The organism is Streptomyces sp. HNM0574 (assembly GCF_012726235.1).
Classification (GTDB): domain Bacteria; phylum Actinomycetota; class Actinomycetes; order Streptomycetales; family Streptomycetaceae; genus Streptomyces.
Genome location: NZ_JAASAH010000002.1, coordinates 57672 through 115342, shown reverse-complemented (window position 1 = coordinate 115342; position 57671 = coordinate 57672). Strand labels below are relative to the sequence as shown.

The 57671-nt window shown below is 73.9% G+C and carries 43 protein-coding genes and 1 tRNA gene (2 of these 44 cut by a window edge); 26 read left to right on the top strand and 18 right to left on the bottom strand.

Annotated elements, in window-relative coordinates; all coding sequences use genetic code 11:
* A protein-coding gene (locus HCC30_RS04085) for a citrate synthase (RefSeq protein WP_169440616.1) crosses the window boundary here: on the top strand, nucleotides 1–30 show its 3' portion. It extends 1260 nt beyond the left edge of the window; 30 of the gene's 1290 nt are visible here — the last part of the coding sequence; its start codon lies off the left edge, out of view; it ends in the stop codon at nucleotides 28–30.
* Between the two features lie 445 nt (nucleotides 31–475).
* On the opposite strand, the gene HCC30_RS04080 is transcribed toward HCC30_RS04085, so the two are convergent.
* The 4 genes from HCC30_RS04080 to HCC30_RS04065 form a co-directional block, all read right to left on the bottom strand.
* On the bottom strand, nucleotides 476–2809 hold the full coding sequence (locus HCC30_RS04080) for a heavy metal translocating P-type ATPase (protein WP_169440615.1): 2334 nt from the start codon (nucleotides 2807–2809) through the stop codon (nucleotides 476–478).
* Nucleotides 2810–2870: 61 nt separating this feature from the next.
* A complete protein-coding gene (locus tag HCC30_RS04075) occupies nucleotides 2871–3089 on the bottom strand; it encodes a heavy-metal-associated domain-containing protein (protein WP_169440614.1) in 219 nt (72 codons plus the stop codon).
* A 282-nt stretch (nucleotides 3090–3371) separates the two neighbouring features.
* The gene (locus HCC30_RS04070) at nucleotides 3372–3566 is read right to left on the bottom strand and encodes a MerR family transcriptional regulator (RefSeq protein WP_169440613.1); all 195 of its coding nucleotides are present in this window, start codon (nucleotides 3564–3566) and stop codon (nucleotides 3372–3374) included.
* Nucleotides 3567–3724: 158 nt separating this feature from the next.
* Nucleotides 3725–4627, bottom strand: a complete 903-nt coding sequence (locus tag HCC30_RS04065) for a sugar phosphate isomerase/epimerase (protein WP_169440612.1) — start codon at nucleotides 4625–4627, stop codon at nucleotides 3725–3727.
* Between the two features lie 291 nt (nucleotides 4628–4918).
* Here HCC30_RS04065 and iolC point away from each other — a divergent pair, with 291 nt between their 5' ends.
* The 7 genes from iolC to HCC30_RS04030 all read left to right on the top strand — a co-directional run bounded on the left by iolC (nucleotide 4919) and on the right by HCC30_RS04030 (nucleotide 15001).
* Nucleotides 4919–5884 carry a 5-dehydro-2-deoxygluconokinase gene (gene iolC, locus HCC30_RS04060; RefSeq protein WP_169440611.1) on the top strand — a complete coding sequence of 322 codons (966 nt, stop codon included), beginning with the start codon at nucleotides 4919–4921 and terminating at the stop codon, nucleotides 5882–5884.
* A gap of 31 nt (nucleotides 5885–5915) precedes the next feature.
* Nucleotides 5916–6797 carry a deoxyribose-phosphate aldolase gene (locus HCC30_RS04055; RefSeq protein WP_206323365.1) on the top strand — a complete coding sequence of 294 codons (882 nt, stop codon included), beginning with the start codon at nucleotides 5916–5918 and terminating at the stop codon, nucleotides 6795–6797.
* Nucleotides 6798–6826: 29 nt separating this feature from the next.
* Nucleotides 6827–7798, top strand: coding sequence for a 5-deoxy-glucuronate isomerase (gene iolB, locus HCC30_RS04050; protein ID WP_346776488.1), 972 nt, complete (start codon nucleotides 6827–6829; stop codon nucleotides 7796–7798).
* A complete protein-coding gene (iolD, locus tag HCC30_RS04045; RefSeq protein ID WP_169440610.1) occupies nucleotides 7795–9714 on the top strand; it encodes a 3D-(3,5/4)-trihydroxycyclohexane-1,2-dione acylhydrolase (decyclizing) in 1920 nt (639 codons plus the stop codon). The genes iolB and iolD overlap by 4 nt, the downstream gene beginning before the upstream one ends.
* 115 nt (nucleotides 9715–9829) lie before the next feature.
* The gene (locus HCC30_RS04040) at nucleotides 9830–11326 is read left to right on the top strand and encodes a CoA-acylating methylmalonate-semialdehyde dehydrogenase (RefSeq protein WP_169440609.1); all 1497 of its coding nucleotides are present in this window, start codon (nucleotides 9830–9832) and stop codon (nucleotides 11324–11326) included.
* Between the two features lie 119 nt (nucleotides 11327–11445).
* The gene (locus tag HCC30_RS04035) at nucleotides 11446–13674 is read left to right on the top strand and encodes an FUSC family protein (RefSeq protein ID WP_169441372.1); all 2229 of its coding nucleotides are present in this window, start codon (nucleotides 11446–11448) and stop codon (nucleotides 13672–13674) included.
* A gap of 37 nt (nucleotides 13675–13711) precedes the next feature.
* On the top strand, nucleotides 13712–15001 hold the full coding sequence (locus HCC30_RS04030) for a DUF4185 domain-containing protein (protein ID WP_169440608.1): 1290 nt from the start codon (nucleotides 13712–13714) through the stop codon (nucleotides 14999–15001).
* 78 nt (nucleotides 15002–15079) lie between these two features.
* On the opposite strand, the gene nhaA is transcribed toward HCC30_RS04030, so the two are convergent.
* Nucleotides 15080–16507 (bottom strand): Na+/H+ antiporter NhaA, encoded by a 1428-nt coding sequence (gene nhaA / locus HCC30_RS04025; RefSeq protein WP_169440607.1) that lies wholly within the window; start codon nucleotides 16505–16507, stop codon nucleotides 15080–15082.
* 686 nt (nucleotides 16508–17193) lie between these two features.
* Between nhaA and HCC30_RS04020 the strand changes: the two genes are divergently transcribed.
* Nucleotides 17194–18282, top strand: a complete 1089-nt coding sequence (locus tag HCC30_RS04020) for a helix-turn-helix domain-containing protein (protein WP_346776514.1) — start codon at nucleotides 17194–17196, stop codon at nucleotides 18280–18282.
* Between the two features lie 534 nt (nucleotides 18283–18816).
* Here HCC30_RS04020 and HCC30_RS04015 read toward each other — a convergent pair.
* From HCC30_RS04015 to HCC30_RS04005, 3 genes are all read right to left on the bottom strand, one after another.
* Nucleotides 18817–19620 carry a class I SAM-dependent methyltransferase family protein gene (locus HCC30_RS04015; protein ID WP_169440605.1) on the bottom strand — a complete coding sequence of 268 codons (804 nt, stop codon included), beginning with the start codon at nucleotides 19618–19620 and terminating at the stop codon, nucleotides 18817–18819.
* 97 nt (nucleotides 19621–19717) lie between these two features.
* Nucleotides 19718–20323, bottom strand: coding sequence for a hypothetical protein (locus tag HCC30_RS04010; RefSeq protein WP_169440604.1), 606 nt, complete (start codon nucleotides 20321–20323; stop codon nucleotides 19718–19720).
* Between the two features lie 239 nt (nucleotides 20324–20562).
* Nucleotides 20563–21300 (bottom strand): transglycosylase family protein, encoded by a 738-nt coding sequence (locus HCC30_RS04005; RefSeq protein WP_169440603.1) that lies wholly within the window; start codon nucleotides 21298–21300, stop codon nucleotides 20563–20565.
* Between the two features lie 529 nt (nucleotides 21301–21829).
* On the opposite strand from HCC30_RS04005, the gene HCC30_RS04000 reads away from it, so the two are divergent.
* On the top strand, nucleotides 21830–22609 hold the full coding sequence (locus HCC30_RS04000; RefSeq protein ID WP_169440602.1) for a LamG domain-containing protein: 780 nt from the start codon (nucleotides 21830–21832) through the stop codon (nucleotides 22607–22609).
* 279 nt (nucleotides 22610–22888) lie between these two features.
* A complete protein-coding gene (locus HCC30_RS03995; RefSeq protein ID WP_169440601.1) occupies nucleotides 22889–23473 on the top strand; it encodes a sigma-70 family RNA polymerase sigma factor in 585 nt (194 codons plus the stop codon).
* Nucleotides 23474–23476: 3 nt separating this feature from the next.
* On the opposite strand, the gene HCC30_RS03990 is transcribed toward HCC30_RS03995, so the two are convergent.
* Complete coding sequence (locus HCC30_RS03990) at nucleotides 23477–24418, bottom strand: hypothetical protein (RefSeq protein ID WP_169440600.1); 942 nt, start codon at nucleotides 24416–24418, stop codon at nucleotides 23477–23479.
* Between the two features lie 284 nt (nucleotides 24419–24702).
* Between HCC30_RS03990 and HCC30_RS03985 the strand changes: the two genes are divergently transcribed.
* Nucleotides 24703–29106, top strand: a complete 4404-nt coding sequence (locus HCC30_RS03985) for an FtsK/SpoIIIE domain-containing protein (RefSeq protein ID WP_206323403.1) — start codon at nucleotides 24703–24705, stop codon at nucleotides 29104–29106.
* A gap of 73 nt (nucleotides 29107–29179) precedes the next feature.
* On the opposite strand, the gene HCC30_RS03980 is transcribed toward HCC30_RS03985, so the two are convergent.
* The 6 genes from HCC30_RS03980 to HCC30_RS03955 all read right to left on the bottom strand — a co-directional run bounded on the left by HCC30_RS03980 (nucleotide 29180) and on the right by HCC30_RS03955 (nucleotide 33262).
* Nucleotides 29180–30487: a hypothetical protein gene (locus HCC30_RS03980; protein ID WP_169440598.1), complete on the bottom strand. Its 1308-nt coding sequence runs from the start codon at nucleotides 30485–30487 to the stop codon at nucleotides 29180–29182.
* A 9-nt stretch (nucleotides 30488–30496) separates the two neighbouring features.
* Complete coding sequence (locus HCC30_RS03975) at nucleotides 30497–31219, bottom strand: hypothetical protein (protein WP_240979324.1); 723 nt, start codon at nucleotides 31217–31219, stop codon at nucleotides 30497–30499.
* A complete protein-coding gene (locus HCC30_RS03970) occupies nucleotides 31206–31496 on the bottom strand; it encodes a hypothetical protein (RefSeq protein WP_169440597.1) in 291 nt (96 codons plus the stop codon). The genes HCC30_RS03975 and HCC30_RS03970 overlap by 14 nt, the downstream gene beginning before the upstream one ends.
* A gap of 70 nt (nucleotides 31497–31566) precedes the next feature.
* Nucleotides 31567–31866, bottom strand: a complete 300-nt coding sequence (locus HCC30_RS03965) for a WXG100 family type VII secretion target (protein WP_169440596.1) — start codon at nucleotides 31864–31866, stop codon at nucleotides 31567–31569.
* A 180-nt stretch (nucleotides 31867–32046) separates the two neighbouring features.
* The gene (locus tag HCC30_RS03960; protein WP_169440595.1) at nucleotides 32047–33027 is read right to left on the bottom strand and encodes an HNH endonuclease; all 981 of its coding nucleotides are present in this window, start codon (nucleotides 33025–33027) and stop codon (nucleotides 32047–32049) included.
* A 162-nt stretch (nucleotides 33028–33189) separates the two neighbouring features.
* Nucleotides 33190–33262, bottom strand: a tRNA-Arg gene (locus HCC30_RS03955).
* Between the two features lie 348 nt (nucleotides 33263–33610).
* Here HCC30_RS03955 and HCC30_RS03950 point away from each other — a divergent pair.
* The 7 genes from HCC30_RS03950 to HCC30_RS03920 all read left to right on the top strand — a co-directional run bounded on the left by HCC30_RS03950 (nucleotide 33611) and on the right by HCC30_RS03920 (nucleotide 43304).
* Entirely contained in the window at nucleotides 33611–35425 is a 1815-nt protein-coding gene (locus HCC30_RS03950; RefSeq protein WP_169441368.1) for a dynamin family protein, read from the top strand.
* A complete protein-coding gene (locus tag HCC30_RS03945; RefSeq protein ID WP_346776487.1) occupies nucleotides 35422–37632 on the top strand; it encodes a GTPase in 2211 nt (736 codons plus the stop codon). Before HCC30_RS03950 ends, HCC30_RS03945 begins: the two co-directional genes overlap by 4 nt.
* Before the next feature lie 148 nt (nucleotides 37633–37780).
* On the top strand, nucleotides 37781–38266 hold the full coding sequence (locus HCC30_RS03940) for a single-stranded DNA-binding protein (RefSeq protein WP_169440594.1): 486 nt from the start codon (nucleotides 37781–37783) through the stop codon (nucleotides 38264–38266).
* Nucleotides 38267–38535: 269 nt separating this feature from the next.
* Nucleotides 38536–40257 carry a thioester domain-containing protein gene (locus tag HCC30_RS03935; protein ID WP_169440593.1) on the top strand — a complete coding sequence of 574 codons (1722 nt, stop codon included), beginning with the start codon at nucleotides 38536–38538 and terminating at the stop codon, nucleotides 40255–40257.
* A 144-nt stretch (nucleotides 40258–40401) separates the two neighbouring features.
* Complete coding sequence (ettA, locus tag HCC30_RS03930) at nucleotides 40402–42066, top strand: energy-dependent translational throttle protein EttA (RefSeq protein ID WP_169440592.1); 1665 nt, start codon at nucleotides 40402–40404, stop codon at nucleotides 42064–42066.
* A gap of 148 nt (nucleotides 42067–42214) precedes the next feature.
* Nucleotides 42215–42676 carry a thioesterase family protein gene (locus HCC30_RS03925; protein WP_346776486.1) on the top strand — a complete coding sequence of 154 codons (462 nt, stop codon included), beginning with the start codon at nucleotides 42215–42217 and terminating at the stop codon, nucleotides 42674–42676.
* On the top strand, nucleotides 42645–43304 hold the full coding sequence (locus tag HCC30_RS03920; RefSeq protein WP_169440590.1) for a hypothetical protein: 660 nt from the start codon (nucleotides 42645–42647) through the stop codon (nucleotides 43302–43304). Before HCC30_RS03925 ends, HCC30_RS03920 begins: the two co-directional genes overlap by 32 nt.
* A 93-nt stretch (nucleotides 43305–43397) precedes the next feature.
* Here HCC30_RS03920 and HCC30_RS03915 read toward each other — a convergent pair whose 3' ends face one another.
* Nucleotides 43398–43802, bottom strand: coding sequence for a globin (locus HCC30_RS03915; RefSeq protein ID WP_169440589.1), 405 nt, complete (start codon nucleotides 43800–43802; stop codon nucleotides 43398–43400).
* Nucleotides 43803–43956: 154 nt separating this feature from the next.
* Between HCC30_RS03915 and HCC30_RS03910 the strand changes: the two genes are divergently transcribed.
* The 7 genes from HCC30_RS03910 to HCC30_RS03880 all read left to right on the top strand — a co-directional run bounded on the left by HCC30_RS03910 (nucleotide 43957) and on the right by HCC30_RS03880 (nucleotide 55841).
* Nucleotides 43957–44916, top strand: coding sequence for a methyltransferase domain-containing protein (locus HCC30_RS03910; protein ID WP_169440588.1), 960 nt, complete (start codon nucleotides 43957–43959; stop codon nucleotides 44914–44916).
* A 445-nt stretch (nucleotides 44917–45361) separates the two neighbouring features.
* Nucleotides 45362–46717 (top strand): hypothetical protein, encoded by a 1356-nt coding sequence (locus tag HCC30_RS03905; protein WP_169440587.1) that lies wholly within the window; start codon nucleotides 45362–45364, stop codon nucleotides 46715–46717.
* Between the two features lie 13 nt (nucleotides 46718–46730).
* Complete coding sequence (locus tag HCC30_RS03900) at nucleotides 46731–47840, top strand: glutamate ABC transporter substrate-binding protein (RefSeq protein WP_346776485.1); 1110 nt, start codon at nucleotides 46731–46733, stop codon at nucleotides 47838–47840.
* A gap of 45 nt (nucleotides 47841–47885) precedes the next feature.
* Nucleotides 47886–49289 (top strand): hypothetical protein, encoded by a 1404-nt coding sequence (locus HCC30_RS03895; RefSeq protein WP_240979323.1) that lies wholly within the window; start codon nucleotides 47886–47888, stop codon nucleotides 49287–49289.
* Nucleotides 49286–52012, top strand: a complete 2727-nt coding sequence (locus tag HCC30_RS03890) for a serine/threonine-protein kinase (protein WP_169440586.1) — start codon at nucleotides 49286–49288, stop codon at nucleotides 52010–52012. The genes HCC30_RS03895 and HCC30_RS03890 overlap by 4 nt, the downstream gene beginning before the upstream one ends.
* 2 nt (nucleotides 52013–52014) lie before the next feature.
* Nucleotides 52015–53754, top strand: coding sequence for a PP2C family serine/threonine-protein phosphatase (locus HCC30_RS03885; protein ID WP_169440585.1), 1740 nt, complete (start codon nucleotides 52015–52017; stop codon nucleotides 53752–53754).
* 515 nt (nucleotides 53755–54269) lie between these two features.
* Nucleotides 54270–55841 carry an FHA domain-containing protein gene (locus HCC30_RS03880; RefSeq protein WP_169440584.1) on the top strand — a complete coding sequence of 524 codons (1572 nt, stop codon included), beginning with the start codon at nucleotides 54270–54272 and terminating at the stop codon, nucleotides 55839–55841.
* Nucleotides 55842–55913: 72 nt separating this feature from the next.
* On the opposite strand, the gene HCC30_RS03875 is transcribed toward HCC30_RS03880, so the two are convergent.
* Together HCC30_RS03875 and HCC30_RS03870 are read right to left on the bottom strand one after the other, a co-directional pair.
* Nucleotides 55914–56903: a BadF/BadG/BcrA/BcrD ATPase family protein gene (locus HCC30_RS03875; protein WP_169440583.1), complete on the bottom strand. Its 990-nt coding sequence runs from the start codon at nucleotides 56901–56903 to the stop codon at nucleotides 55914–55916.
* Nucleotides 56894–57671, bottom strand: the 3' portion of a protein-coding gene (locus HCC30_RS03870; protein WP_169440582.1) for a 6-phospho-beta-glucosidase. The gene runs 494 nt beyond the window's last position; 778 of the gene's 1272 nt are visible here — the last part of the coding sequence; its start codon lies off the right edge, out of view — the gene reads right to left on this strand; the stop codon is at nucleotides 56894–56896. The genes HCC30_RS03875 and HCC30_RS03870 overlap by 10 nt, the downstream gene beginning before the upstream one ends.

Sequence of the window (57671 nt, the reverse complement as noted above, 5' to 3'; positions counted from 1 at the left end):
CGCGACTACGTCCCCGTCGAGTCCCGCTGATCCCTCCCCGGGAATCGTCGGACGCCTCTCGGAGTCCCCTGGGAAGGCCCCGGTCGTCATCGGCCGGGGCCTTTCGCATGCCCGCGCGCCGTCCCGGGCGCCCGCGCGCCGCTGCGGAGCGAGGGGCGCCGGAAGAGATCTACGGAGAGACGTAGATCACAGAAATTGGGGGGTAACCATTTCGGGGATTCGCCTGTCTAACCGGGAGACGACCGGCTCCCGGCGGAACCGTCGTCACGCGTCGAGCGAGTCTTTGGGGGACGAGCCCGGCGCCGCACAAAAGGGTGAACGTGCCCGGGGAGCTTTGAGCGGCCCTCCCGTCCGTACGTACAGCCATGCGAGCACCCGGCCAGGATCCCGTGGGGGGAATCCGTGACCGGGAAACGAGAGCGCCCCGCCGGCGGGCCCGTGGGGGGACCTGTCGGACGGGGCGCTTTTGGTGTGCTCAGTCCGCCGTCCGGCCGAAGCGGCGCAGGCGGAGGCTGTTGGTGACGACGAAGACGGAGGAGAAGGCCATCGCGGCCCCGGCGATCATCGGGTTCAGGAGACCGGCGGCGGCGAGCGGGAGCGCGGCGACGTTGTAGCCGAAAGCCCAGCAGAGGTTGCCCTTGATGGTGGCCAGGGTGCGCCGCGAGAGGCGGATCGCGTCGGCCGCGGCACGCAGGTCGCCCCGGACGAGGGTGAGGTCGGCGGCCTCGATCGCGGCGTCGGTGCCGGTGCCGAGGGCGAGGCCGAGATCGGCCGTCGCCAGGGCGGCGGCGTCGTTCACGCCGTCGCCGACCATGGCGACGGTGCGGCCCTCGCTCTGGAGGCGGGCGACGGTGCGCGCCTTGTCCTCGGGGAGGACCCCGGCGATGACATCGCCCGAGCCGATGCCGACCTCCCGGGCCACGGCCTGGGCGACGGCCTGGTTGTCGCCGGTGAGCAGGTACGGGCGCAGCCCGAGCTGCCGCAGCCGGCGCACCGCCTCGGGGCTGCTCTCCTTCACCGAGTCCGCGACGGCGAGCAGGCCGCGCACCGCTCCGTCCCAGGTCACGGCCACGGCCGTGCGGCCCTGCCGCTCCGCCTCCCGCCGGGCCGCGGCCAGCGCCTCCGGCAGCTCGACGGCGCGGGTGACCTCGACCCTCCGGCCGTCCACGGTTCCGCGTACGCCCGTGCCCGCGAGGTTCTCGAAGTCCCGCACCACCGGCGCGGGTGCGTCCGCGGCCCCGCGCTCCCGGGCGCCGGCCGCGATCGCCCGCGCGACGGGGTGCTCGGAGGCGTCCTCCAGGGCGCCCGCCACGCGCAGCAGTTCGTCCGCGTCGGTCCCCTCGGAGGGGACGACGTCGAGCAGGGTCATCGCGCCGGTGGTGACGGTTCCGGTCTTGTCGAGGACGACGGTGTCGATGCGGCGGGTGCTCTCCAGCACCTCGGGGCCCTTGATGAGGATGCCCAGCTGGGCGCCGCGTCCGGTGCCGACCATCAGCGCGGTCGGCGTGGCCAGGCCCAGGGCGCAGGGGCAGGCGATGATCAGCACGGCCACCGCGGCGGTGAACGCCTCGGCGGCTTCGCCGGTCAGCGCCAGCCAGACCAGCAGCGTGCCCACGGCCAGCAGCAGGACGACGGGGACGAAGACCGCGGAGATGCGGTCGGCGAGGCGCTGCACCTCGGCCTTGCCGCTCTGCGCCTCCTCGACGAGCCGCGCCATCCGCGCCAGCCGGGTGTCCGCGCCGACCCGGCCGGCCTCGACGACCAGACGCCCCGAGACGTTCACCGTCGCGCCCGTCACGGCGTCGCCCGCCGAGGCGTCCACGGGGACGGACTCGCCGGTCAGCATCGAGGTGTCCACCGCGGAGGCGCCCTCCAGCACGGTGCCGTCCGTCGCGATCTTCTCCCCGGGGCGGACCACGAACCGGTCGCCGACGGCGAGCGCGGAGACGGGGACGCGGACCTCCGCGCCGTCCCGCAGCACGGCGACGTCCTTGGCGCCCAGGTCCATCAGCGCCCGCAGCGCGGAGCCCGCCTTCCGCTTGGCCCGCGCCTCCAGGAAGCGGCCGAGCAGGATGAACGTGGTGACGCCGGCGGCGACTTCGAGGTAGACGGTGGAGGCTCCGGGCATCCGGCCGTCGCCGGTGACCGCCGACAGCGCCGAGCCGAAGCCGTGCCGCATGCCCGGGTCGCCGGCGTCGCCCAGGAACAGTGCCCACAGGGACCAGCCGAACGCGGCGAGCGTGCCCACCGAGATCAGGGTGTCCATGGTGGCCGCGCCGTGCCGCAGGTTCGTCCAGGTGGCGCGGTGGAAGGGCAGGCCGCCCCACACGACCACGGGCGCGGTGAGGGTGAGCGAGAGCCACTGCCAGTTGTCGAACTGGAGCGGCGGCACCATCGCGAGCAGGACGACGGGGAGCGACAGGACGAGCGTGACGAGGAAGCGCTGCCGCAGCGCGGCGGTCTCCCCGTCCTCGCCGTCCGCCTCGCTCGCCCCGGGCGGCGCGTCTTCCGTGCCGTCGGCCCGCGGCTCGGGCTCGGGGGCGGCGGCGGGCGGGGGCTCGGCGGTGTAGCCGGTGCGTTCGACGGTGGCGATCAGGTCCTCGACCGTCACCGTGCCGCCGTGCGCGATTCTCGCCTTCTCCGTCGCGTAGTTGACGGTGGCGGTGACGCCGTCCATCCGGTTCAGCTTCTTCTCCACGCGGGCCGCGCACGAGGCGCAGGTCATGCCGCCGATGGCGAGTTCGACCCGGTGCTCGGGGGCGGCCGGGACGCCGGCCTCCGGCGGGGCCGGGGTGGTGCTGCTGGACATGGCGGGACGCTCCCGGAAGGACGGATGTGGTGCTCGGGCCCCCGGGGGGCCGGGGCTGGGCTCAGGCGCGGCCCGCGAGCTCGAAGCCCGCCTCGTCGACGGCGGCGCGGACGGCCTCGTCGTCGAGTGCGGCGGCGGAGATCACGGTGACCTCACCGGTGGAGGCGACGGCCTTCACGGACTCGACGCCCTCGATCGCCGACACCTCCTCGGTGACGGCGCCCTCGCAGTGGCCGCAGCTCATGCCGGTGACCTGGTAGACGGTGGTGACGTTGCTCATGGGTCTCTCCTCGCGTCATCGTGCGGTGTGACGGCACGCCGTGCCCCACATCCGCCATTTTACCCCCCCTAGGTATCCCGTCCGTGGGGGTCGGCGGTGCTTCCGGGGTCGCCGGTTCGGGTGGTCCCGCGCGGGGCCCGCTCCCGTCGCGGGCGGCGGAGGATGACGCGGCCCGGGGGCGCCAAGTGCCCTCGCCGGAGCGCCTCTTCACTGTAGTGGCCCCGGGCGCCTCTCCGGGGAGCGAGGCGGCCGGGGCCACGGGGACGGGTGCGGTGCGCGGGGTTATCGGCCTCCCCGGTGGCCCGGGCGGCGTTCCACCCATGCGCGGATCGTGTCGGCGAACCAGTAGGGCCTGCCGCCCTCCACGAGGTCCGGTGCGGGCAGCAGACCGTGCTTGCGGTACGAACGCACCGTGTCCGTCCGGACCCGGATGTGCGCCGCGATTTCCTTGTACGACCAGAGCCGTCTGTCGGTCATCTCTCTGCACCTCCCACGGGAGTGACTATTGATCACCATCAGTCACTGCCCCGTGAACGGTGCGGGGCGGGAGCGGAGAGGGCCTGTCGACGGACTGTGACACGGCGGCCGGATATTCGTGACGCTTGTGACGGACCGGTCGACAGCGGACGCGGGCGTCAGGCCCCGCAGGAGCGCAGGAAGCGGCGGGTGCGTTCGGCGATGGGCAGCGGCCGCTCGGGCGGGCACGGGTACATGTCCTGCTCGACGATGGCGAACAGCTCGACGCCCAGCCCCTGCGCGGCCTCCAGCACGGGTTCGAGCGCGGGCTCCCCGAGCGGCGGTTCGCACATCACGCCCTGTCGCACGGCCGGCCCGAACGGCGTTCCCTCGCGGACGACTTGGGTGAGCACCTCCGGGTCCACCTGCTTGAGATGGAGGTAGCCGATCCGCTCCCCGTACGTCTCGATCAGCTTGACGCTGTCCCCGCCGCAGTAGGCGTAGTGGCCGGTGTCCAGGCAGAGGTTCACCAGGCCGGGGTCCGTCCCGTCGAGGAAACGGGCGACGTTCTCCTCGGTGTCGATGTGGGTGTCCGCGTGCGGGTGGACGACGACGTCCAGGCCGTACTCCTCGCGCACCCTCCGGGACAGCCACTCCGTTCCGCCGGTGAGATGGGCCCACTGCTCGGCGGTCAGTTCGCGCGGTTCGACGATCTCGGCGGTCTTGTCGTCCCGCCAGAAGGACGGGATGACGACCAGGTGCCGCGCGCCCATGTCCCGGGTGAGCGCGGCGACCCGGCTGACGTGCTCCCAGGTCGCCTCGTGCGTGGCGGGGCCGCGGTGCAGTGCGGTGAAGACGGTGCCGGCCGAGACCTTCAGGCCCCGCCTGCCGGTCTCCTCGGTGAGCCGCGCGGGGTCGGTGGGGAGGTAGCCGTACGGCCCGAGTTCGATCCACTCGTAGCCGGACGCGGAGACCTCGTCGAGGAAGCGGTGCCACGGCACCTGCAGCGGGTCGTCGGGGAACCAGACGCCCCAGGAGTCGGGTGCGGACCCGACCCGGATGCGGTCGAGGGCAGCGGGCATGGGGGCTCCTCTCGCGGTCTGCGGGACCGGGGAAGACGGAGCGGCCGGCGGGGCGACGCGGTGGCCGGCCGGTGGGTGATGGCCACCGCGAGCAAACGTCCCGGTGGAGTCACTGTCAAGGGCTTGTCATGACAACACTTCATTGTGACCTCGCAGTTGGCGAGGGGTGCGACAGGCGCGGCCCGCGACGTCCGTATGTAAGGACAAATCATTGACACGGGCTTCCGTCAGGTTCAACGATGAGGCCACCGGCGCGTGCCGACCAGGCGTACGACAGCGGAAAGGGCCGCCATGACCGAGCCGTTCGACGTCCTCACGATGGGCCGCATCGGGGTCGATCTCTACCCGCTCCAGACCGGAGTGCCGCTGCCGCAGGTGGAGACCTTCGGGAAGTTCCTGGGTGGTTCGCCGACGAACGTCGCCGTCGCGGCCGCCCGCCTCGGCCGGTCCAGCGCCGTGATCAGCCGTACCGGGCAGGATCCGTTCGGCACCTACATCCACCAGGCCCTCGGCGAGTTCGGCGTCGACGACCGCTTCGTCACGGCCGTCGAGCGGTACCCGACCCCCGTCACCTTCTGCGAGATCTTCCCGCCGGACGACTTCCCGCTGTACTTCTACCGCGAGCCCAAGGCCCCCGACCTCGAAATCCACAGCGCCGAGCTGGACTTCGGGGCCGTCGCCGCCGCCCGGATCTTCTGGGCCAGCGGCACCGGCCTCTGCCAGGAACCCAGCCGCGCCGCCACCCTCGACGCACTCGCCGCCCGGAGCGCGGCCGCCGACGGCGCGGCGGACCGGTTCACCGTCTTCGACCTGGACTGGCGGCCCATGTTCTGGTCCGCGGGACCGGACGAGGCCCGCGCCCACTACGAGCGGGCCCTCGCGCACAGCACGGTGGCCGTGGGCAACGTCGACGAGTGCGAGATCGCCACCGGCACCCGCGACCCCCGCGCCTGCGCCGAGGCACTCATCGCGGCGGGCGTCGACCTCGCCGTCGTCAAGCAGGGCCCCGAGGGTGTCCTCGCGCTGCACCGCGACGGCACCGCCGCCGAGGTGCCGCCGCACCCCGTCGACGTCGTCAACGGGCTCGGCGCGGGCGACGCGTTCGGCGGCGCGCTCTGCCACGGCCTCCTCGCCGGCTGGGGCCTGGAGCACGTGATGCGGTACGCCAACGCCGCCGGCGCCCTCGTCGCCTCCCGGCTCGCCTGCTCCCCGGCCATGCCCACCGCCGCCGAGGTCGAGGACCTGCTGCGGCACTGAGCCGGCCCAACCGTCCGAAAGAGAGCCCCCGTTGAGCGGAATCAGCATCGCCGAGCTCGGCGCCCTGCGCGCGAGCCGTCCGGAGGCCGTCGCCGAGGCCGCGGCACGGCGCGTCCGCCGCCCGCTCGTCCGCGACGGCAAGCGGCTGATGATCCTCGCCGCCGACCATCCGGCCCGCGGCGTGCTCGCCGTCGGCGACGACCCGCTCGCCATGGCCGACCGCGCCGGACTGCTGGAGCGGCTCTGCCTCGCGCTGTCCCGCCCCGGCGTCGACGGCGTCCTCGCCACCGCCGACATCCTGGAGGACCTGCTGCTCCTCGGCGTGCTCGACGACAAGGTCGTCATGGGCTCCATGAACCGCGGCGGACTCGCGGGCGCCTCCTTCGAACTGGACGACAGGTTCACCGGCTACCGCCCCCGCGACCTGGAACGGTTCCGCTTCGACGCGGGGAAACTGCTGCTCCGCATCGCCTACGACGACCCCGGCTCGCTCGCCACCCTGCACGCGGCGGCCCGCGCCGTGGACGAGATGGCCGGACGCGGACTGCCCGTCTTCGTCGAGCCGTTCCTCTCCCGGCGGGTGGACGGGGCCGTCCGCAACGACCTGCGCGCCGAGTCGGTGGCCCGGTCCATCGCGATCGCCTCCGGACTCGCCGGGACGTCCGCCTACACCTGGCTGAAGGTCCCGGTGCCCGAGGATGCGGACGACATGGCCTGGGTGTGCGGCGCCTCGACCCTGCCCACCGTCCTGCTCGGCGGTGAGACCGGAGGCGACCAGGACGGCACCTACGCACGCTGGCGCCGGGCGCTCCGGCTGCCGGGCGTACGCGGGATGGTCGTCGGCCGCGCACTGCTCCACCCGCCCGACGGCGACGTGGCCAAGGCCGTCGACACCGCCGTCGGACTGCTGTGACGCGGCGGCGCGAGGGAAGGAGAGAGGACGTGGACGGAGAGAGGGGACACGTGACGGACACGGCGGAGGGGGCGGACGGCCTCCACCTGCGCGCCGGGAGCACCGCCTCGGGCCCGTACGCGCTGGACATCGGCCCGGAGCGCGCGCGGTGGGACCACTCCTCGCTGCGGGTGCTGCGGCTGGAGCCCGGCGGGACGCACGACTTCGGCGCCGGTGACAGCGAGTGGATCGTGCTCCCGCTCAACGGCGGCTGCACGGTGACGATTTCGGACGCGGACGGGACGGAGCACCGGTTCGCGCTGCGGGGGCGGGAGAGCGTCTTCGACGGCGTGACGGACTTCGCCTACGTGCCGCGCGACGCGCACGTCACCGTCACCTCCGGGCACGGCGGCCGCTTCGCGCTGACCGGCGCCCGCTGCGAACGGCGCCTGCCCGCCCGGTACGGGCCGGCCGGCGGCGTCCCCGTCGAGCTGCGCGGCACGGGCAGCTGCTCGCGCCAGGTCAACAACTTCGGCGCCGCCGGGGTGTTCGAGGCGGACCGGCTCATCGCCGTGGAGGTGCTCACCCCGGGCGGCAACTGGTCCTCCTACCCGCCGCACAAGCACGACGAGTGCCGGCCGGGGCAGGAGAGCGAACTGGAGGAGATCTACTACTTCGAGATCGCCCCGCACGAGCACCCGGACGGGAGGGGCCGCACGGAGGGCGTCGGCTACCAGCGCGTCTCGCCCAGCGGCCGCGGCCGGGGCACCGACGTCCTCGCCGAGGTACGCGCCGGGGACGCCGTGCTCATCCCGGACGGCTGGCACGGGCCCTCCATGGCGGCGCCCGGGCACGACATGTACTACCTCAACGTCATGGCGGGCCCGGGCGAGGAGCGCGCCTGGCTGATCTGTGACCACCCCGACCACGCCTGGATCAGGGACAGTTGGCCGGACAGCCCCGTGGACCCGAGGCTCCCGCTCTACCAGGCGCCCACCGCGGAAGGGGAGCAGCACGCATGACCACCACACCACCCGCCGGCGGCGCGAGCCGCGGCGGCACCCGCAGGCTGACCGTCGCGCAGGCGCTCGTCCGCTTCCTCGCCGCGCAGCACACCGAACGCGACGGAGCGCGGCACCGGCTGATCGACGCCTGCTGGGGCATCTTCGGCCACGGGAACGTCGCGGGCCTCGGACAGGCCCTGGTGGAGAGCGGCCAGGGGCCCGGCGCGCCGCTGCGCTACCTCCAGGGCAGGAACGAACAGGCCATGGTGCACGCCGCCGTCGGCTACACCCGGCAGCGCAACCGCCTCTCCGCGCACGCCGTCACCACCTCCATCGGCCCCGGCGCCACCAACCTCGTCACCGGAGCCGCCCTCGCCACCGTCAACCGGCTGCCCGTCCTGCTGCTGCCCGGCGACACCTTCGCCACCAGGACCGCCGACCCGGTGCTCCAGCAGCTCGAAGTGCCCTGGGCCGGGGACGTGTCGGTGAACGACGCACTGCGCCCGGTCTCCCGCTACTTCGACCGCGTCACCCGCCCCGAGGCACTCGTGCCGGCCGCGCTCCAGGCGATGCGGACGCTCGCCGACCCGGCCGACACCGGCGCCGTCACCCTCGCGCTGCCGCAGGACGTGCAGGCCGAAGCCTTCGACTGGCCCGAGGAGTTCTTCGCCGACCGCGTGTGGCCGGTACGCCGCCCCCGCCCCGAGCCCGGCGCCCTGGCGGAGGCCGCGCAGGCGGTACGCGGGGCGCGCCGGCCGCTGATCGTCGCGGGCGGCGGGGTGCACCACAGCGAGGCCGAGGACGCGCTGCGCGCGCTCGCCGATGCCACCGGCATCCCGGTGGTCTCCACCCAGGCGGGCAAGGGCTCGCTGCGCCACGACCACCCCTGCGACCTCGGCGGCGTCGGCCACACCGGAACCGCCGTCGCCGACGAACTGGCCCGCGCCGCCGACCTGGTCATCGGCGTCGGCACCCGCTACAGCGACTTCACCACCGCCTCCGGGACGCTGTTCGCCGAACCGTCGGTGCGCTTCCTGAACCTCAACATCACCGCGTTCGACGGCCACAAGATGAGCGCCCTGCCCCTCGTCGCGGACGCGCGGGCCGGCCTGGAGGACCTGGCCGGGGCACTGTCCGGGCACCGGGTGGACGAGGCGTACGCCGCCGACTGTGCGCGCGGGAAGGCGAGTTGGGACCGCGTCGTCGAGCGGGCGTACGACGCGGGAGCGGGCGGTTCCCGGCCCACGCAGCTCCAGGTGATCGGCGCGCTGGACGCCGTCGTCGGGGACGAGGACGTCGTCGTCAACGCCGCCGGCTCGCTCCCCGGCGACCTGCACAAGCTGTGGCGCGCCAGGTCACCCCGCCAGTACCACCTGGAGTACGGCTACTCCTGCATGGGCTACGAGATCCCCGGCGCCATCGGCGTCCGGCTGGCCGCGCCGCGGACTCCCGTCTGGGCGCTCGTCGGTGACGGCACGTATCTGATGCTGCCGACCGAGATCGTCACCGCCGTCCAGGAGGGCGTGAACATCAACGTGGTCCTGGTGCAGAACCACGGCTACGCCTCCATCGGCGGCCTCTCGGAGGCCACCGGCGCCGAACGCTTCGGCACCGCCTACCGCCACCGCGCCCCGGACGGCACGTACACCGGCGACCCGCTGCCCGTCGACCTCGCCGCGAACGCCGCCTCGCTCGGCATGGACGTCCTCCGCGCCGGGACCCGCGAAGCGCTGCGCGAGGCGCTCGCCGAGGCCCGCGCCTCCGACCGGCCGACCTGCGTGTACGTCGAGACGGCTCCGGCGGACCCGGCCGCGGGCCCGCCCGTCTCGGCCTGGTGGGACGTCGTGGTCGCCGGGACCTCCGCGCGCCCCGCGGCGCGCGGGGCCCGCGAGGAGTACGAGCGCCGGGCCGCGGACCGGCGCCGGTACCTGTGACCGGCCCCGCCCGCGTGTGGGGACGGTGCGCGGCGGGGCAGCATCCCGCACGAGCCGCGCGCGCACCGTCCCGCGCGGCGCGCACCGTTCCCAGCCACCCAGAGAGGCCCCTGTGATGAAGACCCTCGGCCACTGGATCGGCGGCAAGCCCGCCGAGCCCACGTCCGGCACCTTCGGCCCCGTCTACGACCCGGCCACCGGCGCGCAGCCCACCCGGGTGGCGCTCGCCTCGGCCGAGGAGGTCGACGCGGCCGTCGAGGCGGCCCGTGAGGCGTACGCGGACTGGTCGCAGACGTCGCTGGCCAGGCGTACCGCCTTCCTGTTCCGCTACCGCGAACTCCTCGACGCCCACCGCGAGGAGCTCGCCGCGCTCATCACCGCCGAGCACGGCAAGGTGCACGCGGACGCGCTCGGCGAGGTGGCGCGCGGAATGGAGATCCTCGAACTCGCCTGCGGCATCCCCGAGAAGCTCAAGGGCGAGCTGTCCACCCAGGTCTCCACCCGCATCGACGTGGCCTCCATCCGGCAGCCGGTGGGCGTCGTCGCGGGCATCACCCCGTTCAACTTCCCCGCCATGGTGCCGATGTGGATGTTCCCGCTCGCCGTCGCCTGCGGGAACAGCTTCGTCCTCAAGCCCAGCGAGAAGGACCCCTCCGCCGCGTACCGGCTGGCCGAACTCGCGGCCGAGGCCGGGCTTCCCGACGGCGTGCTGAACGTCCTCAACGGGGACAAGGCCGCCGTCGACCGCCTCCTGGAGCACCCGGACGTCGCGGCCGTCTCCTTCGTCGGCTCCACGCCCATCGCGCGGTACGTCCAGCTGCGGGCCGTGGAGCACGGGAAGCGGGTGCAGGCGCTGGGCGGCGCCAAGAACCACATGCTCGTCCTCCCGGACGCCGACCTCGACTTCGCCGCCGACAACGCGATCAACGCGGCCTACGGATCGGCCGGCGAACGCTGCATGGCCGTCTCCGTCGTCGTCGCCGTCGGCTCCGTCGGCGACGCCCTGGTGGACCGGATCGCCGAGCGCGCCCGCGCCCTCCGCATCGGCCCGGGCACCGACCCCGAGTCCGAGATGGGCCCGCTCATCACCCGCGAACACCGCGACAAGGTCGCCTCCTACGTGGACGGCGCCCGCGCGCAGGGCGCCGACGTGGTCGTCGACGGCACCGGCTACTCGGTGGCGGGCCACCCCGAGGGCTTCTTCCTCGGCGTCTCCCTGCTCGACCGGGTCTCCCCGGAGATGGACGCCTACCGGGACGAGATCTTCGGCCCGGTGCTGTGCGTCGTCCGCGCCGGGACGTACGACGAGGCGATCCGGCTGGTCAACAGCAGCAAGTGGGGCAACGGGACGGCCGTCTTCACCCGGGACGGCGGGGCGGCGCGGCGCTTCCAGCTGGAGGTGGAGGCCGGAATGGTCGGCGTCAACGTGCCCATCCCGGTGCCGGTCGGCCACCATTCCTTCGGCGGCTGGAAGGACTCCCTCTTCGGCGACCTGCACATCTACGGCAACGACGGCATCGCCTTCTACACGCGCGGCAAGGTCATCACCACCCGCTGGCCCGACCCGGCCGACTCCGGCGGCATCAACCTCGGCTTCCCCACGTCCTCCTGACGGGCCGCCGTTCCGGCCCGAGCCCCGCTCTCCCCGCGTCGTCGGTGCGGGGGGAGCGGGGCCGCGGGGATGATCGCCGTGTCCGTTTTGCGGCCCGTTATTCTCGGGGGATGACTGTCATGCCCTGGCTCCGGGCGCTCAAGGAGACGGCCCGCTCCGGACTGACGGTCGAGCGCACCTCCCTCACCCCGTTCATCGCGCTGCGCGGCGCGTGCGGTGTCGCGCTCGTCATCGGGATCGCGCTGTGGATCGGACCGCCGCAGCTCGCGGTCTCGTCCGCGTTCGGCGCGTTCGCCTCGGGTGTCGCGACGTTCCAGCGGAGTTGGCGGCCCCGCCCTGTCCTCGCGCTGTCCGCCGCGACCGGCCTCGCCGTCTCCAGCTTCCTGGGCTATCTGCTCGCCGGACACATCGTCTTCTTCGTCCTCCTGCTCGCGGTGTGGGCCTTCGCCGCCGGAATGGCCTGGGGCATCGGCCCGACGTCCGGTGTGGTGGCCGCGCTGACCATCGCCGTGATGATGATCGTCATCACCCTGCCCACGTCCGTGCTCGGCGCGTTGACCCACGCGGCGCTCATCGCCGTCGGCGGGCTCATCCAGGCGGGGCTGATCATCCTCTTCCCCGTCCGGCCCTGGGGCGAGCGACGGGACGCGCTCGCCGACGCGCTGGCCGGAGTGGCCGACTACGCGCGCCGCCTGCGGCACGACCCCACGGCGCCGTTCGACCCCGAGCCGCTGATCACCGCACGCCGCGCGGCGGCCGTCACCCCGCGGCAGGCCCGGCGCCGCCCGCGCCAGCTCGGCGGGTACCGCGGACTGGCCGAGAGCTTCCGCCCCGTCCTGGCCTCGCTGGCCGACCCGGTGGTCGGCGGCGCCCCGCTGGAGGGCCCGGAGCGGGACCGGGTGCAGGAACTGCTGTCCGCCGCGGCGACCGTGCTCGACGCGGTGGCCAGGGCGATCCGGCGCGGTGAGCGGGTCCGCATCCCGGAGAGCGCGCTGGAGGTCCTCCAGGTCCCGGAGTCCGGGCCGAAGCTCAACGGGCCCGCGCGGAAGGCCGCCATGCGGCTCATCGCGCTGACGGACGGCGCTGTCGAGGCGGCCGAGGAACCCGTCGAGGTGACGCGCTCCATCCCGCTGCTGCCGATGGCCACCTGGCACTCGCCCGTCACCGCGGGCGAGGTGCGGCCCGGCGAGGCGGAGAGCGGCGAGCACACCGGCGCCACGGAGACCGGTTCGGGGCAGGTGGTGCGCCGCACCCGCCACCTCAACCGGCCCTCGCTGGCGCGGCTCGTGCCCGTCGCACTGCGCACCTTCCGGCGCGAGTTCACCATGAAGTCCGCGGTGTTCCGGCACGCGCTGCGGGTCGCCGTCGTCGCCTCCGCCGGGTACGTCCTCGGCCAGGCGCTGCCGCCCGTGCACGGCTACTGGGTGCCGCTCACCGCCGTGATGGTGCTGCGCCCGGACTTCTCCCGGACGTACGAGCGGGGCGTCGCCCGCTTCGCGGGGACGCTCGTGGGCGTCGGGTTCGCGGGCGCCGTCATGGCACTGTTCCATCCGGGCGCCTACGTGAGCGCGGCGCTGGCCGTCGTCAGCGTCGGCTTCATGTACCTGCTGATGCACACCGGTTACGCCATCGCCTCCGTCTGCACCGGTGCGTACGTGGTGTTCCTGCTCGGCATCGCGGGCTCCCTGTGGTCCCAGACGGCGCTGGAGCGGATCGCGCTGACCGCGCTGGGCGGCGTCATCGCGATGCTGAGCTACGCCGTCTTCCCCGCCTGGGAGACGCCGCTGCTGCGCGACCGGCTCGCCGACTGGCTGTCCGCGACGGGCCGTTACTCCATCGCCGTGCTCGGCGCGTTCTCCCGTCCGGCGCAGCGCTCCTCGCGGCAGGTCCGCGAGGCGCTGCTGGACACCCGCGCGTCCCGGCAGCTGTGGGACCAGACGGTCAGCCGGGCCGGCGCCGAACCGGTCCGCCACCGGGGCAGGCTCTCCCGCCGCTCCGCCTCCGACGCGCAGTCCGCGATGGTCACCATGGGGCGGGTGACCATGCTGCTGGAGGCCCACCTGCCGTCCCGCGACGCCCAACCGAACGAGGGCGCGGCCGAGTTCGTCACCGCGCTCAGCACCACCATGGCGAACGCCGCACCGGCGATCCGGGAGAACCGGCCCGTCGACTGGGGTCCCGTGCACGAGGCGCTGTCCGCCTGGTGGGAGCGGGAGTCCTCGGGGCCGCCGTCCGTCGCCCTGCGCTCGGCCGACCTGCTGACCGACGCGCTCGACGACCTCGCCGAGGCGACGGCGCCCCGCGCTCCCTCGGGCAAGGGCACACCCGGCCGGCGCTCACCCGCGTGACTGTCCGGCGGCGGCCGGCGGCCGTAGCCTGCTGCGGATGGACAGTCACAGGACCGACCGGTTACCGGCACGGCCGCGCTTCCTCCGGCTCCCGCGCCGCTCCCGGCTCCCGCACGGCAGGCTCGTACCGGGCGTGCTGGCCGCCGCCGTGGTCGCCGCGCTCGTCGTCACCGTGCCGGGGGAGGAGAGCACGCGGCGCGCCTGCGACGGCGTCACCGTCAAGGGCTGGCGCACCGACGACCGCATGACCGCCGAACTCGCCCGCTACGCCGACGACAACACGCGCCTGGACGACTGGACGGGCGGCGACGGCTCCCGCTCGGTGCGCCTCCCCGACGGGCGCATCCTGTGGATGTCCGCCGACACCTTCCTGGACGAGGTGCACGGCGGCCGGAGCCGCGCCCCGGGCCCCGTGTGGGTCCGCAACGCGGGCCTGGTGCTCTCGTCCGGCGGCACGGTCGAGCGGACCCTGCTCGGCGAGCAACAGGGCCGGAACACCGCCCTGTTCGCCGGGACGGCCACCGAGGACGGACGCGAGGTGTGGCGCTGGCCCGTCCAGGCCGTGGTCGAACCCCGCGGCGGCGGTGCGGGGGAGCAGGTGGTGCGGGTGCTGCTCTGGCAGCGCGAAGCGGGCTCCCCGCCCTGGGTGTTCGGCGTCCCCCGGGCCACCGAGGTCGCGACGCTCTCCCTGCCGGACCTGAAGCTGGAGAGCCTCCGCACGGTGCACAGCGCGCCGGGCCCCGAGGTCGACCGCCGTGTCCTGTACGGCACTTCGGCGGTCACCCGGGGCGGCTGGACGTACGTCTTCGGCGCCGACGAGGGCAGCGTCGACGGGGGCCCGTCCCGCGCCCACGTGGCCCGCGTCCCCGTGGGGCGGCTGGCCGAGGCGGACGCCTGGCGGTACTGGAGCGGGGACGGCTGGCGGCGCGATCCGGCACGGTCGGCGCCGATACTCGTCGGCAAGACACCCAACCGGGGCGCCACCGGCACCTACAGCGTCGTACGGCACGGCGACAGCTGGCTGCTGCTGACCATGGACGCGGGCGGCCCGGACGGGCAGGGGCTGTCCGACATCGTCTCGTACTGGTCGTGCTCGCCGACGGGGCCATGGCACGGCCCGTCCCCGGTGGCGAAGCCGCCGCTGCCGCCGGGCGGTCCGGCGGCGGGCGCCGTCCCGTACAACCCGCAGGGGCACCCCGCGATCGGGCCCGGCGGTGAACTGCTCGTCAGCTACGACGTCAACGTGCTCGGCGACCCGGCGGCCATCCACCGCGACGTGGAGCTCTACCGGCCGCGCTTCCTGCGCCTCCAGCTCGGGCCCGGGTGAGGGCGCCGGTGACGAGCGGAAGGGCGCGGAGGGGCGTTCCCCTCCGCGCCCTTCACGGTGCGCGGTGCCCTCGTCCGGCTACGCGGACGCCGGGCCGCCGTCCTGCTCGTTCTTGCCGAGCGCGGTGCGTTCGCGTTCCGCGGCGCGGCGGGCGGCCTCGGCGGGGCGCAGCTCGGCGTCCTCGTCCTGGTCGATGTCCGGGACGCTGTCCTGGTCCTCGTCCCGGGTCTCCTCCTCGTAGAGGGCCCGGTACTTGGTGTCGCGGATCTTCAGCAGGACGCAGGCGAGGACGGCGGCGAGCAGCGAGCCGATCAGCACGGCCGCCTTCACGTGTTCCGTCGTGTCCTTGTCGGTGAAGGCGAGTTCGGTGACCAGCAGCGAGACGGTGAAGCCGATACCGGCCAGCAGCGCCACACCGGCGACGTCCGGCCACCCGAGGTCCGGGTTGAGCCTGGCCTTGGTGAAGCGGGCGGTGAGGTAGGTGCCGCCCAGGATGCCGATGAACTTGCCCGCGACCAGACCGAGGATCACGCCGAGCGCCTCGGGCTGGGCGAAGGTCTTCGCCAGCGCGTCACCGGAGACGCCGACACCGGCGGCGAAGAGCGCGAACAGCGGCACCGCGAAACCGGCCGACAGGGGGCGCACCTTGTGCTCGATGTGCTCGGCGGGCGACTCCTCCTCCTCGGTGCCGTCGCTGCGCTTGAGCGGCGTGACGCGGAGCAGCATGCCCATCGCGACACCGGCGATGGTGGCGTGGACGCCGCTGTTGTACATCAGCGCCCAGATCACCAGGGCCAGCGGCACGTAGATGTACCAGCCGCGCACGCGGAGATTGATGTGCAGGACGCGGAAGACGATCAGGCCGACGACGGCGCCGCCGAAGGCCAGCCAGTTGAGCGTCGAGGTGTAGAAGACCGCGATGACGAGGATGGCGCCGAGGTCGTCGACGATGGCCAGCGTCAGAAGGAAGGCGCGGATGCCGGACGGCAGGTTGGTGCCGATGACGGCGAGGACGCCGAGCGCGAAGGCGATGTCGGTGGCCATCGGCACGGCCCAGCCGTGCAGTTGGCCGTCCCCGGCGACGTTGATGCCCAGGTAGAACAGCGCGGGCACGACCATGCCGCAGATGGCTGCGGCGACGGGCAGCGCGGCCGCCGCCGGCCTGCGCAGTTCGCCCGCGACCAGTTCGCGTTTCAGCTCGATACCGGCGACGAAGAAGAAGATCGCCAGCACACCGTCCGACGCCCAGTGCTCGACCGACAGGTCGAGCCCCAGCGCGGGGATGCCGAAGTGGAAGGACCTGACGGACTCGTACAGGTCACTGAGCGGGGTGTTGGCCAGGATCAGGGCCACCATCGCGGCGCCCAGGAGCACCATTCCGCCGACCGTCTCGGTGCGCAGGGCGTCCGTGAGGTGTCTGCGTTCCTTCGCGGAGGGGCGTGCCAGGAAATCGGCGCGCTGCTCCGCGGGCCCGCTCTCAGGGGTGTGCTGGGTGGAAGGGGTCATGCTGGGTACTCTCCGTCAGACGGCTTTGAACAGGCTGAAAAACCGCCGACCAGACTTCCCGGCACACCATGATTCACACGGACGTTCTTGACGCCGCCCTTACACCGTACCTGGCCTCGGCGCCCCGGCCGAGCGGTCGGCGGCGTCCCGGAAGGGGCCCGGGAAGTGCTCCGGGACGGTTGTGGCCCCGCAGCACGGGGCAGAAGGGGTCTCGTACCCACCGCGTGTGACCCGCGTCTCATTCGTCCCGTCTGTCCGGCGGAGTGCCGGATGGTGCGTACGCGCCAAGCGTCCGCCGGGGCCGCGTCAAGGGAGGACGGGTCCGGGGCGTCCGTCATCGATAGGGTTGAGCCACGGCGAAGGCTGTACACACAGTCACCGCGCACACGCAGCGGAACAGGGCCGCGGACCGTGGCCGGGGGTGGGGGATCGGCATGCAGAACGACGGCACGGGTCGGTCGTCCCGGCCCGCTCGTTCGACGGGTTCACCCCGCCTCTCCCGCCTGGCGCGGTCGTCCAATCCGGCGGAGACCCCGCGCCCGCCCTCCGCGCGGAAGGAACCGGAGGGCGAGCCTTCCGGGAGCGGATACCGGCCGACGCTGGGGAAGACCGGCGTGCGGACGTCGGCCCCGCGGGCCGGGGGAGCGGCCCGCGGGCCCGAGCGGCCGGGGCAGCCGGCCGAGCCGGTGGAGTCCTTCCTCGGCGGGTACCCGCAGCTGCTGGCCGAGGTCTCGGAGACGGGCCGGCTCCCGCGTCGCGACGAACTCGACACCTTCCGCCTGCTGGGCGAGCGCGCCGCCGAACGCGGCTACGGACTCCGCGAGTTGGTGGGCCTCTACCTCGGCCGGACGCGCGCTCTGTGGGGCACGCTCCCCGGCGTCGCCAGGGCCGCCACCGCCTCCGAGCGGGCGCGGACGGGCGACGCGGTGCTCGCCGCGGTCGACGCCTCGGTGGCGGCGCTGGGGGAGGGGCACGAGCGCGCCCAGCGGATGGCCGTCCGCCAGGAGGAGGGCGCCCGGCGGGAGTTCATCGACGACCTGCTCTACGGGCGCAGCGACATGGGGCGCCTGGCCGAACGCGCCCAGCGCTTCGGCCTGCGCCTCGCGCGGGTGCACGCGGTGGCGGTGGCGACGGGCGCGGAGAAGTACGACGACGTCCACCCGACCGTCCGCCGGATCGAACGCGAACTGATCGGCCGCTTCGGACAGCGGGACGTGCTGCTCTCCACCAAGGAGGGCCGGCTGGTGTGCATCGCGGGCAGCAGCGAACTGGAGGTGCTGGAGACCTTCGCGCGGCTCGCCGAGGACCCGGGGCCCGGCTACGCGCCGGCCCGGCGCGTCGCCGTCGGCCGGGAGCACGGCGGCGCGGGCGGCGTGGTGCGCAGCTACGAAGAGGCGCTGAGCGCGCTGGACTTCGCGGGCCGGCTCGGGCTGGAGGCCGTCCGGCTGAACGCCGCCGAGCTGCTGGTCTTCCCCGTGCTGCTGCGCGACCGGGCCGCGATGTCCGATCTGGTGCGCTCCGTGCTCGGGCCGCTGACCCGGGCGCGCGGCGGGGCGCGGCCGCTGCTGGACACGCTGGCGGTGTGCGCCGAGTCGGGCTACGTCAACGCCGAGGCCGCCCGGCGGCTCGGGGTGAGCGTCCGGACCCTCTCGTACCGGCTGGAGCGGATTCACACGCTCACCGGATACACCCCCAACGACGCGCTCCAGCGCTTCACCCTGGAGACGGCCGTGATGGGCGCGCGGCTGCTCCGGTGGCCCGAGCACGATTTGTGACGGTGAACTCTCCCGCGTGTGCCGGGAGTTGACGTGCGGGCCATGTCACGAAAGCGGTGACGCATCCGTCGTGAAGGTGTTCCGCGGCGTGGGAACCGGCGCCGGTTGCACCGGCAGCCGGACGTAAGTGAGCGATAAAGATTGCCGGGTTCCGGCAATGCCGCATGGTGCTACAGCGTGTCACTATGTAGCCACATGGCGGACGGCGTCGCCGGGGCGCGCGGCCCACTCGGGGGAGAGTGAAGTGCCGCGCCCGCAGGGCCCGTTGCCGGACGACCGGGGTGCCGAACCCCGCTCGATTCCGCGCACGGCGCGCCCGGAACGGCCGTCGCCGCCGATGGCGCAGTGGGAGCCGATGCCCCCGACGGGGGTGGGGGCATCGGCTTCACCTCGTCCAGCGGCCCGGCGGAACCGGGCCACCCGCGGCCGCCGCCCCCGCTTCCGGGATCGTGCGGGGAACCCGCAGGTCACCACCCCTCGCGCGAGGCAGGAGAGTCCAACGGGCGGACACCGTAAGAGAGTTCGGCCCGCACGTCACAGCCCGCAGCGGGTCACGGTGCACACGCCCGACGCGTCGGTGCGGCTGTGCAGCCCCTCGGCGGGGAAGCCCGCCTTCATCGCCCACGCCTCTGCCTCCTCCGCCGGCCGGTGCCTCAGCCTGAGCCGCGCGCCGTTCCGGTCGGTGAGCACCTGGCGGGCGCGCTCCGTCCCGGCCGGACTGCTGAGCCCGGTGAACAGCAGCGTCCCGTCCGGCGCCAGCAGGGCGCGGAGGCGTTCCAGGGAGGCCAGGAACGTCTCGTCGTCGGGGACGAGTTCGTACAGGCCCGAGGCGACGACGATGTCGGGCGTCCCGCCGTCCGCGAGCGGCGCGGGAGCGAGCGCGTCGCCCGGCTCGTACGTCACCGCGCCCTCCGGCAGCCCGCGTTCCCGCGCCAGGCGGCGGCCCCGGGCCCGGCAGGCGGGGAGCGCGTCCCGGCAGACGACGCGGAGCTGGCTGCCCGGCTGGTCCTCGGCGAGCAGGTCCAGCAGGTAACGGCCGGGCCCGGAGGCCACGTCCAGGATGCGGATCTCGCCGCCGCGCACCGCGATCTCCTCGCGCAGTGCCTGCTGGAGCAGCGCGCCGCGGGCCCGCACCGTGCGGGCCTCCTCGCTGGCCAGCAGCCGGCGGTCGACCGCCGCGCCGATGCCGGGGAGGCCGCGGGCCTCGGCGGCGTAGAGATGGTCCACCAGCATGCCGCTCTCGAAACCGTGCCGGTATCCCAGCCGTACGCTCCTGCCGGCGCGCCCCACGGTGCGCAGTGCTCCCCGCACGACCGCCCAAGTGACCCTGCTGCGCATGCGCGCTCTTCCTTCCCTGCGCCCGTCCTGTCCTCTCTCTGTCTGCGCAGGCGGCGCGGCGGGTACGCATGGCGGCCGCACTTGGTGGGCGAGCGGTTCAGGCGCGCGGGCGGACGAGCGCGGTCCGGACGCGGCGGACGGCGGAGCGGAAGGTGCCGTGCAGGAAGAAGACGGCGATCAGCACGCCGAGGAAGACCAGCCCGGCCTCCGCCGCACCCGGCAGGTCGCCGCAGCGGGGGCTGGTGGACTGGTGGCACCAGCGCGGCGGCACGGCGGCCAGCCCGTGCACGGCCCCGGTCAGACAGATGAGCACCCCGACCGGCAGCAACGCCCGCCGCCGTCCTGTACGGAGCGCGTGCCCGACGCAGAGTCGGCCCACGAGGACGGCCACCGCGCAGCAGAACCCGAAGCCCGCGGCGCCGCCCGGCCAGTCGTCGACCAGGGCGGGCGTCAGCCGTACGTGCCGCCAGGCCTGGAGGAAGGCACCGACGAGCAGCGCGAGGCCGGTGAGCGTCGCGGCCGTCCAGCCCAGCGTCGTCAACAGCGGCCGCGGTAAGGGGCGGAGCCGGATTCCGGCGGGACGGGACAGTGCGGAGGGCAGGGGGACGCGGGCAGGCCCGTCGGGCGAACCGGTGTCACCGCCGCCCTCACCCCGCACGCTCTCGACCCCTCCCGGACGGGCGGCGCCGCGGATCGCGGACACGCCCTCTCGCTCGTCGACCGATCATATGGTCACTGGACGAGTGCTTCCGCCGCTCCCGAGCGGCGTCCTCCCCGGTTGCCTGTCTACGAGGTGCGACGTGTGCTGTCCAGGCGTCCTTGAGCCGAAAACACCTGCGCGCTGGGGGAGTTGGGGGCCGGGTCCGGACGCACCGCAGCCCGTGCCCTCGGGGGTGGGAGCACGGGCTGCGGCGGGTCCGTCGCCGGGCGGAGGGGCTGGGGTCAGCCGATCTGGAGCTTCTGGCCCGGGAGGATGAAGTCGGCGTCGTCGCCGATGACGGACTTGTTGTCCTCGTACACGCTCGGCCAGTCGGTGCCGTGGGCGAGGGCGATCTCGCTCAGGGTGTCGCCGGACTTGACGGTGTAGTTGCCGTCACCGGCCGGCTGCGGCTTCGGCGCGGGGGCCTGCTGCTGCGGAGCGGCCTGCTGCTGCGGGGCCGACTCCTGCTGGGGCTCCGGCTCGGCCTCCGGCTTCGGCGCGGCCTGCTGCTGCGGCTGCTCCTGCTGCTCCTGCTGCGGCTGCTCGGCGGGCTTGCTCTGCTCCTGCTGCTGCGAGCCGCCGGTGTTGACGTCGGCCGAGGGGCCGCCGGCCGTCAGGCCGCCCGCACCGGCGCACGCCCAGGCGCCCGGGCCCTGGAGGGCGAGCAGCTTCTCGGCGGCGGCTATCTGCTGGTCCTTGGTGGCCATGTCGGCGCGGGGCGCGTACTGGGTGCCGCCGGCGGCCTCCCAGCTGGACTGCGAGAACTGGAGCCCGCCGTAGTAGCCGTTGCCCGTGTTGATGGACCAGTCGCCGCCCGACTCGCACTGCGCGACCTTCTCCCAGGTGTCCACGGAGGCGGCCTGGGCGCCGCCCGCGGTCAGCAGGGGCATGGCCACCGCGGCACCCGTGACGCCGGTCAGGGTGGCGATGCGCGTGGCTTTGGAGGGGCGACGGTGACGGCCCTGTCCGGAGAACAGCATGGTGATCTTTCCTTACGGTCGCGGCTGTTCACCGCTGGGGACAGCGGTGAACGGGACGAGCGGAGTGACCGTAAACAGACCTGTCCTGATGCTCCAAAACCCCCCTCTCAAGATCGATTACGCCAGCTACCCGCACGTGACCGGCCATCACCGCAGGTCATCCCCTATGCGGCAGAACCGGACATGAAGGTCCTCGGCGGAGGAGCCGGAGAGAAGCGTCACATGCCGCGGGCGCCTGCCGTCGCGGGACGGCACCCCGGGAGTGATCCGCCCGAATTGGTGTGATAAACCGGCAGTTGATGAGGTGCCGGGGGTGAATCGGGACGCGTGCCGCGCGCGCGAGCGGGCAGGCGCTCCGCACAGTGGCACGATTCCCCCGCGGCGGACGGGTTCGGTCCTTGTCTCGCCACGGCACGCGAAGTCTCGCTCCGGCAGATGAATCCGGCCGATTCCGGTTCACGTTGAACCAGTTGTGGATCAGGTACGTGATCACTGACGACAGCTTTATGCCGTACCTCCGGGGAGACTCATGACGCGCAGATGGTCGCTCATAGCCTTGATCGCCGCGCTGGCCGTCGCGCTGGCTTTCGTCGTCGTCCAGATCGTGACCGGCGAGAAGCCTGAAGAGAAAAAGGCCGCCGAAGAGAAAACCAGCGCGTCCGGATCGGGCGGTGACGAGGCGAAGGACCTGGAGGGGGACGGCTGGTGGCCGCTGCACCAGTCCGGAACCGGTCGCGCGGAAGGCCCCGACGCCGTCACCAAGGGCGGCACCAAGTGGGCGGACGGCCCCAACGGCGGCGCCCTCCAGCTGAACGGCACCGACGGCTCGGCCGAGATCTCCTCCCCGGTGCTCGACACCGCGAAGAAGGACTACTCGGTCGCCGCCCGGGTCCGCCTCACCGCGGAGAACATGAACGGCTTCCGCACCGCCGTCTCGGTGGACGGGGAGAAGGCCAGCACCTTCTACCTCCAGTACTCCGGCGCCGACAAGCGGTTCGCGTTCAGCTTCATCGGCGCCAGGACCCTGGACCAGAAGACCGGTGAGCCCGAGAAGGACCGCTGGTACCACCTCGTCGGCACCTACAGCCAGGACGAGAAGCAGATGAAGATCTACGTGGACGGTGAGCTCGCCGGGACCCGGAAGGCCACCAACCCCGTCGAGCCCACCGGCGGTCTGGCGATCGGCCGGGGCAAGAACGGCGGGAAGCCCGCGGACCACTGGAAGGGGGACATCTCCGACGTCCACGTCTACCAGCGGGAGCTGACGCAGGACGAGGTGTCCTCGCTCTCCGCCTCCGAACCGGGCTGAGCGCGGCCGCCGTCCGGGCACAAACGGGCGGCCGACCGCAGCGGCCGGGCGTGCGACGGGGCACGCCCGGCCTCCCACCTGGAGCGATGACGTCAACCGCGGTGCGCGTGCGTGCAATTCCGGTCGGAATCAGCGTGGCCGCGGGCCCGTTCGGGCCCCAGGAACACCGGTAGAAATGACCCACGGTACGTATGGCCGATCGCGCCGCCACGCCTTCGGCCAGCCCAGCCGCCGGCCGTTTCCGTCGCCCCCCACAGACGACCGGAGAGGAACAGGCCCTTGTCGGCCACGGTTTCACCCGAAGACCGCATACCCCGCCCCCAGAGGCAGGAACCCGAGCCGGAGGAGTTCCTGCGGACCCTGTACCAGTGCCACGGAAGCGCGTTGCTCCAATTCGCCGCGCGGCGGCTCGAAGGCGACTGGCACCGTGCCGAGGACGTCCTCCAGGAGGTCGCCATCCGCGCCTGGCGGCACGCGGAGGAGCTCGACCCGACCGCCGAATCCGTCCGGCCCTGGCTGTTCACCGTCCTGCGCAACCTCGTCATCGACGGACACCGGGCCCGGCAGGCCAGGCCGCCGGAGACCGGGGACCCGGAACTCACCCACCTCCCGGTGTCCGACGGCGTGGACCATGTCCTGACCTCCCACGTGGTGGCCGAAGCGCTCCGCGACCTCCGTCCCCCGCAGCGCGAAGTCCTGCTGCACGTGCACTACATGGGACGCAGCGTGAACCAGACGGCCGCCGTGCTCGGCGTCCCGCCCGGCACCGTCAAGTCCCGCACCTACTACGCGGCCCGCGCCCTGCGCCAGGCGCTGACCAGCCGCGGCCTGTACGCGCACGACTCCGGCCGGGACGCCGGCTGAGCCTCATACCAGGCGCCCCGCGTGCCGGTTGATGCTCAGGCCGAGCGGGCCGGTGTCGAGCGAACCGTCCGCACCGGCCTGCCAGCGCCACCCGGCGGGAGCGTCGCCCAGCACCAGCACCGCGTCGCCCTGCCGCAGCCCCTCCATCGCGCCCTGCCGCTGCGGGAGTTGGGAGGCGTCGACCACGAACAGGTGCGGCGCGTCGCCCTGCACGGCGATCTGGCTGCGGCCCTCGATGAGCCGGAAGATCTGGGTGACGTCGGAGGTCTGCGGGGACGGGGCGCCCGCGGGGGCCGAGGTCCTGGTGAGGGCCTCCTCCAGGCTGGCCGCCGTGTGCAGCCGCGAGGAACGCAGCCCCGCCCCGTTCAGCGTCTCGTCGGTGGCCAGGGAACCCACCAGGGTCACCTCGGCCAGACCGCCGACCGGACCGGTCAGCACCTCGCTCACGACCGCCCGCGCCCAGCGGCGCACCTCCTCGTCGGGGCCCGCGACGGAGACCGTCGAGGAGGCCCGCGAGAGGTCGACCAGCACCCGGTCGCCGCCGTCGGTGCCGACGGTCACGGTCAGCGCGTAGGGGAGGGCCGGTTCGCCCTCGGGCCCCGGCCGCTCCAGCCCCTCCGGTGCGACGGTCCAGCGCTCGCCGTCCGACTCGGCCTTGAACGGCGCCGGCGCGTTCTGCTCCGTACCGGCGAGCAGCAGGCCGAGCCGCGCCTCCGAGTAGACGACGGCGTACAGGTCGGGCAGGGACCGGCCGGACCGCAGGCACTCGCCCGTCAGCCTGCGCAGGCCCGTGTCGATGACGTCCAGCGCCTCCCGCCCCAGGACGGCGGCGGAAGGGGCGACGGGCTTCGGCGGACGGTTGCGCAGTTCGGTGACGACCAGCGCGGCCAGCGCGCCGGCCAGCGCCAGCCCCAGCACCACTGCCAGCGCGACGTACCAGATCATCTTCTGACTCCTTGTCGGGACGCCTCGGCACCGGGGACCGGGGCGATCGGTGGCGGGCGCGGTACCGCGGACGGGCTGCGGCGCCGTTGCACCCGAAGCTCACTACGGGCCGCGGCCGCGGATGGTTCACCACCCGTCCCCGTGCGCTCCGGCGACGGGTCCGCGCGGCGCGTGAACCATCCGGGCCCCCGGGCCGTAGCTCACGACAGTGGCCGGGAGCTGCGAAGCAGCGCTCCCGCGGCCCTACGCAAACACGCCCAGCTGGAGGACGTCCTGTGTCGTTGATGTTGACCGTGGTCGAGGGAGGCGGTGACGCGTTCGACGTCCACCTCGACGCCGACCCCGACACCCCCGTGGGGGCCGTCGCGCAGGCGTTGGCCCGGGCGGGCGGGGTCCCGCTGCCCCCGGAGGGGTCCGGGGTGTACGCGGAGGGCCGGCTGCTGCCCGCCGACATGCCGCTGCGCGAGTCGCCGCTGCACCACTCCGCCGTCGTCGGTCTCGGCCGCCCGGCCGGGCCGCCGTCGGCCGAGCCGACGGGGCTCGTCGAGGTCCGCGCGGTCGGCGGCCCCGGAGCGGGCGCGGTGCACCGGCTCGACATCGGCGAGTACCGGATCGGACTCGCACACGACGGCACCCCGCAGGTCCTGCGCGCCGCCCCCGACCGGCCCCGCGCGCTGCTCCAGGTCGGCCCCGGCGGACGCTGCCGCGTCGCGCCGGACGGCGACGCACCGGCCGGCGAGGACGAGTCCGCCGCGGTGCAGCTGGACCGGGAGGACGTCGGCGAGTCCGTCGGCTGGCCGGCCGGGGCGCAGCTCCTCGTCGGCGACTGCCTGCTCGAACTCTCGCTCCCGCAGCGCCCGGACGCGGCCGTGCAGGCGTCCGAGGACGGCTCCGGCTGGGACTACAACCGTCCCCCGCGGCTCCGCCCGCCCGAGACCACCACCCGGTTCACGCTCCCCTCGCCGCCCGAGGCGCCGGGGAACCGGCCGCTGCCGTGGATCGCCGCCTGCGTCCCGCTGATCATGGCCGTCGCGGGCTGGCAGATGTTCGACCGGCCCAGCATGCTGCTGTTCGGTCTGCTCTCGCCGGTGGCGATCTTCGGCAACTACATGATGAACCGGCGCAGCGGACGCCAGACGCACTCCGAGGCCGTCGCCGCGTACAAGGAGAAGAAGGAGCGGATCGAGGGGGACGCCGAGGCCGCCCTGGAGGCCGAACGCACCGCCAGGCGCCGGGGTTTCCCCGACCCGGCCGAGGTCATCCTCACCGCCGTCGGCCCCCGCCGCCGCCTGTGGGAGCGCCGCACCTCGGACGCGGACTTCCTCGACCTGCGCATCGGCACCGCAGACCAGCCCTCCGAGGTCGTGCTCCGGGACCCCACCAAGGACGAGCACCGGCGCCACGACCCGTGGACCGCGCTCGACGTCCCCGTCACCGTCCCGCTCCGGCAGCACCACGTGCTCGGCATCGCCGGTGAGGGCGAGTCCGCGCGGGCCGTGGCGCGTTGGGCCGTCGCCCAGGCCGCCGTTCTGCACAGCCCGCGCGACCTCCAGATCCACCTGCTGACCGCGGGCGGCCCCGACCGGGACGCCTGGTCCTGGATGCGCTGGCTGCCGCACGTCCGCAAGAAGTCCGGCGACACCCCGGCCAGCATCGGCACCGGCACCGAGACCTGCGCCCGCCGGATCGCCGAACTGACCGCGCTGATCGGCGAACGCGTCGCCGAGTCCGACGGCCGGCAGCGGCCCGCCGGACCCGACGTGCTCGTCGTGCTCGACGGCGCCCGCCGCCTGCGCTCCCTGCCCGGCGTCGTGCAGATCCTCCGCGACGGCCCCGCCGTCGGCGTCCGCGCGCTGTGCCTCGACACCGAGGAGCGGCTGCTGCCCGAGGAGTGCCAGGCCGTCGTCGCCGAGGAGCCCGGCGGCACCGTACGGGTCGGCCGCTCCGGCGCCGGCACCGTCACCGGCATCCGCCCGGACGCGGTCTCCCCGGACTGGTGCCGCTCCCTCGCCCGCGCCATGGGCCCGCTGCGCGACCCGGGCGGCTCCGACGAGGAGGCCGCCGTACTGCCGGGCTCCGCACGGCTGTTGGAGGTCCTCTCCCTCGACCCGCCGCAGTCCGACGGCATCCGCGCCAGGTGGCAGGCGGGCGGCCGTTCCACCCGCGCGGCCATCGGCGTCTCGCTCGACGGCCCGTTCTACCTCGACCTGCGCCGGGACGGCCCGCACGGGCTCGTCGCGGGCACCACGGGCTCCGGCAAGTCCGAGCTGCTCCAGACCCTGGTCGCCTCGCTCGCCGTGGCGAACCGGCCGGACGCGATGACCTTCGTCCTCGTCGACTACAAGGGCGGCTCCGCGTTCAAGGACTGTGTGGACCTGCCGCACACCGTCGGCATGGTGACCGACCTGGACGCGCACCTCGTCGAGCGCGCGCTGGTCTCCCTCACCGCCGAACTCACCCGCCGCGAGCACATCCTGGCCGAGGCGGGCGCGAAGGACATCGAGGACTACGTCGAGCTGCTGGAGCGTGAGCCGAACAGCGGGCGGGCGCCGATGCCGCGGCTGCTCATCGTCATCGACGAGTTCGCCTCGATGGTGCGTGACCTGCCCGACTTCGTGAAGGGCCTGGTCAACATCGCGCAGCGGGGCCGCAGCCTCGGCATCCACCTGATCCTCGCCACCCAGCGCCCCAGCGGCGTCGTCTCCTCCGAGATCCGCGCCAACACCAACCTGCGCATCGCGCTGCGGGTCACCGACTCCGGCGAGAGCCAGGACGTCATCAACTCCGGTGACGCGGCCGGGATTTCGCAGAGCAACCCGGGACGCGCCTTCGTCCGTCTCGGCCAGACCTCCCTGGTGCCCTTCCAGGCCGGACGGGTCGGCGGCCGCAGGCCCGGCGCCGTCGCGTCCTCGCTGCCCGAGCCGTGGGCCGTCGCGGTCGGCTGGGAGCGGCTCGGCGAGCCGCTCCCGCCGCGTCCCCGCCGGACCGAGAGCGGGCCCAGCGAGGTCGAGACCGACCTCACCGGCCTGGTCGCGGCGATCCGCGGCGCCGACCGCGAGCTGAACATCCCGGCGCAGCACAGCCCCTGGCTGCCGCCGCTGCCGGAGCGCATCGTCACCGGCGACCTGCCCGAGGCCCCGCCCTCCGACGGCTACGACCTCGAACCCGTCGTGTACGGCGTGGTCGACCTGCCCGCCGAGCAGGCCCGCCGCCCGCTCGTCCTCGACCCGGCGACGCTGGGACACCTGCACATCATCGGCTCCCCGCGCCAGGGCAGGTCGCAGACGCTGCGCACGATCGCCGGCAGCCTGGCCCGCGCCCACTCGCCGGGCCAGCTGCACATGTACGGCATCGACTGCGGCAACGGCGCGCTGCTGCCGCTGGAGGGGCTGCCGCACTGCGGCGCCGTCGCCCAGCGCACCCAGCCCGACCGGGTGGCCCGCCTCCTGGCGCGGCTGAACGAGGAGCTCGGCCGCCGCCAGGAGATGCTCGCCGCGCGCGGCAGCGCCGACCTGCCCGAGCTGCGCCGCGCCCTGCCGGCGGACGAACGGCCGCCGCACATCGTGGTGTTCCTCGACCGCTGGGAGGTGTTCGACAAGCAGCTCGGCGAGTACGACTCGGGCAACCTGCTCAACGGCCTGCTCACCCTGCTGCGGGACGGCGCGAGCGTCGGCATCCACCTGCTGATGACCGGCGACCGGGCGTTGTTCTCCAGCCGGGTCGGCAGCTCCACCGAGGACAAGCTCGTCCTCAAGCTCAACGAGAAGTCCGAGTACGGCATGATCGGCGTGACCCAGCGGAACGTCCCGGACGAGATCCCGCCGGGCCGCGCGCTGCGCGCCGCCGACAAGGCCGAGGTGCAGATCGCGCTGCTCGCCGACGACCCGGGCGGCCAGGCGCAGACCTCGGCGCTCAACCGGATCGCGGCGGACTGCCGGGAGCAGGCCTCGTACCTGCCCGCGTACACCAAGCCCTTCCGGGTCGACACCCTGCCGGACCGGCTCACCTGGGACGAGGCCGTCGCGTACGCGCCGCAGCCCCGGCCGCACGCGCAGTGGGCGGTCGCCGGTGTCGGCGGCGACGAACTGACCGCGTACGGGCCGGACTTCCATGTCACCTCCACCTTCCTGGTGGCGGGCCCGGCCCGTTCGGGGCGCAGCACGGTGCTGTCGACGGTGGCGCTCTCGCTGCTGTCGGCGGGCACGCCCGTGGTGATCGGCGCCCCGGCCAGGTCGCCGCTGCGCGAACTGGCCGGACGTCCCGGCGTCCTCGCGGTGTACGAGGAGGGGGACATCGACCCGATGGAGCTGGAGCAGGCGCTGTCGGGCGCGCCCAACGGCGCGGTCGTCCTGCTGGACGACGCCGACCTGATGCTGAAGACGAAGGCCGAGACGGTCCTCAACCAGATCGCCAAGTCCGGTGCGCAGACCGGCCGTGGCCTGGTGATCGCGGGCCAGACCGACCGGCTCGCCTCCGGCTACTCCGGCTGGCACACCGAGGCCCGCCGCAACCGCTGCGGTCTGCTGCTGAAGCCGCAGAACATGAGCGACGGCGAGCTGATCGGCGTCAAGGTGCCCCGCAGCCGCCTGGGCGCGACCCGCCCGGGCCGGGCGATCCTGCACCTGGGCGACGGCGTGCTGCGCACCGTCCAGGTCCCGGAGACGGTGGTCCCGCCCGCCGGGAACTGACGCTCCCCGCGCACAACAGAGGGCTCCCGCCGAGAAATTCGGCGGGAGCCCTCCTGCGTGACGGGCGCTGTGGTCAGGCCTGCATGTCGAAGTCACCCGGCGCCTGGACGGCGGCATCCGACTTCCCGACGAAGGAGATCGGCGTGTAGATGACGCCGGCGGCCGTGGCCCCGAGGCTCGTGCCGTCGACCCATGCCCCGATGTTGGGCCCTGCCGGTGTGATGTTGGGCGCCGGCGGCGGGGCGGTGGTCGGCGCAGGACGGATCGGAGCCGGCTTCGGCAGCTTCAGCGCGCCCAGGGTGTCGTCCGCCCACTTGGCCGCGCCGCCCCCGAAGTCGAGCTTCGGCAGCTGCGGGGCGTCCAGCTTGCCCGGGGAGAGGTTCTTCGTGATGCCTTCGAGCCCGCCGGGCGACTTGAACGGGTTCGTGGCCGACCCCTTGAACCACTGCCCGGCACTGATGCCCTTCAGGCCGCTCAGGCCGCCGAGCCCCTTGACCGCCGAGGCGATGGAGAACCCGCCGAAGGCCAGGCCGACGACGCCGAGGATGATCCCCGCGATGTCCACGTTCCCGGTTTTGATCGCTTTCCCGACCGTGATCCCCAGCGAGGCCGCCCCGAGCGCGAAACTGCCGACCGCGAGGATGAGCCCGACGGGCCCGGTGATGAACGTCGCGATGACGCCGAGGATGGCGCCGACGATCCCGAACACCATGCCCATGATGTCCAGGAACTTCTCCCAGATGCTCTTCCCCTCGACGGCCTCGCTCTCGGCGTCCTCCAGCTCCCGCTTGGCCAGCCCCGCGTCCGTGACCCGCAGCTCCTGCGCGTCGACGGCCAGCATCCTGGCCGCCTCCAGCTCCGCGTCGGCGTTCTCCACCGACTTGTTCGCCGCCGACTCCTCCTGCTTGGCGTCGGCCATCGCCCGCCGGGCGCTGCTGCGGGCCTCGTCGTCGTCCGGCGGCGGCGCCTTCGCGTTGTCGAGGCCCTTCACCACGCCGGTGGCGGCCGCCGCCACCAGCGTGGCCGAGTCGAGCTTCTCCTTGGCGACGCGGCCCTGGTCCAGCGCCCGGTCGGCCTTGTCCTGACCCTCCCGCAGCCTGGTCGCGTACTTCGAGACGGCGTCGGCCGCGGCCTCGTACGACGTCTGCAACTTGCGCACCTGGACGGGGAGTTCGGCGAGTTTCTTCCGCAGCTCGTCCATCGACTTGCCCTCGCCCAGGTCATGGGACTCCAGGCGGGCGACGACGGAGTACGCGGAGTCGGCGTCGCGCGAGATGGAGCGGTACTCCGAGGCGAGCCGGTCAAGAATTTCGGGGTCGCCGGGCGTCGGGTCCTCCGAGAGGCTGAACACCGTCTCCCAGTCGGACAGCGGTGGCCGCATGCCCCGACCTCACTTTCCGTTGTCAGTTCTGGTGGGTCCGACGCCGTCGGGGACCTCTTCGTCGTGGAACCGGAAGGTCGTGGCGATGGCGTCGAACACGTTGAAGAAGTTTTCCGACAGGCTGATGTTGGGCGTCGAACTGCCGATCACGATGAGGTCCCGGCTCGACGGGACGGGGATCACGATCTGGTGCACGGCGGTGCGGACCGTGGCCTTCCCGAAGTAGTCGAAGTCCTCGATCGAGGTCATCCGCCCGGCGCTGCCGACCTCGGGCAGCTCGACGATCTCGACCCGGTTCGCGTCCGTGCCCCGGCCCGGGGACCTCCGGTTGTTCGCCACACCGGCGGCCGTCATCTGCTCGACCAGGTCGGCCGACTGGTCCTCGGGGATGCGGGTGCGCATGACCATCGTGGTGGCGTTCAGCGTGCTGCCGTCGGCCAGGAAGGTCAGCAGCCCGCAGACCTGGAGGGCGCCCTGGGCGTGCGCCTCGCGCGCCGCCTTCCTCGCCTCCCGGACCAGCGAGTCCACCTGGTCACGCGTCAACTTCGCGTGCCCCTTGGCCTGTTCCTCGATACGGCGCCGGATGGAGGCGTCCCTGGTGCTCGGATCGAGGTCGAAGTGCGACCAGGTGGAGGGGAATTTCAGGGTGTAGCGCGCGGGGGCGCCGGGCGGCCGTTCGTCGGACGGCAGCAGCATCGGGCGCGGCTCGCCCTGTTCGTCATGCGGGGTCATCCAGCGCCTTGCCTGCCTCGTTGTCCGTTTCCGTGAAGCTGTCGATGATGCCCTGCGAGGTCTCCTTGAACGTGTCCACGTTCTCCTGGACCTTCTCGTGGCCGGCCACCCACGCCTTGTCGAAGTTGTCGACGCCCGAGACCAGCCCGGAGTCGCCCACGTCGTCCTCCGTGCCGACCTTGTACAGCCTCGCGGTGTTGTCGATCCGGTCCCGGATCTCCTTGAGCGCGTCGATCGTGTCGGTCAGTTCGTCCACCGGGATGCGAATACGCGACATCCAACGTCCCTTTCTCTCCTCGCGCGGGCCGGGCCCCGCGTTGCGCGGGGCCCGGCCGTGGCACGGGAGTTCAGCCGATGGAGCCGGCCGTCTGGTCGTCGGTGTCGACGAACGCGTCGGCGACCTGCTTGATGAACTCGCTGACGCCGTGCAGGCCCTCGATCGCTTCCTGCGTGCCGTTCTTGTACTCCTCCCAGAACGGACGGAACTTGCTCTCGGAGCCGGGCGTCGCGTACGCGGCCGCGACCATCTCGTCCATCTTGGTGTTGGCCTCGTGCAGGCTCTGCTGCATGAGCTCCTTCTGGTTCTGCAGCCAGGTAGCGGCCTCCCGCATCTCCTCCGGGCTGATCTGAATGTTGCCGCCGGCCATGTCGGTTCCTTCCCTCGTACGGAGCTTGCTGCGGCACACGTGCCGCACCGAGCAGTACGCAGCACCCCACGCGCCGGTTCACGCTGTTTCGCAACGGTGACAAATCCAGCCACGTCCGCCTTGAACCGGGGAGAGAGCACGGAGTGAGGGAGCCGCGAAACGTCTCCTCACGCCTCGCGGTCACCAGGTGGCGGTGACGGCGGTGTGGTGTTCACGGATCACGTCCGGGTTCAGCACCGGGTCTTCCGGAAGGTGCAGCCGTCGTCCGTGCACGCTGCCGTAGGCCGAGTAGGCACGGAGGCTCGGAGCGACACAGACCTCGAGGCGAGGACTGAAGGCCAGGAGACCGCTGTCGAACAGCCGATGGATGTCGGCCCGCAGCAGGAGGCCCTCGTCGGTGCGGTGCTTCTCGGTGGTGGCGAACGGACGCAGGTGCGCCGCTTCGAGCACCTCCGCCGGGGCCGGACCCGTTACGGCACAGATCAGGCCGTAGTGCCGCACGAGGGCCCTGCGGAAGGCGTCTTGGCCCCGTCGGGCTGCTGTCGTCGTCCGCTGCCGGCCTCCCGGCAGCTCCAAGGGGCGCTGCCGGTACGGCCCCGATGAGCCACTCTGACCGGGGAGCCGGACACCGCGGGCCTGGAGAGCGGCGAACGTCTTTCGCGGGTCCAACGCCTTGATCGACTGTTGGTCGGACCTGCTCAGGTTGAGCTCAGCCAGGTGAGACTTGTCCAGGCATCCGTCGAGGGGCTGCCAAGTGCCTCCGTAGTGAGCCCGATACGTGGTCACCGGTATCGTTTCGACGTTCGGCCGGTCGAACGTCTTACGGCACGGGCTGCAGCGGTAGCGCGGCCGCTCGGTCGTCCGTTCCTTGAAGCTCGTACTCGTGCAACCCGGGCAACGGCTGCGAAGCTTCTGCTGGTGCGGCAGCACCTCCAGCTCCTCCACATAGCCGACGCCCAATGCTTCGCGGCTGTTCCGGATGACCACCAGATCGCCCACGGCCACCCGTCGGTAATTCCCCACCGTCGAGTCGTAGCTGTACGACTCCTCCGCCACGTCCTCGTAACCGGCGTTTCCCTGGAACTGCCGTTCCTCACCGGTGATCAGGAATGACCAGGCCCTGGTGTGGTCGCCCGTCGCTGCGCTCTCCGCCCCATCCATGCTCAGAGGCTACGGATCACCACCGACAGCCGAGGCGCCCCGCCGCACTCCTGACCGGCTCCCTCGACCGACGACCGCCCTCCCGCCGGCCGGTGCCGCGGGGAGGTGCCGGGCTCTGCCCTGAAGCAGGAAATCCCCTTCCGGCGAAGGGGAGAGAAGAAGTGCCCCCGGCAGGACTCGAACCTGCGGCCAAGCGCTTAGAAGGCGCCTGCTCTATCCACTGAGCTACGGGGGCCGGTCCCGTTCACGGGCGGTCGTGCTCCTCCAGGGAGGCCACGGCGCTGTCAAGGATAGGGGGCCACTCGACCCGCGCTCCTTGCTCCATGGCCGCGACACCATGTGGAGGTTCAGTGAAGCGGTCCCGATAATCGCAGGCTGGTGCGATTTGCGCAGCGATTTTGGCACTGTGTGGCCCGGGTGTTGCGCAGTCGTTATGGCTGAGTCCCCTGCGGCGCGGTCGCCGTGTGGGCCACATGGGGCGAATGTGGCCGTTCGCGGGTGAAAGCCCCGTTTTTCCGGGTGCAGGACCGTGGATGCGCTTCAAAAAGCCAGCAAATTTGGGCATTCTGCCCAGGTGGCGATCTTGGACGTACGGCCTGAACTGCTGGAAGCGCTGACCGCACTGCGCGACCGCGTCGCTGCCGCACGCTTTCCGCTGCCGCTTCCGGGGGCGGAACGAGCGCGCAAGTCGCGGGACGAGCTCCTCGCACAATTCGACGACTACCTGGTGCCCCGGCTGCGCGCTCCCGAGGCGCCGCTGCTCGCCGTCATCGGCGGCTCCACCGGAGCCGGGAAGTCCACCCTGGTCAACTCCCTCGTCGGCCGCAGAGTCAGCGACGCGGGCGTGCTGCGCCCCACCACCCGCACCCCCGTCCTCGTCTGCCATCCGGACGACTACCCCTGGTTCGCGGCCCAGCGCGTGCTGCCGCGCCTGGGCCGCGTCTGGATGCCGCGCCAGGACGGCCGCCTCGACGAGACCGAGTACGACGACGGCTGCGACACCGACCCGGACGACGGCGCGGCACCCGGCGGAACCCCCCGCGCCCTCCGCATCGAGACCGACCCGGCCCTGCCCATCGGCCTCGCCCTGCTCGATGCCCCGGACATCGACTCCCTCGTCGCCCGCAACCGCGACCTCGCCGCCGAGCTGATCTGCGCCGCCGACATCTGGGTGCTCGTCACCACCGCGGCCCGCTACGCCGACGCCGTCCCCTGGCACCTGCTGCGCACCGCCAAGGAGTACGACGTCACGCTCGCCACCGTGCTCGACCGGGTACCCCACCAGATCGCGACCGACGTGGCCCGCCAGTACGGCCAACTCCTGGACAGCGAGGGCCTGTCCGCGGTGCCGCGCTTCACCATTCCCGAACTCCCCGAGTCCGCCGGCGGTTCGGGCCTGCTGCCGACCACGGCCGTCGCCGCGCTGCGCGAGTGGCTCACCCGGCGCGCGATGGACCCGTACACCCGGGCCGCCGCCGGCGGGCGCACGGCCGCCGGGGCGCTCGCCTCGCTCCGCTCCCGGGTGGGCGCGCTGGCGAGCGCCTCCGCCGCCCAGCACTCCGCGACGCTGCGGCTGGGCCGGCACGTCGAGGAGGCGTACGAGGAGGCCGGAAAGCAGGTGCGGCGGCGGATCGCCGACGGGGAGCTGATGGCGGGCGACGCCGCCGAGCACTGGCGCGGCTTCCCCGTCGACAGCGGCGGCGACGAACTGCTCGACGCCTTCGAGGACGGCCTGGCCGCGCTCCTCGCCGACGCGATCGCCGCGGCGGACGACCGGGTCGTCGCCGCCTGGCCGCGGGAACCGTACGCCGAGACTCCGGACCGCCCCGTCGCACAGCCGGACGCGCCCCGGTCCGTGACGCGCGCGGCCGACAGCCCCGAGGCGGTGCGGGTGACCCCGGTGCAGCCGCCGGGGCCCGCCGCCGCTTCCGCCGCGGCGCTGTCGGCCGTGGCCGCCGAGATCGCGCTCGCCGCGGCCGAGGACGGTCCCGGACGCGTGGCCGTGCTGGTCCGCCGCTGGCGGCGGTGCCTGGAGGAGATGGCGGAGGAGGAAGTGCGCTCCGCCGAGCGGAACTCGGCGGCGGGGGCCGAGGAGACGGCCGGACTGCTCGCCGCCGTCCTGCTGGGCGGCGAGCGGGCGCGCAGCGCGACCCGCACCCTCTCCGGCGTGATCGGCGCCGAGCGCGCGAAGCGGCTCCGCACCCAGGGCAGGCGGCTGCTGGCCGACTACCTGGAGCGGGTGCTGCGCAGCGAGCGCGACCGGAGGCTGGAGCCCGTCGACGCGCTGGAGACCACCTCGGACGTCCAGGTGGAGCTGATCGCGGCGTTCTCGAAGCTGCGCCGGGCCGAATCCGGCCGCCCCGTACGGGAGTTGTCGCAGGTACAGAGGGAGAGGTGACCGAGGTGTCGCCCGAGCAGGACCACACGGACAGCACACCGGCCGGGACCGCCGGCCCGGACGGGGAGGGCGACGACGGCCGGACGCCCGGACCGCCTCCCGGCGAGCGGGGCGCGGGCGCCTGGGACGACGGACTGATCGCCCGCCGCGCCGACCGGGCGGGCCGCACCGTCCCGGACGGCGGCGAGCCGGGCCGTGGCGCGCGTCCCCCGCACCGCATCGCCTCCGCGGCCGACCGGCTCTCCGCCGCCGAGCACCTGGCGGCCACCACCGCACGGCAGCGCCGGCTCCAGGAGGAGCGGGAGCTGCGGGAGCGCAGGGAGGAACTGGAGCAGCGGGAACGGCAGGCGCTGCGGGAACGCCGCGAGGCGTGGGGGCGCGACGAGGCCGCCCGTACGGTCGGCGGGGAGGGCACCCTCCTCGCGGCACCGGTACCGGAACAGCCCGCGCCCGCTTCTTCCCCGCCCGTGCGGCGGGAGGACGGTGAACTTCCGCTTCCGGCGGGGGAGTTCGACGAGGAGCCGCTGCGGCAGCGGCTCGGCGCGCTGCGTGAACTCATCGGGCTCTCCCGTACCCGGGTGGACGGGCAGGTGCTGGAGGAGGCGTCCCGGCTGCTCGACGAGGCGGCGGCGCGCGGCCGGCTGCCCCGCACCTGCACCACGGTGGCGATCGCCGGGGCCACGGGGAGCGGGAAGTCCTCCCTGTTCAACGCGCTCGCCGGGGCGCCGCTGTCCCCGGCCGGTACGCGGCGGCCGACCACGGCGGAACCCGTCGCCTGCTCCTGGGAGGCGCGGCACGACCCCGGTACCGCCGACGGGCTGCTGGACCGGCTCGGCGTCGCCCGCCACCTGCGGTGCCGTTCCAGCGCCCCGGAACCGTCCGGCCTCGTCCTGCTCGACCTCCCCGACCACGACTCGGCAGCGCCGGGCCACCGGGACCAGGTGGACCGGCTGCTGCGCCTCGTCGACGCGGTGGTGTGGGTCGTCGACCCGGAGAAGTACGCGGACGCCGTGCTGCACGAGCGCTACCTGCGCCCGCTCGCCGGGTACGCGGAGGTCACGTTCATCGTCCTGAACCAGGTCGACCGGCTCCCCGGAGAGGCCAAGGACACCGTCCTCGACGACCTGCGGAGGCTGCTGGACGAGGACGGCATGGCGCTCGGCGAGCACGGTGAACCCGGTGCCCGGGTGCTCGCCGTCTCGGCGCTCACCGGTGCCGGGATGGCCGAACTGCGCGAGGAGATCGGCTCGTTCGTCGCGGAGCGGCGCGCGGCGGCGCTCCGGCTCGGCGCCGATGTGGACGGGGCCGTGGCGCGGCTGCGTCCGGTGTACGCGGACCCGGGGCCCGGCTCGCCGCTGGACGGGCCCGCGGGGCTGACCGACGCGGCGCGCGAGGACTTCGAGTACCGGCTGGCCACGGCCGTCGGCGCGGGCGCGGCCGGGCAGGCCGCCGAACGCGCCTGGCTGCGGCAGGCGGAACAGGCGTGCGGCACCCCGTGGGCCCAGCTCACGCAGTGGCTCGACGCCCGACGGGCCCGCAACGGCGCTTCCGGTTCCTCCTCTACGGCTACCAACTCCGGGGCGGTGTCGGAGACTTCGCTTCCCTCTGTTCCGGAGAGCACCGCGGGTGTGCGGCGGACGAGTGTCGCCCGCCCCGTCGTGGCCCAGGCGGTGCGGGAGCTGGGCGAGGGCGCCTCGGCGGGGTTGCCGGAGGCCTGGCAGAAGACCGTGCGGGACGCGGCGTGGCAGGGGTCCGAGGGGCTGCCCGAGGCACTGGACGGCGTGCTGCGCGAACCGGAGGACGGCACCGTCCGGGGCGCCGCCTGGGAGCACGGGCTCCGGGTGCCGCGGCCCCGCTGGTGGACGGCGGCGCGGCTGATGCAGTCGCTGCTGCTCCTGGTGCAACTGGCGGGCGTGGTCTGGCTCGTGACCGCCGCCATGGGCGCGGAGGGCGACGAGGGGTGGCTGCCGGTCGCGGTGCTGCTCGCCGGTTCCGTGGCCAGTCCGCTGCTGGCGTGGGGGTGCCGGATGGCGGCGCGGGGGCCGGCGCGGGCGTACGGGCTGGAGGAGGAGCGGCGGCTGCGGCGGCTCGCGGCCGGCTGCGGGCGCTCACGGGTGCTGGAGCCGGTGGCGTCGGAGCTGCTCCGGTACCGCGAGGTGCGCGAGCAGTACGTGATCGCGGCGGGCGAGGGGCTGCGTACCTTCTGAGTGACCGGAGCCGCGGGTTCCGTCACCCTCCCGGGTGGGCGCGTTGTCCACAGCCGTCCGCGGGTCCACAGGCCGGAGCGGGATTTCGCGAACTGCCGCATCCTGGCTGTCCGTTCGGAGATTCCGGGCGGTCGAGGGGGTGACGTACATGAGGGGAACGCCTGTCACGGTCGTGGGGAACGTCGCGACGGCGGTCGACTTCAGGGCGGCGGCCGGGGGAGTCCCGTGCGCGCGGTTCCGGCTGGCGTGCACGGCCCGCAGGTTCGACCGGCAGCGGAACGAGTGGGCGGACGCGGGCACGAGTTTCTACACGGTCTGGGCCTGGCGGACGCTCGCCTCCAACCTCGCCTCGTCCGTCTCCGTCGGTGAACCCGTCGTCGTCCACGGGCAGTTGCGGATCCGTGAGGACGAGGCCGGCGAGGTCGGCGAGGGGGACGAGAAGGGGCGTCGGCGGTTTCTCTCGGCGGAGATCGCGGCCTGGTCGGTCGGGCACGATCTGACGCGCGGGACGGCGGCCTTCGTGCGGGTGGTGGTGCCGCGGCCGGAGCTGGTGAAGGGGGCGCGGCGGCCGGAGGCCGGGGGCCGCTCGTCCTCAACAGGCCCTGGAATCACGGCAGTCACCGCGGACGGCTGACGTCGCGTACGTCGCCATCTAAGCGGAAGGCATCGTTCCAGGTGGGAGGCCGGTGTCGTGATCGTCCGGGTCCGCCGGATTCAGTGATAACGATTCCGAGTCAGAACGCTTGTACGGCGGGATTCGTGGGGAACGTGCTGTGCCCGCTCTCTACGATCCTTCGGGTAGCTGACGGGGGTGAGAGCTTTACCGGCGGGACGCCGGTCACCTCGACCGCTTCGGATCCGACCAGTGACGAAGCCTGTGCGTCCCGGCCAGAGGGGAAGACCATGACCTTTGTACGGAGGCGGTCGGCCGCACGTGTCGCCGCCGCGGTGGTGGCTCCCGGCCTGCTAGCGGCCGGGACGGTCGCCGGGGCCGGACCGGCCGCAGCCGAGGACGAGGCCGCCCGCACGGGCGGCGCCGCCGCGACCCTGGAGGGTCTGCGCATCTCGGACGAGGCTGTCGTACGCAGAGAGGGCGAGGAGCGCAGAACGGGGGCCGGGCTCTTCGAAATGGCCGTCGACGGCGGCGGGCGTCTGCAGACGTACAGCGTCGACATCGACAACCCCGCGCTGGACCAGGCGCGTTACGAGGAGGCGTCCTGGAAGACGTCCTCGCTGCACGACAACCGGAACGCCGGGAAGATCCGCTGGATCCTGGAGCACTCGTACCCGAAGGTCGACGACCTGCACGCGCTCGCGCGCACCTCCGGCTCCGGCCGGCTCACGCCCGAGACGGCCGCGGCCGGTACCCAGGTCGCGATCTGGCGGTACTCGGACCGGGCCGAGGTGGAGGCCGCCGATCCGGCGGCCGAGAAGCTGGCCGACTTCCTCCAGGAGCGGGCCGGGAAGATGGCGGAGCCGTCCGCCTCCCTCTCGCTGGGTTCCTCCGCTGTGGCCGGGCGGCCCGGTGACCGGCTCGGGCCCGTCACGGTGCGTACCGGCGCCCCGAGCGTCGCCGTCGCCCCCGCTCCGGACGCGGCGGCCCGCGGCGTGAAGCTCGTCGACGCGGACGGCAAGCAGGTGACCTCCGCGCGGGACGGCAGCAAGCTCTACTTCCAGCTCCCCGGCGGGGAGTCGGAGGCCGGGCCGGCGGGGAAGGCCGGCCGGGGCCGGGACGCGGGCGAGGCCGGTGAGGCCGCTGCGGCGGTCGAGGCCGCCGAGCCCGCCGGTGAGGAGTCCGGCTCCACCTCGCTGACGGTGACGGCCTCGACGAAGGTGCCGGTGGGCCGCGTACTCACCGGGACCGGGGAGCACGCCAAGAGCCAGACGCAGATCCTCGCGGGCTCCAGCCAGTCCACCGTCTCGGCGACGGCGTCGGCGCGGTGGGGCGGTTCGGGCGCCGTGCCGGTGGCGCACGCCCGGAAGAACTGCGCCGACGGTTCGGTGGACGTCACCGTCACCAACGGCGGTGACGAGCCCTACGGGTTCAGCCTCGCGGGCAAGAAGTACGAGGTGGCCCCGGGGCATACCCGGACCGCGCCGGTCACCGTCCAGGAGGACCAGGCGTACCGCATCGCGCTGCCCGGGGCGGCCGGTGAGGCCGAGCCGTTCATGGGAGTGCTGGACTGCGAGACGGTCACCAGGACGGCGGCCGAGGGCGCCGACGAGGGCGTCACCCCGCAGGGCGCCCCGGACAGCGCCGACACCACCGGCACGGAGAGCGGCGGCAGCGGCCCGGGCACCATCGCGACGGCCGGTTCGGACGGCGGCGAGGCCGTCTCCGGCGAGGCCGGCCAGGACCCGGACCTCGCGGAGACGGGCAACAGCAGCAACACCCCGTTGATCATCGGCATTGCGGTGGCGCTCGTCCTCGTCGGCGCCGTCGCCCTGCTCGCCGTCCGCAGGCGCGAACCGGAGCAGGACGCGTCCGGGGACGGCTCGGCGGAGGACGGTGCGACGGAGAGCGACGCGGTGGGCGCGAGTGCCCCGGGTGACTCCGCGGACGCGGAGGGTCCCCAGGGTTCGGAGAGCAAGACCCGGACCGATTCGGACAGTTCCGGACAGTAGTCGCGCGGGCGCGGGGCGGCATCGGTGGAAGGCGGAGCCGGAGCCGCCCCGTTTCGGGGAGAGGGGCGCCGTGCGGCAAGATGGGTCCATCTGACCTCACGCGGCTAGGCCGCATCGACACTACAGATTGCCGGACGGTTTCTCTTGGCTGAGTACATCTACACCATGCGCAAGGCGCGCAAGGCGCACGGCGACAAGGTGATCCTGGACGACGTCACCCTGAGTTTCCTGCCCGGCGCGAAAATCGGTGTCGTCGGCCCCAACGGCGCCGGTAAGTCCACCGTTCTCAAGATCATGGCGGGGCTGGAGCAGCCGTCCAACGGCGACGCCTTCCTCTCGCCCGGCTACACGGCGGGCATCCTCCTGCAGGAGCCCCCGCTCGACGAGTCCAAGACCGTGCTGGAGAACGTCCAGGACGGCGTCGCGGAGACCAAGGCGAAGCTCGACCGCTTCAACGAGATCGCCGAGCTCATGGCGACGGACTACTCGGACGAGCTCATGGAGGAGATGGGCAAGCTCCAGGAGCAGCTGGACCACAGCAACGCCTGGGACCTGGAGTCCCAGCTGGAGCAGGCCATGGACGCGCTCGGCTGCCCGGCCGGCGACTGGCCCGTCACCCACCTCTCCGGCGGTGAGCGCCGCCGCGTCGCGCTCTGCAAGCTGCTGCTGGAGCAGCCCGACCTGCTCCTCCTCGACGAGCCCACCAACCACCTGGACGCCGAGTCCGTGCAGTGGCTGGAGCAGCACCTCGCGCAGTACCCCGGCACCGTCGTCGCGATCACCCACGACCGGTACTTCCTCGACAACGTCGCCGAGTGGATCATGGAGCTCGACCGCGGCCGCGCCGTCGGTTACGAGGGCAACTACTCCACGTACCTGGAGAAGAAGCAGGCGCGCCTGAAGGTCGAGGGCCAGAAGGACGCCAAGCGCCAGAAGCGCATGAAGGAAGAGCTGGAGTGGGTGCGCTCCAACGCCAAGGGGCGCCAGGCCAAGTCCAAGTCCCGGCTCAACCGGTACGAGGAGATGGCCGCCGAGGCGGAGAAGACCAAGAAGCTGGACTTCGAGGAGATCCAGATCCCGCCGGGCCCGCGTCTGGGCAACGTCGTCGTCGAGGTCGAGAACCTGGGCAAGGCGTTCGGCGAGAAGGTGCTGATCGACGACCTGTCCTTCACGCTCCCGCGGAACGGCATCGTGGGCGTCATCGGCCCCAACGGCGCCGGTAAGACCACCCTGTTCAAGATGCTGCAGGGCCTGGAGGAGCCGGACTCCGGCTCGATCAAGGTCGGCGAGACCGTCAAGATCTCCTACGTCGACCAGGGCCGCGAGAACATCGACCCGAAGAAGACGCTGTGGGCCGTCGTCTCCGACGAGCTGGACTACATCAACGTCGGCCAGGTCGAGATGCCTTCGCGCGCCTACGTCTCGGCGTTCGGCTTCAAGGGCCCGGACCAGCAGAAGCCCGCGGGCGTGCTCTCCGGCGGTGAGCGCAACCGGCTGAACCTGGCGCTGACCCTGAAGCAGGGCGGCAACCTGCTCCTCCTCGACGAGCCGACCAACGACCTCGACGTCGAGACCCTGTCCTCCCTGGAGAACGCGCTGCTGGACTTCCCCGGCTGCGCCGTGGTCGTCTCCCACGACCGCTGGTTCCTCGACCGGGTCGCGACCCACATCCTCGCCTACGAGGGCGAGTCCAAGTGGTTCTGGTTCGAGGGCAACTTCGAGTCGTACGAGAAGAACAAGATCGAGCGGCTGGGCCCGGACGCGGCCCGTCCGCACCGCGCGTCGTACAAGAAGCTCACGCGCGGCTGAGGGACATCGCGGGGGCGCCCGGTTCGCCGGTGCGCCCCCGCACGCCTGTCAGGACGCGGCCTCCTGGCGGGACCGGGCGGGGCCCGTGGCCGGGCGATCCGGTGGCGGGCCCGCCGAAGATGCGAGGGATGAGGCAGGCGAGCTGAGCGTGCGGCACATATACCGGTGTCCCCTGCGGTGGTCGGACATGGACGCCTTCGGGCACGTCAACAACGTCGTCCACGTCCGGTATCTGGAAGAGGCGCGGATCGACTTCATGTTCCGGCTGGCCCGTGAGGCGCGGCCGGACGCGGGGGAGCGGGCGGAGCCGGACGAGCTGCCGCCGTTCACCGGGGGCTCGGTCGTGGCGCGGCACGAGATCGACTACCTGCGCCCCCTGGTCCACCGGCACGAGCCGGTGACGGTCGAACTCTGGGTGACCAAGCTCGGCGCCGCCTCCGCGACCGTCGCGTACGAAATCAAGGACCCCCAGACGGTGTACGTGCGCGCCACGACCGTCGTGGTCCCCTACGACTTGGAGAGGGAGCGTCCCCGTCGGCTCAGCGCCGCCGAACGGACGTTCCTGGAAGGCTACTTCGATGACAGTGCAACAGCGTCTGGTATTCGCTGACCCCGGAGAGGCGGCGGGTCTCGCCGCGTTCCTCGGACGGCTGCTGCGCTGGGAGAAGAACGCGGCCGTCCGCATTCAGGCGGGCGGCGGCGTCGCCGGGATCTTCGCCAAGCCCGCGCGGTTCGAGGTGCTCGCCGTCCGCACCGGGCGGCTGCTGGAGCCGCTGGAGCTGGACGTCACCGTCTCGGCGGGTGAACTCCTCGAGGGGATAGAGGAGGAGAAGGAGAGCGTCCGGATTCCGGGGCCCGTCACCGGGCCGCCGTGGGCCGGTGTGCTGCCGCCGCGGGGCGGCTGGCAGGCGTTCGCCGAGCTGCCGCCGGACTCGGTGCGCACGGTGGCCGTCGCCGCCGTGGGCGAGTTCCGCGAGCGGGCCGAGAAGCTGAACGAGCGGGCGCGGACGCGCGAGACGCTGGACGCGCTCGCCGACGAGATCTGGTCCCGTCCGCTGGGGCGTACGGGCCTGCCGCTGCGCGCCGTGCACGCCGCGCACGCGCTGGGCTTCCTGCGCGGCAAGGAGCCGGTGGTGCTGCTGCGCGCGGGCGCGTGGCTGCGGCTGCGGACCACCGACGGTTCCGTCGCGGTCCGGGCCGCGGGCAAGGGCGCCGGGCTGAGCGTCACCCCGGTCTGAGCGGGGACGGGAGCAACTGCCCCGCGCCGAGGAGGAGTTGACACACGAAGGGCCGGGTCCGGCTGCCGGACCCGGCCCTTCGTGCGCGTCCGCTCAGTCGGCGGAGTTGACCATCGAGCGGGCGGCGAAGACGAAGTACTTCCACAGCTGCTGCTCGTGCTCGGGGTCGAGCTCCAGGCTGTCGACGGCCTCGCGCATGTGCCGCAGCCACGCGTCGTGCGCGGCCTGGTCGACCTTGAACGGCGCGTGCCGCATCCGCAGCCGGGGGTGGCCGCGGGACTCGCTGTAGGTGCGGGGGCCGCCCCAGTACTGCATGAGGAAGAGCGCGAGCCGCTCCTCCGCCGGGCCGAGGTCCTCCTCCGGGTACATCGCCCGCAGGTCCGGGTCGCCGGCGACGCCTTCGTAGAAGCGCCGCACGAGGCGCCGGAAGGTCTCCTCGCCGCCGACCTGCTCGTAGAAGGTCTGCGTCTGCAAGCTGCCGCGCGGAATCTCCATCACGTCCCCCATGGTCGCAGACGCGGAGACCGAGGCCCCCGGTCCTAAGCCCCCACAGCCCGCTACTCCCGGGTATGTACCGCAGGTCACACCGCGCGGCCCGCCGTCCTCCCGCGGCGCCCTCGCGTCCGGCGGCACCGCGCCGCACAGTGGGGGCATGGGTGCTGCCTCGGGTCTCGTACGGGAGATCGTCGCGGGCGGCGCGCTCACGGACCCGGACTGGCGCGCCGCCTTCGAGGAGGTGCTCCGCGAGACCTTCGTCCCGTACTACTACGCGACGGGTCCGGACGGCGACTACCGGCGGCTGTGGCGGGACGACCCCGATCCGCGGGTGCGGGACCGTTGGCGGGCGGGCGTCTACGACGACGTGCCGCTGGCCACCCGGGTGCGGGACGGGGTGCTGGTCTCCTCCAGCAGCCAGCCGTCGCTGATGGCGCGGATGCTGGAGGCGCTCGACTTCCGGGACGGCATGACCGTCCTGGAGATCGGCACCGGGCCCGGCTGGACCGCGGGGCTGCTCTCGCACCGGCTCGGCGAGCGGAACGTCACCACCGTCGACCTCGACCGGGACATCACCGACGCGGCACGCGCCCACCTCGCCGCCGCCGGCCACCACCCGCACGTCGTCACGGGGGACGGGGCGCTCGGCTGCCCCGAGCACGCGCCGTACGACCGGATCATCGCGACCTGCGAGCTGCCCCGCGTCCCGCCGGGCTGGCTCGCGCAGTGCGCGCCGGGGGCGCTGGTGCTGGCGCCCGTCGCGACGGGGCTCGTCCGGCTGCGGGTGACGGACGCGTCCCACGCGGCGGGCCACTTCCTGGCCACCCCCGCGTTCTTCGTGCCGCTGCGCGGCGCGACCCCGCCGCCGCCACCCGCGCCCGGACTGTCCGGAGTGCCCCGGCGTGCGCGGTCGGACGACTCGTTCCGGTTCCTGCTCGCCCTGTGCGCGGGGCAGTTGGAGGCGGCGGACGCGTACCGGCTGTGGCGCGACGAGGACTGCCCGCCGCGCGAGCGGTACGGGATGACGGTCGGGGACGGCGGCCAGTGGGCCTGGCTGGACCGCGAAGAGGGCCCGTACGGCTGGCCGTTCGACGCTCCGGGCGGGGACGGGACGTAACGGGGGAACCGGGGGCGGGCGCGGGGGCGTGTTCACGGAACGGGGAGGCGCGCGGAAGATCGCGATACGAACAAGATCCCGGCCAAAAGGCTGTGCCTGTCGGTGCCTCCCGCCATACTGCTGGGCATGGCTCCGCCCCGGCCCGCACGCGCGGCAGACCGGAGGGACCGGGGTCGTCAGTGACCGAGGGGGAGGGCTCCGAGCCGTGACACAGCCGCCCGGGCGACCGGTGCCGCAGCAGCCCGGTCCGCTGCCCGAGGAGGGGCACCTCCCGGTACCGCCCTCGACCCCTGTCTCCCAGCCGACGCACGCCGTCGCGGGTGGCGCTTCGGCGGGCCAACCCGCCGCCGGGCGGGGGCAGGTGCCCGCCCAGCCCGCGCCCGCGTCCCCCGCGCCCGGCCAACCGGCCCCCGCCGCGGCCCCGTTGCCCGGCGGGCCTGGGCAGGTGCCGTCCGACGGGTGGGCGGAGCCGCGGCGTACGGCCTGGTCGGAGGGGGTGCACCGGCTGCGGGCCGCGGCCACGACGGAGCCGGGACGGCTGCGGATCATCGGGGCCGCGCTGGCGGCGCTGGTCGTGCTGTTCGGCGTCGTCGCCGCCTGGCAGGTGTCGGACCGGCAGGCGGCCGCCGGCGCCGTCGTGGACCACAGCCAGCCGCTCAGCGCCGACGCGGCGCACGTCTACCGCTCGCTCGCCGACGCCGACACCGTCGCGTCCAGCGGTTTCCTCGCCGGGGGCGACGAGCCGCGCTCCGTCCGCCGGCGGTACGAGAAGGACATCCGGGACGCCTCCACGCTGCTCGCCAAGGCCGCGGCGAACTCCGAGGGTTCGCGCACCGCGCAGCGGCAGATCAGCACCCTCAACGAGGAACTCCCCCGGTACACGGGCCTGGTGGAGGCGGCGCGCGCCAACAACCGGCAGGGCCTCCCGCTCGGCGGCGCCTATCTGCGGTACGCCAACGAGCAGATGCGCCAGGAGCTCCTCCCCGCGGCCAGGACGCTCTACGAGGCCGAGACGGAACGGCTGGCCGCGGACTCGGCGGACGCCAGGAGCCTGCCGTGGTTCGCGCTGGCCGCCGGAGTCGCCGCCGTCGGCGGGCTGTTGTGGGCCCAGCGGCGCGACTTCCTGCGCACCAACCGGATGGTCAACCCCGGCCTCGCGGGCGCCACGGCGGCCTGCGCCGTGCTCCTGCTGTGGCTCGCCGCCGGGCACGGACTGGCCAGGTCCGGCCTGACGGAGGCCGAGGAGAACGGCGCCCACTCCCTGCGGGTCCTCAACGACGCGCGCACCGGCGCCCTCCAGGCCCGCGGCAACGAGAACATGACGCTGGTCGCGCGCGGCGGCGGGGACGCCAGGTACGAGACGGGGTACGCGCGGCAGATGCGGACGCTCTCCGGCTCGGAGCGGGCCGGAGGCGGCGGTTCCGGAGACGGCGGACTGCTCGGCGACGCGCTGCGGCTGGCCGACGACAGCGCCGGGCGCGCACCCGTCGCCGGGGCGCAGCGCCACGTCGAGGTGTGGAAACAGCGGCACGCGCAGGCGCGGACGGCCTCCGACGACGGCGACTACGAGGCGGCCGTCGCCAAGGTCATCGGCGGTTCCGGCAGCACGGGCGAGAGCTTCGACGCGGTGGACGCCGCGCTGGAGAAGGCGAGCGGCCACGAGCAGGCCCAGTTCGAGGAGGCCGCCGGTGGCGGGCGGGCCGCGCTGACGGGCCTGTCCGTGGGGGCCGTCGCGCTCGGGATCGCCGGTGCCGCGGCGGCGGTGACGGGCATGGGACGCAGGCTTTCGGAGTACCGGTGAGGGGGAGTCGGCCGTGAGGGCAGGGGAGCCGCAGCGGGAGAGGCACGGGGAGGCGCCGCGCGCGGGACGCCGGATGCGCGGGGTGGCCGGGCGCGACGGCCGGTCCCTCGCGGTCGCGTTGAGCGGGCTCGCCGTCGTGACGGCGGTGCTGGCCTCCACGGTGCTCGGCTCCGCCGCGCCCGCGCCGCCCGCCGCCGAGGGCCGGTCGTCCGGCGCCGGGAGCGGCCACGGCGCCGTCGGCGCCCGCGCGGACGCGGAGCGGTCACCGGCGCTGCGCGCGGCGCCCGAGCCCGAGACCTGCGCCGACGGCGAGGACCCGGCCGCGAGCCTGAAGCCCTCGGCGGGGTCCGGTCCTGCGGTGACGCGGATCAAGCAGCGCGGCCGGCTCGTCGTCGGCGTGGACCAGAACAGCTATCTGTGGGGGTACCGAGACCCGTCCACCGGGCGCATCGAGGGCTTCGACATCGATCTGGTGCAGGCCATCGCGACGGACCTGCTCGGCCCCGACCCGGACGTCACGTACAAGACGATCCCCACCGACCAGCGCGTCACCGCCGTTCAGGACGGGGACGTCGACATGGTCGTGCGCGCGATGACCGTCAACTGCGAGCGCATCCGCCAGGTCGCCTTCTCCACCGCGTACTTCGAGGCCGGGCAGCAGCTGGTGGTGCCGAAGGAGAAGGCGCGGGTCACCGGCTTCAACGAGAGCATGCGGGGCAAGCGGCTCTGCGTCGCCGCCGGTTCGACGGCCGAGACGCTGATGCGGAGCGAGGGCTACCGTGGTCTGGGGGCGAAAATCCTCGTCGTGGACAATCAGCTCGACTGTCTCGTCCGCATGCAACTCGGCGGCACGGACGCCACCCTGACCGACAGCGCCCTGGGCGCGGGTCAGGCCGCGCAGGACCCCTCCGTCGAACTCATCGGTGAACCGGAGACCATTGAGCCGTACGGCGTCGCGATGAACCGCGCGGACGAAGATCTGGTCCGCAGGGTCAACAAGGTGCTGGACGACTACCGTGACAGCAAGTGGCGGGCCTCGTACGAGAAGTGGCTGGCCGACAACATGGTGGGTACGCAGGACGGCAAGAGGCCGTCGCCGCCCGAACCGAAGTACCGGGACTGAAGCAGTCGGCGCCAGGCGCAGGGCGAGAGAGCAGTGAGGTGATCGATGGGCCCCGCGGGACCCACCGGGCCGGTGATGAGCCGCGAGGAGGTGGACCGTGCCCTGGAGCGCCTCGACGCCGAACACGAGGCCGTCGAGACGTCGTTGCTCGCGCTCCAGGACCACGCGGGCCGCGGCCTCCTGGAGGGCGCCGAGCTCACCGGAACCACCGCACGCCGCTGGGCGGGCACCGAGCGGGACATCACCCGCCTGTGGAACACCTTCGACACCTACACCCGAGTCCTCGGCGAGGCCCGTGAGATCCGCGCCCGGCGCCGCTGGCCCAGCCGCGACGACCTCACCGAGCTGACGGCACTCCTGCGCGGCACCCACCGCGTGACCGGCGAAGGCGAGGAGACCGGGCCCGGACTGACGCTGAGCGGCCTGGTCGACGCCATGAACTCCGGGTACGCGCAGGCCCTCGACGTGGTCGTCGCCGCCGACACGGTCTGGTCCGCGCTGCCCGCGCGGATCGACATGCTCGCCGCCGAGCTCCGCCGCGTCCGCTCCCTGGCCCGGTCGGCCGGTGTACGCCCGGGTGAGCACCCGGCCGGTGACGACCTGGAGCGCACCACCCGGGAACTCACCGCGCTCCGCGCCGAGGTGATCTCCGACCCGCTCGCCTTCTGGGCGCCCGCGAGCGGCAGCAGCGCCCCGGGCGGCGGCCGCCCGGACACCGCGCGCTACGACCGCGCGGCCCGCGCGCTGGAGGACGTCCGCCGCGAGGTGGACGCGGTGCTCAACGTCCGGCAGGACGCCGAGGCGCGTCTGCTCGCCCTGCGGGACGTGCTCTCCCGCGCCGACCGCACGCTCGCCGAGGCCCGCGAGGCGCGCGGCGAGGTGCTGGCGAAGATCGCGGCCTCCGAGGTGCCCGCCGTCAGCGGGCCGCCCACCGCGCTGCACGAACAGCTCTCCGCGGCGGCCGAGTACCGCAGACGCGGCCAGTGGCACCGGCTGTCGCCGCTGCTGGAGAGCCTGGAGCCGCGCGCCGAGGACGAGTTGGAGCGCGCCCGCGCCGAACTCTCCGCCGTCACGGCCCCGCTGGCCGTACGGGCCGAGCTCCGCGGACGGCTCGACTCCTGCCGGGCGCGCGTCGTCCGGCACGGCGTGGGGGAGGACCCGGTGCTGGCCGAGCGGTACGACGCGGCGCGCCGCATGCTGTGGAGCGCGCCCTGCGATCTGCGCGCCGCCGAGGACGCGGTGCTGCGCTACCAGGGCTCGGTGCAGGAGGCCCTGGTGCCGCACCGGTCCGGACCGCCGGAGACCATGAACGGCGGCCACGGAGCCGCCGGCCCGGAGAGCGTGACGGACGGGGCGGAGACCGGCGTCTCGGTCGTACCGGAGGGCGCGGTGGCGCACGAGGCCCCCGGACATGACAGGGTGCCCGCACAGGACAAGGAGGGCGCATGAGCGGACGGGAAGAGCCGGCCGGGCCCGGCGCCGGTGCCCCGGCGTCTGCCGCGTTCCCGGAACCGGCCGCGGGCGCGGGCCCGTGCCAGCGGCCCGGCTGTGGCGGCGCGTACGAGGCGGCCGGCGCCGGGGAGTTGTACTGCGACACCTGCGGGCTCGCGCCCGTCGTCGCGCCCGGCGGCATGCTCGGGGTGGCGCCGACGGGGCTGACCAGCGCCGTCCGGGAGGGCCCCGCGCCCGCCTCCGGCTCCTCGGGTTCCTCGGCGCGTTCGCGCCCCTCGTCCCTCTCCTCGACGCGCTCGCACTCCTCCCGCCGCTCGGTGTCGGGCCGGCTCACCCGCGAGCTGTCGCAGGGCACGGCCCGGCTGGTGTCGGTGCGCAGCTCGCGCTCCTCGGCGAAGACGACGACGAGGAGCAGGCTCGGCGCCGGCCTCGTCGCCGTCCCGGACGTGCCGCGGGCCGACCCCTCGGCCGTCGTCCTGGCGAACCCGGAGGTGCCGGAGCGCAAGCGGTTCTGCAGCAGCAGCCGGTGCGGGGCGCCGGTGGGCCGGGCGCGGGCCGAACGGCCAGGACGTACCGAGGGGTTCTGCACCAAGTGCGGGCACCCGTACTCCTTCGTCCCGAAGCTGCGCCCCGGCGATCTCGTCCGGGGCCAGTACGAGGTGGCGGGCTGCCTGGCGCACGGCGGGCTCGGCTGGATCTACCTGGCGACGGACCGCGCCGTCTCCGACCGCTGGGTCGTGCTGAAGGGCCTGCTCGACAGCGGGGACGAGGACGCCATGGCGGCGGCCATCTCCGAACGCCGGTTCCTGGCGCAGATCGAGCACTCCAACATCGTCCGCATCTACAACTTCGTCGAGCACCTCGACCAGCGGACGGGCAGCGTCGACGGCTACATCGTCATGGAGTACGTCGGCGGCAAGTCGCTCAAGCAGATCGCCAACGAGCGCCGCACGCCCAGCGGGAGCCGGGAGCCGATGCCGGTGGAGCAGGCGTGCGCGTACGGCCTGGAGGCGCTGGAGGCGCTCGGCCACCTGCACAGCCGGAACCTGCTCTACTGCGACTTCAAGGTCGACAACGCCATCCAGCAGCAGGACCAGTTGAAGCTCATCGACATGGGCGCGGTCCGCCGCATGGACGACGACGCCAGCCCCGTCTACGGCACGGTCGGCTTCCAGGCGCCGGAGGTCGTCACCGAGGGAGCCTCGGTCGCCTCGGACCTCTACACCGTCGCCAGGACGCTGGCGGTGCTCACCTTCGACTTCCGCGGCTACACCAGCACCTACGCCGACAGCCTTCCGGACCCGCAGCACATCCGGATCTTCCAGCGGTACGAGTCCTTCTACCGCTTCCTGGTCCGCGCCACCGACCCGGACCCGCAGCGGCGGTTCGCCTCGGCCGAGGAGATGGCCGAGCAGCTGCTCGGGGTGCTGCGCGAGGTCGTCGCGCTCCAGACGGAACGCCAACGGCCCGCCATGTCCACCCTGTTCGGCCCGGAGCTGCGCGTCGTCGACACCGAACTCCTCGCCCGCACCTGTGGCGACACCTCCGCGCTGGGCGCCCGCCCCGTCACGCCCGCTGTACCGCCGGGCCGCGGTCTGCTGCGCCGGGGCGGCCGGACGGGGAAACCGGCCCCCGCCACCACGCTCGCGCAGCAGAGCACGGCGGCCCAGCAGTACGGCACGCACGGCAGCACGCCCACGCACGTCCGGCTGGAGGGCCGCCCCGGCCCCGCGCCCCGTTCCGGACAGGCGGGCGAACCGGTCCGCCTGGTGCCGCTGCACGCCCGGGCCACGGCCCTGGCCCTGCCCGTGCCCCGCGTCGACCCCGGCGATCCCAACGCCGGTTTCCTGACCGGCCTGATGGCCTCCTCACCGGGCGAACTGCTCGGCGCGCTCCGGGGCGCACCGGCCGACTCCCTGGAGCTGCGCCTGCGCGAACTGCGCGCGCTGCTGGAGCGGGACACCGCCCAGGACCGGACGGCGGCGGCCCGGCTGCTGACCGAACTGGAGGGCCGGTACCCGGAGGACTGGCGCGTCATCTGGTACCGCGGCCTGGTGGCGCTGGTGACGGGCGACCGGGAGAACGCGGCCCTGTCCTTCGACGCCGTCTACGACGCGTTCCCCGGCGAACCGGCCCCGAAGCTGGCCCTCGGCGTCTGCGCCGAGACCCTCGGCCAGCTGGACAACGCCACCGAGTACTACCGGATCGTGTGGACGACCGACATCAGTTACGTGAGCGCCGCCTTCGGCCTGGCCCGGGTGCGGCTCGCGGCCGGGGACCGGAGCGGCGCCGTCGAGGCCCTGGAGTCGGTCCCCGCCTCGTCGATCCACTACACGGCGGCCCGCGTCGCCGCGATCAGGGCGCGGCTGCGGCAGCGCGCCCCGCACGAACCACTGCTCGACGATCTGCGTGCGGCCGCGCGCGAGGTCGGGCGGTTGCAGGACGCGGGGCTCGACGCCCCGCGCCGGGAAGAGCTCACCACCGAGGTGCTGGGCAGCGCGCTGGACTGGGTGATCGCCGGACGTCCGGGGGCCGCCACGGCCGCCGGGCCCGCGCCCGCACGGTCCGAGCCGCTGCTGGGCAGCCCGCTGGACGAGGAAGGGCTGCGCTTCGGACTGGAGCGCGCGTACCGTCTGCTCGCCCGGCTCGCACAGTCCGGCACTGAGAGGATCGAACTGGTGGAACGCGCGAACCGGTTCCGCCCCAGGACGTGGGTGTGACAATGCCACAGCTCAACCAACTGTCCGGATGCCCCAGCTGCGCGGAGCCGCTGGAAGAGGGAGACCTCTTCTGCGGCGCCTGCGGAGCCGAACTGGCGGCTGCCGCACAGCATGTGTCCCAGGCGGGCAGAGGCCGGGCGACCGTTCCGGGCGCGCCCCCGCCGCCCACGGCCCCGCCCGCGGTCCCCACCCCGACGCTGCCCTCGGTGCACATCCCGCCGCCCCCGTCGGCGCCGCCCGCGGCGCCCACCCCGACGGAGCCGGACTTCACGCTGCCGACGTCCACCGTCCGGCAGCCGCCGCCGGGCCGGGCCGGGCAGGGCGGCGCGGAGTACGGCGCCGCGGAGTACGGGCCGCCGCCCCAGTACGGCGCGCCCGCCGCCGTGCCTCCGGCCCAGGCGCCGGAGCCGCCGGCCTACCCGCCGCACCCGCGGCCCGCGCCGCCCGTGCCGGAGACCCGCATCGGGGTCCCGGCCGAGGGCGCGCCCGCCGCGCCGGTGGCCCCGCCCGCCGAGGCCCCGCAGCCGGAGGAAGCCCCCGCGCCGCCGCCCGCGCCCGATCCGCGTGCGGACGCCCGGCCGGTGCTGGACGATTTCGCCCCCCGCGCCGTGCTCGACGACTTCGTGCCGCGCGGTCAGCAGACCGCGTACGAGGCCGCGATGAGCAAGCGGGAGCGCGGCCCGGACGTGCCCACCGTCAGCGACGCGGCGTTCCCGTCCGGAGAGGCACCGGCGCCCGCTCCTTCCTACCCGCCGCCCGGAGCTCCGGCGCCCGCCGTCCCTGCACCGGCCGTCCCTGCACCGGCCGTCCCTGCACCGGCCGTCCCGGCACCGGCCGCCGCGCCCTCCGGTGCTGCCGGTCCGCACTGTGTCGCCTGTGGCACGGGGACGGTCGACAGCGACGGGTACTGCGAGCACTGCGGGCACAAGCAGCCGCTCGAACGCGACCACATGGAGCGCGCGTTGCCGAGCGTCGCCGTCGCCAGTGACCGGGGCCTGCGCCACCACCGGAACGAGGACTTCTTCTCCGTCCTCGAATCCTTCACCGCGAGCGGCTCGTTGGCGACGATCGCCGTCGTCTGCGACGGCGTCTCCTCCGCCACCCGGCCCGACGACGCGTCCGCCGCGGCGGCGAAGGCGGCGGGGGAGTCCATGGGCGCGGCGGTGCCGCACGGCGCGCACCCGCAGCAGATCATGCACGACGCGCTGGTGGCCGCCGCCGAGGCCGTCACCCACCTCGCCTCCGAGGGGCCGAACGAGCCGTCCAAGAACGCGCCAGCCTGCACGATCGTCAGTGCCCTCACGGCCGAGGGCGTCCTCACCGTCGGCTGGATCGGCGACAGCCGCGCGTACTGGGTCCCCGACGACCGCAGTGCCCCGCCCGCGCGGCTGACCGAGGACGACTCCTGGGCGGCCCAGATGGTCTCCGCCGGGCTGATGACGGAGGCCGAGGCGTACGCGGACGCCCGGGCGCACGCGATCACCGGCTGGCTCGGTGCCGACGCGCACGAAGTCGACCCGCACACCGCCTCGTTCAAGCCCGACCGCTCCGGTGTGGTCATCGTGTGCACGGACGGACTGTGGAACTACGCGGAGTCCGCCGAGGACATGGCCGCCGTCGTCCCGCAGGACGCGCACGCCCGGCCGCTCCCGTGCGCGCAGCACCTGGTCGGTTACGCGCTGGACGGCGGCGGGATGGACAACATCACCGTGGCCGTCGTCCCGTTCGCCATGCCGGACTGATCCGGCCGCCCCGCTCCCGCCGCTGTCGCGTTCGTCACGCGCGTCCGCCGAGGGCGAAGTCCGCGCGGGGGCGGGGGCCCGCGCACGGGAGCGGGGAGGCGCACGGGCACGTCGCGGGGGCGGGGCGTGCGCGGGCGCCCGCCGGCCGACTGTGACGAATCCCCAAGTCCTCCGGTACGCGGGACAGACGGTGCCCGCGCGCGGTATCCGGGGAGTCGCCAGGGAGCCACCGGCCCCCGGGTGAAACCGGAAATCCGGGGGCGAATCCGGCGTGAAATCCGCCCGGCGGGCACGCCCGGTGACGGGGAAACCACCCGAAGGGTCTTTCACGGTGGTGGACGCCGCCGACGCCGTGACAGGTACTGTTCCGCTGACGGCGGCGGTCTCCGGCGCCGTGCGAACGATGCCGGTCACACCGGACGCGAGACATCACGGTCCGACCGGACGGCCCGTGCGAAGCGGATCAGCGCCGCTGGGTACGGAAGATCAGGAGTACGGAGGGGGAGGCACTCACCATGCCGACATGCCCGAACGGCCACCAGTCGGCGGCCGACGACTGGTGCGATCTGTGCGGTCACCGCATCGCCGACGCACCGAGCGGGCCGCCCGCCGGCTCCGTTCCGCCGACCCCGCCGCCGCCCCCGCAGGGGCAGGGCGGAGGCTACGGCTACCCGGGGCCCGCGGCCCAGCAGCCTCCGGCGCCCCAGCCGCCCGCCCCCGGTACGCCGGTCCCGCCCGGAGCCCCCGCGCCGCAGGGCGCCCCGGGCTTCCCCGAGATGCCGGGCCAGGGGCAGAGCCAGGGCCAGGGCTACGGCTACCCGGGCCCCGTGACTCCGCCGCCGCCCGTGCCCGGGCAGCAGCTCCAGCAGCCCGGCGAACCGTGCCCGCAGTGCGGCACGCAGCGTGAGGCACAGGCGCCGTTCTGCGAGCAGTGCCGGTACAACTTCCTCACCAACACCCCCACCAACTTCGCGCCGCCGCCCCCGCAGCAGGGCCAGCAGCCCGGCTTCCCGCCGCCCGGCCAGCCGGGACAGATGGGCCAGCCGGGCCAGCCGGGCCCGCCCCCGGGCCAGTTCCCCGGCCAGGGCGAGCAATTCCCGGGCCAGCAGGGGCAGTTCCCCGGTCAGCCGGGCCCGCCCTCCGGGCAGTTCGGCGGCCAGGGCGAGCAGTTCCCCGGCCAGCCGGGGCAGTTCCCGGGACAGCCCGGGCAGCCGGGCCAGCCGCCCGAGCAGCAGGGTTCGGGACAGTTCCCGGGCCAGCCGGGCCCGCCCTCGGGGCAGTTCCCCGGCCAGCCCGGTCAGCCGGTGCCGCCGCAGGCGCCGTTCCCCGGCTATCAGGAGGGCGGCCCTGAGCAGCAGTTCGACTACGAGGCCTCGCGTCCCTCGCAGATGAACCGTCCCGCCGAGCCGCTGGTCCCGGAGCAGCAGGAGCAGCCGGGCCCGTACGGCGACCCGAACCAGCAGAGCTTCGGCCAGGGCTTCCAGCAGGCCCCGCACCCGCAGCAGGCGCCCCCGGCCCCGTACCCGCCGCAGCAGCCGCAGTCGCCGCCGAGCGGGGACTGGCCGCTGCCCCCGCCCGGCACCCCGCAGGCGCCCGACGGGATTCCGCAGCAGCAGGACGGTTTCGCGCAGCAGCCCGAGGGCTTCCCCCAGCAGGGGACGCCGCCCGAGGGGCAGCCCGGCGCGGGCTGGACGGCGGTCGTCGCCCCGGACCACGAGTACTTCGCGGCCATGATGGAGCGCAGCGGTCCCGAGGCGGCGAGCCTCAACCTCCCGGCGTACACCGAGCAGCAGCAACTGCCGCTGACCGGGCACCAGATCACCATCGGGCGCCGTCGTCAGTCGACGGGCGAGTCGCCCGACATCGACCTGGCCAGGTCGCCCGAGGACCCGGGTGTCTCGCACCAGCACGCGGTGCTCGTCCAGCAGCCCGACGGCTCCTGGTCGGTCGTCGACCAGGACTCGACGAACGGCACCACCATCAACAACGCGGACGAGCCGATCCAGCCCTTCGTCCCCGTCCCCCTGATGGAGGGCGACCGGGTGCACGTCGGCGCCTGGACGACGATCACGCTGCACCGGTCCTGACGCCCGTCACGCACGGCAGGTCCGAGCCGCGGGGCACGCGCGATGTGCCCCGCGGCTCGCGTGCGTCCGGGCTCAGGCGAACCCGGCGCGGAGCCGCGCGTACGCGGCGGGCGGCGCGTACGCGCGGTCCAGGCCGAGCAGTGCGGCCCCGAGCACCGGCGGCGCGGTGACGACGTGCGGTGCGGCGGCCGGGGCGCGTTCCGCGAGCCGTGCGGTGAGCGCGCCGTGCAGCACCGGGTGCCGGGCCGCGACGACGCTGCCGCCGAGCACGACCGGGGTCGGGGTGCGCAGCAGGTCCAGGCGGGACAGCGAGACCGTCACCATGGAGACGATCTCCTCGGCCTGGCGTTCCACCAGGGCGCGTGCCACCGCGTCACCGGCGCTGGCCGAGGCGAAGAGCAGCGGCGTGACCTCGTGTTTCCGGGACGCGGGGAGGTCTCCCAGGTGCAGCGCCTCGATCAGCGCCCGCATGGAGCCGAGCCCGAAGTGGCGCGGCACGGTGTGCGCGAGCTCCGTCCGCTCGCCCCGCCCGTCCTCGGCCCTGGCCGCGTGCCACAGCGCCTCGGCGGCGAGCCCCGAGCCCCCGCCCCAGTCGCCGGACAGCTGTCCCACGGCGGGGAAGCGGTGGGTGCGCCCGTCCGCCGCCCGGCCGACGCAGTTGACGCCCGCGCCGCAGACGACACCGACGCCGTGCCGTACGGAGCCGTCGTCGGGGAGCCCGGCGCGGAGCACGGCGAAGGTGTCGTTGAGCACCTCGGCCGTCCGGCCCCAGCTCCGCGCCCGGACGGCCTCGGCCAACTCCGCCTCCTCGCGGGGGAGATCGGCGTTGGCGAGGCAGGCCGAGACGTGCCCGACGGACGCCGTCCCCGCCGCGGACAGCGCCTCGCCGACGGTGCGGGAGAGCGCGGCCACGGCGGCGGCCACACCCACCGCGGGCGGCTGGAACCCGCCGCCCCGCGCGCGTCCGCGCACGGACCCGTCCGGGTTGACGACGGCCACGTCCGTCTTGCTGTTGCCCGCGTCAACGGCCAGGCAGGAGGCGGTCGTTGCGGTCAGGCCCACGGCAGGTGCTTCCCGTTGTGCGCCAGCAGCCGGTCGGTGAGCGCCTCGGCCTGCGCGTACTGGCCGACGAGCGGGTGGGCGAGCAGGGCGCGGAAGACGCGCTCCCGGCCGCCGCGCAGCGCCGCGTCCAGCGCGAGGTCCTCGTAGGCGGTGACGTGTGCCATCAGGCCGGTGTACAGCGGGTCGAGCGCGGGTGCCCGCAGCGGCCTGGCCCCGTCGTGGCCGATGTGCGCCGGCACCTCCACCACGGCGTCGTCGGGGAGGAAGGGCAGCGTGCCGTTGTTGTACGTGTTGACCACCTGGATGGTCGACTGCTCGCCGGGTGCGCCCAGCAGCGAGGCGGCCAGGGCGACGGCGGCCTCCGAGTAGAAGGCCCCGCCGCGCTGCGCGAGCAGTTCGGGCTTCTCGCGCAGCGCCGGGTCGCCGTACATCTCCAGCAGCTTCCGCTCCATCTCGGCGACCTCGGCGGCCCGGGACGGTTTCGTCCCCAGTTCCTCGACCACCTCGTCGTGCGCGTAGTAGTAGCGCAGGTAGTACGAGGGGACGACGCCGAGGCGGGTGAGCAGCGGCAGCGGGAGCCGGAGGTCCTCGGCGATCCGCGCGCCGTGCCCGTCGATCAGCGACGGCAGCACGTCCTCGCCGCCGGGGCCGCCGAGCCGGACGCCGAACTCCCAGGTGAGATGGTTCAGTCCGTAGTGGTCGAGGTGGAGCTCGGAGGGCGGCACGTCGAGCAGGGCGGCGAACTTCCGCTGGAGGTGGATCGCCACG

Bases quoted from the DNA above. Each gene is read 5' to 3' on its own strand.
- HCC30_RS04080 (WP_169440615.1), bottom strand. From the start codon at position 2,809: ATGTCCAGCAGCACCACCCCGGCCCCGCCGGAGGCCGGCGTCCCGGCC.
- HCC30_RS04075 (WP_169440614.1), bottom strand. From the start codon at position 3,089: ATGAGCAACGTCACCACCGTCTACCAGGTCACCGGCATGAGCTGCGGC.
- HCC30_RS04070 (WP_169440613.1), bottom strand. From the start codon at position 3,566: ATGACCGACAGACGGCTCTGGTCGTACAAGGAAATCGCGGCGCACATC.
- HCC30_RS04065 (WP_169440612.1), bottom strand. From the start codon at position 4,627: ATGCCCGCTGCCCTCGACCGCATCCGGGTCGGGTCCGCACCCGACTCC.
- iolC (WP_169440611.1), top strand. From the start codon at position 4,919: ATGACCGAGCCGTTCGACGTCCTCACGATGGGCCGCATCGGGGTCGAT.
- iolD (WP_169440610.1), top strand. From the start codon at position 7,795: ATGACCACCACACCACCCGCCGGCGGCGCGAGCCGCGGCGGCACCCGC.
- HCC30_RS04040 (WP_169440609.1), top strand. From the start codon at position 9,830: ATGAAGACCCTCGGCCACTGGATCGGCGGCAAGCCCGCCGAGCCCACG.
- HCC30_RS04035 (WP_169441372.1), top strand. From the start codon at position 11,446: ATGCCCTGGCTCCGGGCGCTCAAGGAGACGGCCCGCTCCGGACTGACG.
- HCC30_RS04030 (WP_169440608.1), top strand. From the start codon at position 13,712: ATGGACAGTCACAGGACCGACCGGTTACCGGCACGGCCGCGCTTCCTC.
- nhaA (WP_169440607.1), bottom strand. From the start codon at position 16,507: ATGACCCCTTCCACCCAGCACACCCCTGAGAGCGGGCCCGCGGAGCAG.
- HCC30_RS04015 (WP_169440605.1), bottom strand. From the start codon at position 19,620: ATGCGCAGCAGGGTCACTTGGGCGGTCGTGCGGGGAGCACTGCGCACC.
- HCC30_RS04005 (WP_169440603.1), bottom strand. From the start codon at position 21,300: ATGCTGTTCTCCGGACAGGGCCGTCACCGTCGCCCCTCCAAAGCCACG.
- HCC30_RS04000 (WP_169440602.1), top strand. From the start codon at position 21,830: ATGACGCGCAGATGGTCGCTCATAGCCTTGATCGCCGCGCTGGCCGTC.
- HCC30_RS03990 (WP_169440600.1), bottom strand. From the start codon at position 24,418: ATGATCTGGTACGTCGCGCTGGCAGTGGTGCTGGGGCTGGCGCTGGCC.
- HCC30_RS03985 (WP_206323403.1), top strand. From the start codon at position 24,703: ATGTTGACCGTGGTCGAGGGAGGCGGTGACGCGTTCGACGTCCACCTC.
- HCC30_RS03980 (WP_169440598.1), bottom strand. From the start codon at position 30,487: ATGCGGCCACCGCTGTCCGACTGGGAGACGGTGTTCAGCCTCTCGGAG.
- HCC30_RS03975 (WP_240979324.1), bottom strand. From the start codon at position 31,219: ATGACCCCGCATGACGAACAGGGCGAGCCGCGCCCGATGCTGCTGCCG.
- HCC30_RS03970 (WP_169440597.1), bottom strand. From the start codon at position 31,496: ATGTCGCGTATTCGCATCCCGGTGGACGAACTGACCGACACGATCGAC.
- HCC30_RS03965 (WP_169440596.1), bottom strand. From the start codon at position 31,866: ATGGCCGGCGGCAACATTCAGATCAGCCCGGAGGAGATGCGGGAGGCC.
- HCC30_RS03960 (WP_169440595.1), bottom strand. From the start codon at position 33,027: ATGGATGGGGCGGAGAGCGCAGCGACGGGCGACCACACCAGGGCCTGG.
- HCC30_RS03940 (WP_169440594.1), top strand. From the start codon at position 37,781: ATGAGGGGAACGCCTGTCACGGTCGTGGGGAACGTCGCGACGGCGGTC.
- HCC30_RS03935 (WP_169440593.1), top strand. From the start codon at position 38,536: ATGACCTTTGTACGGAGGCGGTCGGCCGCACGTGTCGCCGCCGCGGTG.
- HCC30_RS03920 (WP_169440590.1), top strand. From the start codon at position 42,645: ATGACAGTGCAACAGCGTCTGGTATTCGCTGACCCCGGAGAGGCGGCG.
- HCC30_RS03910 (WP_169440588.1), top strand. From the start codon at position 43,957: ATGGGTGCTGCCTCGGGTCTCGTACGGGAGATCGTCGCGGGCGGCGCG.
- HCC30_RS03895 (WP_240979323.1), top strand. From the start codon at position 47,886: ATGGGCCCCGCGGGACCCACCGGGCCGGTGATGAGCCGCGAGGAGGTG.
- HCC30_RS03890 (WP_169440586.1), top strand. From the start codon at position 49,286: ATGAGCGGACGGGAAGAGCCGGCCGGGCCCGGCGCCGGTGCCCCGGCG.
- HCC30_RS03885 (WP_169440585.1), top strand. From the start codon at position 52,015: ATGCCACAGCTCAACCAACTGTCCGGATGCCCCAGCTGCGCGGAGCCG.
- HCC30_RS03880 (WP_169440584.1), top strand. From the start codon at position 54,270: ATGCCGACATGCCCGAACGGCCACCAGTCGGCGGCCGACGACTGGTGC.